Raw genomic sequence first — 57,671 nt, forward strand, 5'->3', positions numbered from 1 at the left:
CACTGCTGCCTCCCGTAGGAGTCTGGACCGTGTCTCAGTTCCAGTGTGGCTGGTCATCCTCTCAGACCAGCTAGGGATCGTCGCCTAGGTGAGCCGTTACCCCACCTACTAGCTAATCCCATCTGGGCACATCTGATGGCATGAGGCCCGAAGGTCCCCCACTTTGGTCTTGCGACATTATGCGGTATTAGCTACCGTTTCCAGTAGTTATCCCCCTCATCAGGCAGTTTCCCAGACATTACTCACCCGTCCGCCGCTCGTCACCCGAGAGCAAGCTCTCTGTGCTACCGCTCGACTTGCATGTGTTAGGCCTGCCGCCAGCGTTCAATCTGAGCCATGATCAAACTCTTCAATTTAAGTTTGATGCTCAAAGAATTAAACTTCGTAATGAATTACGTGTTCACTCTTGAGACTTGGTATTCATTTTTCGTCCGAGGACGTTAAGAATCCATGTCACTTTGAGTGCCCACACAGATTGTCTGATAAATTGTTAAAGAGCAGTTGCGACGCGCTTTAGCGCTCTGTCGCGAGGTGGCGTATATTACGCTTTCCTCTTTCAGAGTCAACCCGTTTTTCAGGATTTTTCTCTGCAACCGAACTGGCTGTTTGTGTGAAGTGATTCACATCTGCCGTGTCAGTGGGAGCGCATTATAGGGAGTTCGCCGGAAGTAGCAAGCGTTAAAATAGAAAAATCTTATCGACCGCTCATTATTTGAACTTTTCGCTAATTCATCTTCTTACCATTAAAGGCGCAATCCCAGTGTTCATGCGGCCTGCAGCGCAATTTACGCTAAGATCGGTTTTTGGCGAAAATGTGATTTTTCTCTCTTACCCAACGCCATTATCGCGCCGATGGTGAATTAAGCACCACTCTTGACCCACGACAATGCGCCCGCCCGGCCCTCATTTCTATAATCAGGCCCGTTTCTTCTTACTGGTAATAATCGATGGCTTATCAACTCAACATTAACTGGCCCGAGTTTTTAGAAAAATACTGGCAGAAACAGCCGGTGGTATTAAAAAACGCGTTTCCGGACTTCGTCGACCCGATTACTCCGGACGAGCTGGCCGGATTAGCCATGGAGCCGGAAGTCGACAGCCGGCTGGTCAGCCTGAAAAACGGCAAATGGCAGGCCAGCAATGGTCCTTTTGAACATTTCGGCGGGCTGGGCGAAACCGGTTGGTCCCTGCTGGCCCAGGCGGTAAACCACTGGCATATGCCTGCCGCCGAGCTGGTGCGTCCATTCCGCGTACTGCCGGACTGGCGCCTGGACGACCTGATGATCTCCTTCTCCGTCCCCGGCGGCGGTGTCGGCCCGCATATCGATCAGTATGACGTCTTTATTATTCAGGGCATGGGCAGCCGCCGCTGGCGCGTGGGTGACAAGCTGCCGATGCGTCAGTTCTGTCCGCATCCGGCACTGCTGCACGTCGATCCGTTCCCACCGATCATTGATGAAGATCTGCAGCCGGGCGACATCCTCTATATTCCACCGGGATTCCCGCACGACGGCATAACCCACGAAACCGCCCTGAACTACTCCGTCGGCTTCCGCGGGCCAAACGGCCGCGACCTGATCAGCAGCTTCGCCGACTATGTGCTGGAGAACGATCTCGGCGGCGAGCACTACAGCGATCCGGACCTCACCTGCCGCGAGCATCCGGGCCGGGTTGAAGAGTATGAACTCGAACGCCTGCGCACCATGATGATCGATATGATTCGCCAGCCGGAAGACTTCAAGCAGTGGTTCGGCAGTTTCGTCACCACCCCGCGTCACGAGCTGGATATTGCGCCGGCGGAACCACCGTATGAAGAAGAGGAAGTGGTCGATGCGCTGCTGGGTGGTGAAAAGCTTTCCCGCCTGAGCGGCCTGCGCGTTCTGCATATCGGCGACAGCTTCTTCGTGCATAGCGAACAACTCGACACCACCGATGCCGAAGCGCTGGATGCGCTGTGTCGCTATACCTCATTAGGCCAGGAAGAGCTCGGCAGCGGCCTGCAGAATCCGGCGTTCGTGAGCGAACTGACGCGGCTGATTAATCAGGGCTACTGGTACTTCGAAGAGTAAGAGAGTCGCGATACTGCGGGCAGCCGCCTGGCGCTGCCCGGTTTCTTTTATGACTCATCGTCAGTAAAGAGCTGTTCAATCGATTTGGTCGGATAAAACAGTAAGTTACTATTTTCATCCACGAGCTGTATAAACCCCAGACGAAGATAGAATGCTTTAGCCTTCTCATTAAGGGCTTCAACAAATAATCCGTAGATGCCAACGGCTTTAGACGCTCCCCACACCACTCGCATCGCATGGGCAACCAACATCTCTCCCCAGCCCTGCCCCTGAACAGATTTATCAATGGCCAGCCGCCCGAGGGTTACGCTTGGCGCATTTTGATACGGGATTTTCTTTTGCTGAGTTTTAGACGGCAACATGCCTCGCTCGAAACAACTCCCCGATAAGGTGTAATAACCCAGCAACCTGGGAACGGTATCCCCGGAGACCAGCGCATAACCCCTTAAGATTTGTCCATCGTGCTGCCGCTTGAGGTGCTCTTTTAAAAACGTATTCAGCGCTTCCTCGCCGCAATCAAATCCAGTGATATCGTAGCTGAACGCATCGGCAATCATCTCAATCGTCAGTTGCTGCTCCATTAGCTCTACCTTACCTGGTTTGTAGACGCTTCGCTGCACGTTTCAGTCGATCATTCGGGGCTGGCGGTTGGGTAATCGCCTCCATCACCAGGCTCCATGATTGCTCATTGAGGACCATTCTGCGGTGCTGCTCAATCACTTCCGCAGCACGTTCTGAGGCACTGGCAACCACAAACTGGGTAATCGTCTGATTCGAAATTGCCGCAGCTTCCTCGATGATGCTCTTATCATCATCGGTTAATCTCAAATCTATACGCTGCTTTTTAAGTGCGGGCATACGTTATCTCCGGCCTGGTGCAAACTTCATGTACGGTTATTTTCCGTACATTTAATATAGCGACAGAAAGCCACATACTCAACTATCACTCGCGGATTGCGCCTATTTCGGCAACATCACAATAAACCGCGTCGAGCGCAGATCGGACTGCGCCGCCACGCTGCCGTGGTGGGCTCCGACAATCGATTTCACAATCGCCAGGCCGATGCCGCTGCCCCCCCCTTTGCGCTGGCGCGAGGGGTCGACGCGATAGAATCGGTCAAACAGGCGCGGCAGATGCTCGGCGGCAATCGGCATACCGGGGTTCTCCACCACCAGGCGTACCGTCTCCGCGCTTTCGCTCAACTGGATGGTCACCGCCTGCCCGGCCGGCGTATAGCGAATCGCGTTCGACAGCAGGTTGCTGATTGCCCGCCGCAGCATCAGCGGATCGCCCGTCACCCGGCAGGGGCTACCGACAAAACGCAGCGCCACCGCTTTCTCTTCCGCCCACGCCTCAAAGAACTCAAACACCTTATGCACTTCATCGGCCAAATCCAGCGCCCGCTGTTCGGGGATCAGCTGGTTGTTATCGGCCTGGGCAAGGAACAGCATATCGCTAACCATCCGCGACATCCGCGAGAACTCTTCGAGATTGGAATACAACACCTCTTCCAGCTCCTGCGGGCTGCGGCTCTGGCTTAAGGCGATTTCGGTTTGCGTCACCAGGTTGGTAATCGGCGTGCGGATTTCATGGGCGATATCGGCGGAGAAGTTGGACTGGCGGGTAAAGACATCCTCTATGCGCTCCAGCATATGGTTAAACGACAGCGCCAGCCGCTCCAGCTCGACAGGCACCGCCTGCGGGTCAAGGCGCACATCGAGATCCCGCGAGGTAATATTCTGGATCTGGCGGCTGATCTGGCGGATCGGCTTATGCCCCTGGTAGACCACAAACAGCACGATGGCGATGATCAGCAGGCTGATTATCGACGCCGCGGAGATCAGCTTCGCTTTCAGCTCATTAATATAGTGCAGGTGAAAATCGATGGATAAGGCCATCAGCAGGTGGTACGCCGGTTTACCGTCCGCCTGCTTGCCCAGCGGCAGCATGATCAGCCGCCAGGCGCGGGTCTCCAGTGGATGATTATCGTGCGCCATTGCCCGCGGCTGCGGGTCGGTCCATGAAATCACATTCCCGTCGCGGAGCTGCATCGCCAGCCCCGGCGTACTCAGCATATGGCTGAGATCCGGCCCGTTGGGCGACTGGAAGAGAATATTGCCCTGGCCATCGTCCAGGCAGATGAAGACGTTGGCGTAGCCCGCAATGATATTCTTCACGATCTCCAGACGCCGCGCCTGCGGGTAGTCAGCGTGGTCGAGGACCGTCTCCAGGGTGGTGCTGAGCTGTCTGAGATCGTGAACGTCGCGCTCTTCAAAGTGGGCCTTCACCGAATGGATCATGATCCAGGTGAAGGCGAAGAAGGCAATGACGGTGGCGAGGCTAATAAAGAAGGTCAGCCGGGTGGCCAGGGAAAAGGGGCGCTTAGCGGCCATCCGGCACCTCAAGCATATAGCCGACGCCGCGCACGGTCTGGATGAGCTTCGGCTCGAAGTCGTTATCAATTTTGGCGCGCAGCCGCTTCACCGCCACGTCGATGGCGTTAGTGTCGCTGTCGAAGTTCATATCCCACACCTGCGAGGCAATTAACGAACGCGGCAGCACCTCGCCCTGATGACGCAGGAAGAACTCCAGCAGCGTGAATTCCTTACTGGTCAGGGTGATGCGGGTGGCGCCGCGCGTCACCTTGCGGCTGACCAAATCGACGCTGAGATCGGCCGCCTGAAACTGGCTTTCGACGATGACCGCCGCCCCGCGGCGCAGCAGAGTACGCACCCGCGCCAGCAGCTCCGCAAAGGCGAACGGTTTTACCAGATAGTCGTCAGCGCCCAGCTCCAGCCCCTTCACCCGATGCTCAATGGTGCCCAACGCGGTAAGCAGCAGGATCGGCATGCCTTTCCCGGCGGCGCGCAGCATGCGCACGATATCCCAACCGTTCACATCCGGCAGCATGATGTCGAGGATCAGCAGATCGTAATCGCTGGTCATCGCCAGGTGATAGCCGTTGAGGCCGTTATCGGCCAGGTCGACGACGAAGCCGGCCTCGGTGAGCCCTTTGGTCAGGTACTCTCCGGTTTTCTTCTCATCTTCGACAATCAAAATCTTCACGGCAGGCTCCTTCACGCGCGCTTTGTGCGGGTATTCAATTTTAGAGGAGCGCCTCCGGATAGCAATGAAATATCAGGAAAATGACAGCTTTGTCATTTTCCCGTCACGCCCTGAACAGAGCCCGCTACGTAAAGTAGCCGCCATGGATAAATCGTCGAAACCGTCTGCCGCCATGCGTTCAATACAGCTACTTACCCTCAGCGTGATATTTGCCTTAACCGGCTGTCTGTCGCTCGCTCCGGACTACCAGCGCCCCGCAGCGCCGGTACCGCAGCAGTTCTCTCTCAGCCAGAACAAGCTGGTTACTGCAACAGCGGGCTACCAGGAGACCGGCTGGCGCACCTTTTTCGTCGACCCGCAGGTGAAAAGCCTGATTAGCACCGCGCTGGCCAACAACCGCGATCTGCGGATGGCGACGCTGAAAGTGCAGGAAGCCCGCGCCCAGTACCGGGTTACCGACGCCGACCGCTACCCGCAATTGAACGGTGACGGCAGCACCACCTATGGCGGCAAGCTCAAAGGCGACACCACCACCAGCAGCGATTATACCGCCGGCTTAAACCTCAGCTACGACCTCGATTTCTTTGGCCGGCTGAAAAACCTTAGCGAGGCCGACCGACAGAACTTCTTCGCCAGCGAAGAGGCGCGGCGCGCAGTGCATATCCTGTTGATTGCTAACGTTTCACAAAGCTACTTCAACCAGCGGCTGGCGGCAGCGCAGCTGCAGGTGGCCAACGATACCTTACAGAACTATCAGCAGTCTTACGCCTTCGTTGAAAAACAGCTGCTGACCGGGAGCACCACCGTGCTGGCGCTGGAGCAGGCGCGCGGCATGATCGAAAGCACCCGCGCCGATATCGCCAAACGTCAGGGCCAGCTGGCGCAGGCCAATAACGCCCTGCAACTGCTGCTCGGCAGCTATCAGCGCCTGCCGGACGATAGCGCCAGCAGCGCGGTAGACCTGCAAGGCGTAACCCTGCCGCCATCGCTCTCCTCAGCGATCCTGCTGCAGCGGCCAGATATTCTGGAAGCCGAACACAGCCTGCAAGCGGCCAACGCCAACATCGGCGCCGCGCGGGCGGCCTTCTTCCCGTCGATCACCCTGACCAGCTCGCTCTCCGGCAGCAGCAGCGAACTCTCCAGCCTGTTTAACGCCAGCGGCGCGATGTGGAACTTCATTCCCAAAATCGAACTGCCGATTTTCAACGCCGGGCGTAATCAGGCCAGCCTCGATCTGGCGGAGATCCGCCAGCAGCAGCAGGTGGTCAACTATGAACAAAAAATCCAGTCCGCCTTTAAAGAGGTGGCCGACGCGCTGGCCCTGCGCCAGAGCCTGGCCGATCAAATTGCCGCGCAGGAGCGCTATCTCGCCTCGCTGAATATCACCCTGCAGCGCGCCACTGCGCTCTATCGCCACGGCGCGGTCAGCTATATCGAAGTCCTGAGCGCCCAGCGCGATATTTTCACCACCCGACAAACCCTGCTGGAACTCAACTATTCCCGTCAGGCAAATGAAATCACCCTGTTCACCGCTCTCGGCGGCGGCTGGATGGAATAACCCAAGGAGTCTTGATGATGAATTCACTATCTAAAATAACCCTGTTCACCCTGCTCTCTGGCGCGGTGTTCACCGCCCAGGCCGCCGACCCGCACGCCGGCATGGCGATGCACGAGCAGCCCGCCGCCGCGCAGGCGCAAAGCATCACTGGTAAAGGCGTCATTAAAGCCATTGATATGGATAGTAAAAAAATCACTATCGCCCACGAGGCCATCCCGGCGGTGAACTGGCCGCCGATGACCATGCGCTTCACCATCACCCCGCAGACGCAGCTCAACAATGTGAAGGATGGCGACAGCGTGGACTTCACCTTCGTTCAGCAGGGCAATCTGTCGCTGTTACAGGATATCCGCGCCCAATAACAGCCCGGCGACGGTAGGCCCCCTCAACAACTGAATGGACGACACATGGCATCCCTGACACTGAAAAATACGGCGCTGATCCTCGGCAGCATGCTGATTGGCGGCGCGCTTACCGCGGCGCTGTATATCCGACTGACGCCGACCCACTCTGCCGCTCCGGCGGCCGAGCAGCAGCGTAAAGTGCTGTTCTGGTACGACCCGATGTACCCGAACACCCGCTTTGATAAACCGGGTAAATCGCCGTTTATGGATATGGATCTGGTGCCGAAATACGCCGATGAGGAGCATGCCGCCGCCGGTGCGCCGGGGGTGCGTATCGACCCGACGCAGACCCAGAATCTTGGGGTGAAAACCGTCGCCGTCACCCGCGGGCCGCTGCGCTACGCTCAGACCTTCCCGGCCAATATCAGCTATAACGAGTACCAGTATGTGATTATGCAGGCGCGGGCGGCGGGCTTTATCAATAAAGTCTATCCGCTGACCGTCGGCGACAAAGTGAAACAAGGCACGCCGCTGCTCGAGCTGACCATCCCCGACTGGGTGGAAGCGCAGAGCGAATATCTGCTATTGCAGGAGTCCGGGGGCACCGCCACCCAGGTCGAGGGGATCCTCGAGCGTCTACGTCTCGCCGGAATGCCGGACGACGATATCCGCCGCCTGAAAGCCATGCGCAAGATCCAGACCCGCTTCACCCTCAAGGCGCCCATCGACGGGGTGATCACCGCCTTCGATCTGCGCGCCGGAATGAACATCGCCAAAGATAACGTGGTGGCGAAAATTCAGGGCATGGACCCGGTGTGGGTCAGCGTGGCGGTCCCGGAATCCATCGCCTGGCTGATCAAAGACGCCTCGCAGTTCAGCATTCAGGTTCCCGCCTGGCCGGGCAAAACCTTCCGCATCAGCAAATGGACCCTTCTCCCCAGCGTCGATAGCGCCACCCGCACCCTGCAGCTGCGCCTGCAGGTCAACAACCCGGATGAAGCGCTGAAGCCGGGGATGAACGCCTATCTGCAGCTGACCAGCGAAAGCGCCCCGATGCTGCTGATCCCCTCCAAAGCGCTGATCGACAGCGGCGGCGAGCAGCGAGTGATCACCGTCGATAACGAGGGCCGCTTCGTGCCGAAAATCGTGCAGGTATTCCATGAATCCGCCGGCGTCACGGCCATTCGCAGCGGGCTGCAGGAGGGTGAGAAAGTCGTCGCCAGCGGCCTGTTCCTGATCGACTCGGAGGCCAATATCGCCGGCGCGCTGGAGCGCATGCGCGCGCAGGCCCCTGATGCCGCGGCCTCTGCCGCCCACGCGCACTAAGGAACGGAACCATGATTGAATGGATTATCCGCCGCTCGGTGGCCAACCGCTTCCTGGTGATGATGGCGGCGCTGTTTCTCAGCATCTGGGGAACCTGGACCATCATCCACACCCCGGTAGACGCCCTGCCGGATCTCTCTGATGTACAGGTGATCGTCAAAACCCGCTATCCGGGGCAGGCGCCGCAGATCGTCGAAAACCAGGTCACCTGGCCGCTGACCACCACCATGCTGTCAGTCCCCGGCGCCAAAACGGTGCGCGGCTTCTCGCAGTTTGGCGACTCCTACGTATACGTGATTTTTGAAGACGGCACCGATCCTTACTGGGCGCGCTCGCGGGTGCTGGAGTATCTCAACCAGGTACAGGGCAAACTTCCCGCCGGGGTCAGCGCCGAAATGGGCCCGGACGCCACCGGCGTCGGCTGGGTCTTCGAGTACGCGCTGGTCGACCGCAGCGGCAAGCACGACCTCGCCGAACTGCGCTCCCTACAGGACTGGTTCTTAAAATATGAGCTGAAAACCATCCCTAACGTCTCGGAAGTGGCGTCGGTGGGCGGCGTGGTCAAGGAGTATCAGATTGTCGTCGACCCGATGAAGCTGACCCAGTACGGCATCAGTCTCGGCGAAGTGAAATCGGCGCTGGACGCCTCTAACCAGGAGGCGGGCGGCTCTTCCGTCGAACTGGCGGAAGCCGAATATATGGTGCGCGCCAGCGGCTACCTGCAGACGCTCGACGACTTCAAAAATATCGTGCTGAAAACCGGGGATAACGGCGTGCCGGTTTATCTCGGCGACGTCGCGCGGGTACAGATCGGCCCGGAGATGCGCCGCGGAATCGCCGAGCTTAACGGCGAAGGCGAAGTGGCCGGCGGCGTGGTGATCCTGCGCTCCGGCAAGAACGCCCGCGAGGTGATCTCGGCGGTCAAAGAGAAGCTGGCGTCGCTGCAAAGCAGCCTGCCGGAAGGGGTGGAAGTGGTCACCACCTACGACCGCAGCCAGCTTATCGACCGCGCCATCGACAACCTCAGCTACAAGCTGCTGGAAGAGTTTATCGTCGTCGCCCTGGTCTGCGCCCTGTTCCTGTGGCACGTGCGCTCGGCGCTGGTAGCGATTATCTCGCTGCCGCTCGGCCTGTGCTTCGCCTTTATCATGATGCATTTCCAGGGGCTCAACGCCAACATCATGTCGCTGGGCGGGATCGCCATTGCGGTGGGAGCGATGGTCGATGCCGCCATCGTGATGATTGAGAACGCCCATAAGCGGCTGGAGGAGTGGGAACATCAGCACCCGGGAGAGAAGCTCAGCAACGACACACGCTGGAAAATCATTACCGAGGCCTCGGTGGAGGTCGGCCCGGCGCTGTTTATCAGCCTGCTGATCATCACCCTATCGTTTATCCCGATTTTCACCCTCGAAGGCCAGGAGGGCAAACTGTTCGGTCCGCTGGCCTTCACCAAAACCTGGTCGATGGCCGGGGCGGCGCTGCTGGCGATCGTGGCGATCCCGATCCTGATGGGCTTCTGGATCCGCGGCAGGATCCCGGCGGAGAGCAGCAATCCGCTGAATCGCTTTTTGATCCGCATTTATCACCCGCTGCTGCTGAAGGTCCTGCACTGGCCGAAGACTACCCTGCTGATTGCGCTCCTGTCGATCCTGACGGTTGCCTGGCCGCTTAACCGGGTCGGCGGCGAGTTTCTGCCGCAGATCAACGAGGGCGACCTGCTGTATATGCCGTCCACGCTGCCGGGGATCTCCGCTGCGCAGGCGGCGGATATGCTGCAGAAAACCGATAAGCTGATCATGACGGTGCCGGAAGTGGCAAGGGTGTTCGGCAAAACCGGCAAGGCCGAAACCGCCACCGACTCGGCGCCGCTGGAGATGGTGGAGACCACCATTCAGCTCAAGCCGCAGGATCAATGGCGACCGGGGATGACCATGGAGAAGATCGTCGAGGAGCTGGATAAAACCGTGCGCCTGCCGGGACTGGCGAACCTGTGGGTGCCGCCGATCCGCAACCGCATCGACATGCTCTCCACCGGCATCAAGAGCCCGATCGGCATTAAAGTTTCCGGCACCAACCTGGCCGATATCGACGCCATCGCCGGGCAAATTGAAGTGGTGGCGCGCAGCGTGCCGGGCGTCACGTCGGCATTAGCCGAGCGGCTGGTCGGCGGGCGCTACCTCAACATTGATATTCATCGTGAGAAGGCGGCCCGCTACGGGATGACCGTCGGCGATGTGCAGCTGTTTGTATCGTCCGCCATCGGCGGGGCGATGGTTGGCGAAACGGTAGAGGGCGTCGAGCGCTATCCGATCAACATCCGCTACCCGCAGAGCTATCGCGACAGCCCGGAGACCCTGCGCCAGCTGCCGATCCTCACCCCGCTGAAGCAGCAGATCGTTCTTGGCGAGGTCGCTGAGGTCAAGGTCGTTACCGGGCCATCGATGCTGAAGACCGAGAACGCCCGCCCGACCAGTTGGATCTACATCGACGCCCGCGACCGCGACATGGTGTCGGTAGTGCACGATCTGCAGCAGGCCATCGGCAAGGAGGTGAAGCTGAAGCCGGGCATCAGTGTGTCCTACTCCGGGCAGTTTGAGCTGCTGGAGCGCGCCAATCAGAAGCTGAAGCTGATGGTGCCGATGACGCTGATGATTATCTTCGTGCTGCTGTATCTAGCGTTCCGCCGCGTCGGCGAAGCGCTGCTGATTATCACCAGCGTGCCGTTCGCCCTTGTGGGCGGGATCTGGTTCCTCTACTGGATGGGGTTCCATCTGTCGGTGGCCACCGGTACCGGCTTTATCGCCCTCGCCGGGGTGGCGGCAGAATTTGGCGTGGTGATGCTGATGTACCTGCGCCACGCCATCGAGGCGGAGCCATCGCTGGAGAATCCGCAAACTTTCAGCGTCGATAAGCTCGACGAGGCGCTGTACCAGGGGGCGGTGCTGCGCGTTCGGCCGAAGGCGATGACCGTGGCGGTGATTATCGCCGGCCTGCTGCCGATTTTATGGGGCACCGGCGCCGGTTCGGAAGTCATGAGCCGTATCGCCGCGCCGATGATTGGCGGGATGATCACCGCCCCGCTGCTGTCGCTGTTTATCATTCCGGCGGCGTATAAGCTGATGTGGCTGTATCGGCATCGGGGCAAGCGTAGCCAATAGCCCGCCGCGTTTACGCCGGTCCGGGAAATTGGCTATAGTGGCGCCATTCTTCTGGCCGGCGTGAACGTCCCTATGAATCTGAACCTGGTATGTTATTCCCTGCTGCTGCTCACCGCCGTGGGCAGCGCCCTGCTGCCCTACCCGCTGGCGATGTGGTTTTTACTGAGCAGCCTTCTGACATGGCTTATCTATGGCGCCGACAAGCTGGCGGCGCGCAAAACCTGGCGCCGGGTGCCGGAAACCACGCTGCTGGTGCTGGGCCTGGCGGGAGGCTGGCCGGGGGCCATCCTCGGCCAGCAGTGCTTTCGCCATAAAACGCAAAAGCAGCCCTTCCGGACGCGGTTTTTCATCAGCGTAGCGCTCAACGTGGCGGCGCTGGCCGGGCTGTACGTGGTTTATACCCATCTGCTCAGCCGCTAAGCGGCGAGGCTAGCGCGGCGTCTGGCGGATCCACACCAGGCGATCGACGTCAAAGCCCAGCTCGCGCGCGGTATTCAGGTAATCCTGCTTCACCGCCGCCGGAATGGTGGGGGTTCGCGACAGGATCCACAGATAGTCGCGGTTGGGGCCGCTGACCAGCGCGTACTGGTAGTCGTCGTCCAGGCGGATCACGTTATAGCCGCCGTAGAACGGCCCGAAGAACGACACCTTCAGCGCCGCAGTGGTGGGGGCGCCGGTGAAATAGGCTTTCCCGTCGCTCTCATTCCAGCGTTTTTTGACCGGGTCATAACCGCGGTTGACGACGCTGATCCCTCCGTCGCTGCGGGCGCCGTAGGTGGCGGTCACCTGCTCCAGGCCTCGCTCGAAGCGATTCTCCAGGCGGGCGACCTCATACCATTTCCCGAGATAACGGCTGGCGTCAAACCCGCTAATCGGCTGAACGCCCTTCGGCGGCGTGGGCGATTTGCAGGCCACCAGGGTTAACGCGATAGCGACGCCGGTGACAACAGGCCATAGCTTCATGAGAACTCCTTTCATTTACGCGGTTGGGGAAAGTGTAGTGCAAAGCCACTACACTTCACGCCAGCCGTCGTGATTCGTAGTATATTGAGAATATTCTTTGTTAACAGGTGGCCTCCATGCCTTACTCCATCGGCGAATTTGCCCGACTATGCGGGATAAATGCGACCACGCTTCGCGCCTGGCAGCGCCGCTACGGCCTGCTTAAGCCGCTGCGCACCGATGGTGGACACCGTCTGTACAGCGATGACGACGTCCAGCAGGCGCTGAAGATCCTCGACTGGGTGAAAAAAGGGGTGCCGGTCAGCCAGGTGAAACCCCTGCTGTCGCGCCCCGGCGCGCGGCGCACCAATAACTGGCTGACGCTGCAGGAGACCATGCTGCAGCGACTGAAAGAGGGAAAAATCGAGTCTCTGCGCCAGCTGATCTACGACGCCGGGCGCGAATATCCGCGCCAGGAGCTGGTAACCGAGGTGCTGCGTCCGCTGCGCAGCCAGGTCTCCGCCAACGTGCCGGCCATCATGACGCTGCGCGAAATTCTCGACGGCATCATCATCGCCTATACCTCGTTTTGCCTCGAAGGCGACAAGAAGGCGCCCGGGGACAACTTTCTGATCACCGGCTGGCACCTGACCGACGCCTGCGAAATTTGGCTTGAGGCGCTCAAACGTACCGGCCAGGGCCATCGCATCGACGTCCTGCCGGTGCCTCCCGCCGCCCTGGCGCCGGAGATTTTCCCCCAGCGCAACTGGCTGCTGGTTACCAGCGGCAAACTTTCCGCCGCCCGCCAGAGGCAGGTCGAACTCTGGCAGCAGCAGGTCGTCTCCCTCGAGGTGATCCCGCTCTAACCCCCTGTTTTAACCTACATCCCCTCTCTGAGACGCCAGCGCCCGGTGGCGCGGCGGCCTCACGCTTGCCCTTTGCACCACCCGCGATTTTCACTCCTTAAAACACCAATCATAACAACATGATTTTTAACACAAATAAAATATATTTTTCTACAAACTTGGACAAATAATTTTATTTGTGTAAGTTTTAAGTATGCCATTACGCTACCGTATCTAGCCAGGATGTGATCCATGAGCACCTCGCCGTCCGTGATTCGTCGTTTCGTTGAGTACTACGCTGGGCTGGATGCACAGCCGCCCGCGGCGCTGGCCACGCTGTACCATCCGGACGCGACGCTGAGCGATCCTTTTGGTCAGCATCAGGGGCTGTTCGCCATTCAGCGCTACTTTACCCATCTGCTGGCCAACGTGGAGCAGTGCCGGTTCACCATCGACACGCCGCTTTGCGACGGCCAGCGGTTCGCCGTGACCTGGACCATGCACTGGTCGCATCCGCGCATTGCCGGTGGAGAAACTCTGGCCCTGCCGGGCTGCTCGGTGGTGGACATCGCCGGGGAGCAGGTTCTCCATCAGCGCGACTACTACGACGCCGGGGAGATGATCTACGAGCATCTTCCCCTGCTGGGCTGGGCGGTACGCGGCGTGAAGCGGAGGGTGCGCTCATGATGACGGTGCTCATCACCGGCGCCAGCTCCGGGATCGGCGCCGGCCTGGCGAAATCCTTCGCGGCGGATGGCCATCTGGTCATCGCCTGCGGGCGCGATGCGTCGCGCCTGGCAGCGCTCCAGCAGTTCAGCCCCAACATCAGCGTACGCCTGTTCGATATGACAGACAGGGACGCCTGTCGCCAGGCGCTGACGGGCTGTTTTGCCGACCTGATCATTCTCTGCGCCGGGACCTGCGAATACCTCGACCACGGACAGGTGGATGCCGCCCTCGTGGAGCGGGTGATGGCCACCAACTTCCTCGGGCCGGTGAACTGCCTGGCAGCGCTGCAGACGCAGCTGGAGGCAGGCGATCGGGTGGTGCTGGTCAGCTCCATGGCGCACTGGCTGCCCTTCCCGCGCGCGGAAGCCTATGGCGCCTCCAAGGCGGCGCTGAGCTGGTTTGCCAATAGCCTGCGTCTGGACTGGGAGCCGAAAGGGGTGGCCGTCACGGTGGTCTCTCCGGGCTTCGTCGACACCCCGCTGACGCGCCAAAACGACTTCGCCATGCCCGGCCGGGTGAGCGTGGATCGGGCGGTGGCGGCGATCCGCCACGGTCTGGCGAAGGGCAAAAACCACATCGCCTTCCCCACCGGTTTCAGCCTGGCCCTGCGGCTGCTGGCCAGTCTGCCATCGGGTATCCAGCGCCTACTGTTGCGCAGGATGGTGCGCTCATGAACATCGCCATCATCGGCAGCGGCATCGCCGGGTTGACCTGCGCCTGGCGACTGGCCGGACACCATCAGGTAACGCTGTTCGAAGCGGGCGCCACGCCGGGCGGCCACACCGCCACCGTGGATGTCGCCACGCCGCAGGGCACCTGGGCCATCGATACCGGATTTATCGTCTACAACGATCGCACCTATCCGCGCTTTATGGGCCTGCTCAGCGAGCTGGGGATCGGCAGGCAAAAAACGCAGATGAGCTTCTCGGTCCACAACCCGGCCAGCGGCCTGGAGTACAACGGCCACAGCCTGACCTCGCTCTTCGCCCAGCGGCGCAATCTGCTGAAGCCGGCCTTCTGGGGACTGCTGAGCGAGATCGTCCGCTTCAACCGCCTGGCGAAACTGGCGCTGACCGAGGCGCTGGATCCAGGCGCGACGCTGGAGAGCTTCCTCACCCGCCACCGCTTCAGCCCCTTCTTCGCCCGCCACTATATTCTGCCGATGGGGGCGGCCATCTGGTCGTCGTCGCTGCAGGAGATGCGCCGCTTCCCGCTGCCGCTGTTTTTGCGCTTCTTTGAAAACCACGGTCTGCTGGATATTCGCGATCGTCCGCAATGGTACGTGGTGCCCGGCGGTTCCCGGGAATACGTCCGCGCCCTGCTCGCCAGGCTCGGCGATCGCCTGGACCTGCGGCTCAACGCGCCGGTGCAGCAGGTGGAGCGCCACCCGGCGGGAGTTATCCTGCGGCTGGCGTCCGGGGAGGCGCATTTTGACCAGGTGATCTTCGCCTGCCACTCCGCGCAGGCGCTGGCGATGCTGGCGGCGCCCACCGACGCCGAGCGTGAGGTGCTGGGGGATATCGGCTGGCAGCGCAACGAGGTGGTGCTGCACAGCGATCCGCGCTGGCTGCCGGAGCGCCAGCGCGCCTGGGCCAGCTGGAACTATCGCCTGAGCGACGGGGATTTGGCCCGGGCCTGCGTCACCTACAACATGAATATTCTCCAGGGGCTGCCTGCGGGCGCCCCCCTGTTCTGCGTCACTCTGAACCCGGACGCGCCAGTGGACGATCGCTATGTCTGGCAGCGCTTCGTCTATGAGCATCCGCTGTTTAACCCGCAAAGCTGGTCGGCCCAGCTGCGGCGCGAAGAGATTAACGGCCAGCAGCGGAGCTGGTACTGCGGGGCCTACTGGTACAACGGCTTTCATGAGGACGGGGTGCGCAGTGCGCTCGACGTGGTGCAGGGCATCGCCGCGGCGGAGGACAACTGAAATGAACAGCTGCCTCTATCAGGGCGTCCTGCGCCACCGTCGCCTGCAGCCGAAGGCGCACCACTTCGTCTACCGCCTGTTTATGGCCTGGCTTGACCTCGACGAACTGGACAGGCTGCCTGAGGCGGGCATCCGCCGCAACCGCCTGGCCGCCGCCGCCTGGTACGACGCCGATTATCCGCTGGGCGCGCCGCTGAAGGCTCAGGCGCTGAACCGGCTGGAGAGCCTGACCGGCTGCCGCCCGGCGGGCCGCGTGATGCTCCTGACCCAGCTGCGCTACTTCGGCTTCCATTTTAATCCGGTCAACTTTTATTACTGCTATGACGAGGCCGACACCCTGCGCTGGGTGCTGGCCGAAGTGCGCAACACGCCGTGGAATGAGCGTCATTACTACGCGGTGGACGGCCAGCAGGCGCGCCCGCTGGAGAAAGCCTTTCACGTTTCGCCGTTTAACCCGATGGACATGGTCTATCACTGGCGCTTCAACGCGCCGGGCAAAACGCTGCACATGCACATTGAAAACCATCAGGCCAGCAAGGTGTTCGACGCCACGCTGGCCCTGAGCCGCGTGCCGTTAACCCGCGCCAACCTGCGCGGGCTGCTGCTGCGTCTGCCGATGATGACCCTGAAAACCGTCCTCGCCATCTACTGGCAGGCGCTGCGGCTGTGGCTGAAGCGCGTGCCGCTGTACAACCATCCTGTCAGCAGGAGTGAACGCTCATGACCGATCCCGTCTTTGCGCTTGAACCCGATGTGCCGCGCAACGTGCGGCTCGCGCGCTGGCTGCTCTTTCGTCTGTTGAGAGGCCTCCGCGAAGGCTCGCTCACCGTGCGCGAAGGGGCGCAGACGTTTCATTTTGGCGACCCCGCCGCCGCGCTGCGCGCCGAGGCGCGGGTCTGCACGCCGGAGGTGTACTGGCGTCTGCTGACCGGCGGCAGCCTGGCGGCGGCCGAGGCCTGGATGGACGGCGACTGGGAGAGCCACCAGCTGACGGCGCTGCTGCAGATCCTCGCGCGCAACGGCGAGGTGCTGGGGCGTCTGGAGCGCGGCTTTCGTCTGCTGGGCAAGCCCGTCGCCCGCCTGCGCCACTGGACCCGCCGCAACACCCGCGCCCAGGCGCGGGAGAACATCGCCGCCCATTACGACCTCGGCAACGAATTTTATGCCTACTTTCTGGATGACGACCTGCTCTACTCCAGCGCGCTGTTTACCGACGACCAGCAGGATCTGACCCAGGCCCAGCGGGCCAAGATGGCGCGCCTGTGCGACCAGCTGGCGCTCACTCCCGGCGATCATCTGCTTGAGATTGGCACCGGCTGGGGGGCGCTGGCCGAGTACGCCGCCCGCCATTACGGCTGCCGGGTCACCACCACCACCCTTTCCCGGGAGCAGCACCGCTGGGCTACCGAGCGCATGGCCCGCGCCGGGCTGCAGGATCGCGTCGAAGTGCTGCTCTGCGACTACCGCGATCTGCGCGGCGAGTACGACAAACTGGTGTCGGTGGAGATGATTGAGGCGGTGGGCCAGCGCTACCTCCCGGCCTTCTTCCGCACCTGTCAGGCGCGCCTGCGCCCGGGCGGCAGAATGGCCCTGCAGGCGATCACCATCCAGGATCAGCGCTATCGCGACTACAGCAAAAGCGTCGATTTTATCCAGCGCTACATCTTCCCCGGCGGCTTTTTGCCCAGCATCACGGCAATGAGCGAGCTGATGACCCGCCACACCGATTTTGTGGTGCGCAACCTGTTCGACATGGGCCCGGACTATGCCCGCACGCTGGCGCACTGGCGGCAGCGTTTTACCCACGCCTGGCAGGATATTGAAAAGCTCGGCTTCGATGAGCGCTTCCGCCGGATGTGGCTCTACTACTTCGGCTATTGCGAAGCCGGATTTAACGCCCGCACCATCAGCGTGGTGCAGCTCACCGCGGAGCGGGTATGACACGCCCGGCGCAGCACTTGCTGATGGCCCTCGCGTTCGATGTTTACTGGACGCTGGTGGTGATGTTGCGCGAGCGCGGCCTGCTGATCTGGCTGACGCTGGCCATCTTCGCCTGGCTGCGGTTGCCGGCGACCAGTCGTCCGCCCGCCCTGCTGCTGGCCGCGGCGGGCTGCGGGCTGGACGCCTGCTGGGCGCTGGCGGGGCTGATTGATTTTCGCGGCGACAGCCTGCTGCCCCTGTGGATGGTGGCCCTGTGGCTGATGTTCGCCGTCGTCTGGACCCGACTGACCCGCACCGCGACGCTTCCCGGCTGGGTGCTGGCCACGGCCGCCACCGTCGGCGGCCCGGTGGCCTACCTGATCGGCGCTCGCCTCGGAGCCATGACCCTGCTGGTGCCGACGGCGCTTGGCGTGGCCGCCATGGCCTGCGGCTGGCTGGTACTCATGCTGTTATTCCATCTGGGGATGGGGAGGCAAAAATGAGATTCGCCCTGTTACTGCTGTGGCTGACCATCCTCGCCCCGGCGGCCCACGCCGCCGACTGGCTGACGTGGCGCCGCGTCGGCGAGGCGACCCTCACCTGGGGGCCGTTCACCGTCTATCACTCGCAGCTGCGTACGCCCAATGGCCGGTATGACGGCCCGCAGCAGGATCGGGCGCTGATCATCACCTACCGGCGCGACATCGATCGCGAGGCGCTGGTGGAGGCCACCTGCGACCAGTGGCAGGCGCAGGGTATTCTGCAGCAGGAACCGCGCAGCGAAGCCTGGCTACGCATGCTGCAGGGGATCTGGCCGGACGTCGCGCCGGGCAGCCAGCTGGCGTTCGTGGTCAGCGGCGGCGAGGGGCAGTTCTGGTACCGCGCCAGCGCCGCGCAGACCGCCTTTACCCCGCTCGGCCCGCGCCAGTCGGCGGCGTTCAGCACCCGCTTTCTCGCCATCTGGCTCGATCCGCGCACCACTTATCCCGAACTGCGTCAGCAGTTGATCGGAGGTACACCATGAAACGCATTCTGACCCTTGGCCTGGCGCTGCTGATGCTGATCCTCGCCGGCTGCAGCACCGAGGTCACGGAGTACCGGCAGCAGCAGCCCGCCCTCGACATCTTTCACTATTTTCAGGGGCGAACCGAGGCGTGGGGGATGGTGCAGGATCGCAGCGGCAAGCAGCTGCGCCGCTTCCATGTTGAGATCGATGGCGACGTCGTCGGCGACACCCTGACCCTCCATGAGCGCTTTGTCTATGACGACGGCGAGAAGCAGCAGCGGATATGGCGCATTCGCCGCACCGGCGATAACCGTTATCAGGGCACCGCCGGGGATATCGAAGGCGTGGCCAGCGGCCAGGCGGCAGGCAATGCCTTTCACTGGCGCTACAGCATGAACGTCGAGGCCAGCGGCAGCCGGTGGCTGCTGCACTTTGACGACTGGATGTTCCTGCAGGACGGCAGCCATTTATTTAACAAAACCGAGATGAAGAAATTCGGCATTACGGTCGCCACCGTGACCCTTTTCTTTACCCGAACCACAGCAGAAGAGAGGACAGCGCCATGAACACGCAACCTGTCATTGGGATCAGCGGATGTTTAACCGGCTCAGCCGTGCGATTCGACGGCGGGCATAAGCGTATGGGCTTTGTAATGGATGAGCTCGCGCAGTGGGTGGCGTTTAAACCCGTCTGCCCGGAGATGGCGATCGGCCTGCCCGTTCCCCGCCCGGCGCTCCGCCTGGTGCAGACCCCGGCCGGGGAGATCCGCATGCGCTTCAGCCACGCCCCGCACGAGGATGTGACGGAGAAGATGGCTGATTTCGCCAGCGCCCACCTCGCAACCCTGAGCGAGCTGTCGGGCTTTATCGTCTGTGCCAAATCGCCGAGCTGCGGAATGGAGCGCGTGCGATTGTACGATGAAAAAGGCAATCGCGGGCGTAAGGAAGGCGTGGGGCTGTTTACCGGCGCCCTGATGGCGCGCTACCCGTGGCTGCCGGTGGAAGAGGATGGCCGGCTACACGATCCGCTGCTGCGGGAGAATTTTGTCGAGCGCGTTTTCGCCCTGCATGAACTCAACGCCCTGCGCGCCCGCGGCCTGACCCGTCACGGCCTGCTGGCCTTTCACAGCCGCTACAAGCTGCAGCTGCTGGCTCACCACCAGGCGGGCTACCGGGAGATCGGCCCGTTCGTCGCCTCGCTGCATGAATGGGAGGATCTGGAGGCTTTCTTCGAGGTTTACCGCGAGAAGCTGATGGCGATCCTCAAGCGGCCCGCCTCGCGGAAGAACCACACCAACGTGCTGATGCATATTCAGGGTTATTTCCGCGACCAGCTGAACAGCCGCCAGCGCGGCGAGCTGCGGGAGGTGATCCTCAACTATCGCGCCGGGCTGCTGCCGATCCTCGCCCCGCTGACGCTGCTTAAGCACTATCTGGCCGAGTATCCGGATCGCTACCTGCAGGCGCAGAACTATTTTGACCCCTACCCGCAGGATCTGGCCCTGCGCCTGACGGTGAACTGAGGGAGTTGGCCTGAACCAGCTGCCCGGCGGCGCTGCGCTTGCCGGGCCTACGGGGAAGGAGGTTTTCTGTAGGCCGGATAAGGCATTTATGCCGCCATCCGGCACTACCGCAGGTATGGAGCCTGACCGCCCGGCGGCGCTGCGCTTGCGCGGGCCTGGGGGGGAGCCCGCAGGAAGGAACGTAGGCCGGATAAGGCATTTATACCGCCATCCGGCATAAATGGAGCGCATCAGTCGTAGCCCGGCTAAGCGTAGCGCCAGCCGGGAACGCTCCTTCGACAACGCTATCGCATCAGAACCACGCCTCAAACATTCCGCCGACGTTCAGCGAATCCAGCTGCTGGTCCTGGGTGCCGTTTACCTTCGCGGTGTGCTCGTTATCCACCTGGCCGCCGGTCACGTAGAAGCGCAGCATCGGGCGGAACTCCGGCCCCATGCCGATGGCGATGTTCTGCGACAGCGTCAGCTTCCAGCCGTGGTTATCCCCGCCCTGGTCGTAATCCACGCGCTGGTAGCCCGCTTCCAGCCAGGTGGAGTGCACGTCGTTCCAGAAGTACATCGGCCGGACGATGGCGCCGTAGTTTTTGCGGTTGTCGGTGTTGTCCTTGCCGTTGTCGTAGTCGTGGAAGGCCAGCAGATATTCCACCTGCGCCTGCTGGGTGAACTTATGGCTGCCCTCGAAGCTGGCGTAGACCGTGGTCAGGTCGTCGGTTTTGTTATAGACGCTGTTATCCGAGTTATCGGAGTAGCGCAGGATCACCTTGTTCACCCCGCTGTCGTTGGTGTGGCTCAGCACCAGGCCGCCCTGCCAGGCTTCGAGACGCGCGTCGCTGTCCACCGCCTTTGAGTCAAAGCCGTAGTTGGCGTACACCTCGACGTCGATCGGCCCGGCCTTGATGTTGTGGGTTTTGGTGGTCAGCGCGTAGTGGCCGTTGTCGCCGGTGTCGGAGCTGCCGGTACAGGTGATGCGCGATGGGTTGGTCTCGTCGGCCATCACTTCCGGACTACAGGATTTCACCTGCGAGACCGCCGCCACGTCGAACTGCACGCCGCCGATATCAAAGTTCTTCACCCCGGCGCCCTGGCCGTCGTGGTTCATCCAGAAGTAGTCGTTGATCCCCTGTTGCGGACGCTGGTGGAAGTCGCGGCCGGCCCAGATATAGGCGTTGGGGTTGGATTCCAGCACGTTGGTGACCCCGACGTAGGCCTTCTTCAGGTTAACTTCGTCGCTCCAGTGGTCGAACATCACGTTGAGATCCCAGATAGCCCCCTGCGCGCTTTTGAAGGCCTTGCTGATCTGGAATTCGCCGCCGTTGCTTTCGTTGCCCAGACGGCCGATCGCCGAGGCGCCGTTATAGGAGCCGTCGACGCCGACATATTTCTGGTCGCCGGTCTGGAAGTGAGCGCCATAGCGGGCATAGCCGCTGAACTTGAGGCCGAACGGAATGGCCATATCCGGCGAGGCGGCGGTGGTCTGCGGGTTGGTGATCACGTCGACCTTTTTGTCGGCCGCGGCGTCGATTTTCGCCTGGCGGTCGGCCAGCGCTTTATCAACGGCTTTGGCGACGATGGCGTCGATCTGTTCCTGAGTAAATTCTTGCGCCATTACAGAGGTAAGCGGAAAAAACGCGGCGATAACCGCCATGGTTAATGGAAGCTTTTTTATCATTGTCATGAGTTTCTCAATATAGGTTAATTTTATTCAGACAATAACCAGCCTATTCTGAGCTGACAGAATATGTCGCTATCATCAGAACAAGTTATTTTTTATTTTGTACGGTCACAGAGGCGTTACACAATTATCGTTACCCTTCCTCCTTCGCTGATATTAAACAGGTGGTCTTTCGCCACTGACAAAAAAAACACAGCACGAACCAATAAACGCTATTTCCCGGCAGCGGATAGACGGCGCAATACATGCCCCCGCAGGGGCATGTCAGCAAAAATTAACCAAAGATATAGGTATTGACGAGATTTTCGAGTAATTCCTGACGCCCGCTCTGAGGCTGCGGATTCAGATTATGCTGCTCAGCGTATCGGGCAATATTATCCAGCGACATCTGCCCGGTCATAATTTTCTGCCCCAGCTCGCCCTGCCAGCCGGCATAGCGTTTTGCCAGACCCTGATCGAGCTTGCCATCCTCAATCATGCGCGCGGCCAGCTTGAGGGACAGCGCCATTACGTCCATGGCGCCAATATGGCCATAGAACATGTCGTATTTGTCGGTGCTCTGCCGACGAACTTTGGCGTCAAAGTTCAGGCCGCCGGTGGTGAATCCCCCGGCTTTGAGGATCTCATACATCACCAGGGTATTTTCTTCCACGCTGTTCGGGAACTGATCGGTATCCCAGCCGAGCTGCGCATCGCCGCGGTTGGCATCAACGGAGCCGAAAATGCCCAGCGCGATGGCGCTGGCGATTTCATGGTGGAAAGAGTGCCCCGCCAGAGTGGCGTGGTTGGCTTCAATGTTCACCTTGATCTCATTTTCCAGACCAAACTGCTTCAGGAAGCCATACACCGTCGCGACATCGTAATCGTAATGATGCTTAGTGGGCTCCTGCGGTTTCGGCTCGATAAGCAGCGCGCCGCCAAAGCCAATCTTATGCTTGTGCTCCACCACCATCTGCAGGAAGCGGCCAATCTGCTCACGCTCCTGACGCAGGTCGGTATTCAGCAGGGACTCGTAACCTTCGCGGCCGCCCCACAGAACATAGTTTTCGCCGCCGAGCTGGTGGGTAGCGTTCATGGCGGTCACCACCTGCGTGGCCGCCCAGGCAAACACCTCCGGATCGGGGTTGGTCGCCGCTCCGGCGCCGTAGCGCGGGTGGGTAAAGCAGTTGGCGGTGCCCCACAGCAGTTTCACGCCGGTTTGCTGCTGTTTCTCCGCCAGCACCTCGGTCATGATGGCGAAATTATGCAAATACTCTTTCAGCGACGCGCCTTCTGGCGAGACGTCGACATCATGGAAGCAGTAATACGGCACGTTGAGCTTGTAGAAAAATTCAAACGCCACGTCCGCTTTGCGTTTGGCCATTTCCAGCGCATCGCCCGCGGCCTGCCAGGGACGCTCAAACGAGCCGGCGCCAAACATATCCGCGCCATTCCAGCAGAAATTATGCCAATAACAGGCGGCAAAACGCAGATGATCGGCCATGCGTTTTCCCAGCACGATTTCATCCGGATTATAGTGGCGAAACGCCAGCGGATTATCGGTTTTGGGTCCGGCAAAGCGAACGCGATCAACCTGGTCGAAATAGGTTTGCATGATGAACTCCGAAATTGAGAAACAGGAAAATTAACAACTGTGACACATCGTGTATTCTCATCGTCGGTTGCTCAATTACGTTATTTCACTCGGCGATTGAGAAAATGCTCAAATGTGAGCCATCTCGCAAATAAAACTATTTTAAATATCTCGCTTCGCGCGCGTATAGCGTACAATTCCTGGGGAATTCAGGTATCCATACCAAATTAAAATGCCGGTTTTGTCGCAATGCCTGCCTGCCCAAAAATTAGCGGCGGATAACGGTTCAACGCAGGCGATACAGGCCTTTGCTTCGAGGATCACAGAAGTAAAAAAACATAATTACGTAATTTAAAAACGTAATAGATTCTTCCAGGTCAACTGTGTCAGAAAGTGTTTCACCTACACAAAACAAACCGGAGTCTGCTTAGAATGAGTAAAAACATAATGCACAGTCGGCATGATGAATATCATAAATTAACCCGTGGAGAACGAATTGGTTATGGCATGGGCGACTTTGCGCAAAACCTTGTTTTCGGCACAATTGGGGGTTTTCTGGCTTTGCATATGCTGACGGTAAATACCATCAGCACGGCAACGGCAGGCTTTATTTTTCTTTTTGTCCGTATCATTAATGTGTTTTGGGATCCGATGGTCGGAACCTACGTGGATAAACGAACCTCGAAAGCAGGGAAATATCGTCCGTGGCTGTTACGAGCCGGCGTGCCGCTGGTGATCCTGTCGGCATTACTGTTCGCGCCAATCCCAGGGGTGAAAGGTTCGGTGGCTTTCGCCTTTATTATTTATCTGGCGCTGGACCTGGTTTATTCCTTAGTCAATATTCCCTATGGCTCGCTGAATGCGTCGCTGACCCGCGACCCGGAATCGATCGATAAGCTGACCAGTACCCGCATGATGCTGGCCAACAGCGCCAACCTGCTGGTCTATACCCTGTTCCCGATGTTTGTGCAGATGGCGGCGCCGAAAGATCGCAGCCTGAAAGACACCGGCTTTTTTGGCCTTGAGCTGAATCTCGGCAACTATACCGATCCGTCGGCGAACTACGCCTGGTTCGGCGTGTACGCCATCTATATGATCATCGGCGCGGTGGCCCTGTTTATCTGCTACAAATGCACCAAAGAACGCGTTGTCGCGACCGCCGAGCAGACCGCCAACGTCAAAACTACCGACCTTTTCCACGAGCTCAGACATAACCGTCCGCTGGTTATTCTCGGCATGTTCTTTATGCTGGCCTTTACCTTCATGTTCTTCATGAACACCGTTAACGGCTTCTTCAACCAGTTCGTCGTCGGCCACTCCGAATGGATGGGCGCCGTGGGCCTCGTCGCGTCTATTCCCGGCATCGCCTTCCCGGTGTTCTGGCCGAAACTGAAAAAAATCTTTGGTAAAAAAGGCTTCTTCCATCTGTTCCTCGCCATGTTCATCGTCGGCGAACTGCTGACCTACGTCTGGTCCCGCGAAGGGATGCACGACGCCCTGTGGCTGGCCTACATCGCCACCTTTATTAAACAGTGGGGCTTAACCTCCGCCACCGGCTTTATGTGGGCGCTGGTACCGGAAGTTATCGCGTACGGCGAATTAAAATCGGGCAAACGCAATGCCGCCATTATCAATGCCATTATGGGACTCTTCTTCAAGATCGGCTTCACCATCGGCGGCGCGATCCCGCTGTGGCTGCTGGCGGTGTATGGATTTAATGAAAGCGGCGCCGTGCAGAGCGCCAGCGCCATCGATGGGATCATTATGACCGCGGTGTGGATCCCAATCGCGCTGGCCGCTATTTCGATGGTGATCATGCAGGTTTATCCGATCTCCGATAAACATGTTACCGACATCAACCGTCAGCTGGATGAGATCCGCGTGTAGTTAAAAAAATTATAAATCAGACCGATCCTTAACTTTCCATTTTAAAAGGTGTAATGAAATGTCACTTATTCAAAACCCGATATTACGCGGCTTTAATGCCGACCCCAGTATTATTCGCGTCGAGGATACGTACTATATTGCCAACTCGACGTTTGAGTGGTTCCCGGGCGTGCGTTTACATGAGTCCAAAGACCTGAAAAACTGGAACCTGCTGCCTTCGCCGCTCTCCACCACCACCCTGCTGGATATGAAGGGCAACCCCTCCTCCGGCGGCATTTGGGCGCCGGCGCTCTCCTGGGCCGACGGGCAATTCTGGTTGGTGTATACCGATGTGAAGGTCACCGAAGGCGCCTTTAAAGACATGACCAACTACCTGACCACGGCGAAGGATATTCGGGGCCCGTGGAGCGACCCGATCAAGCTGAACGGCGTCGGGTTTGACGCCTCGCTGTTCCATGACGACGATGGCCGGAAATATATCGTCCAGCAAACCTGGGATCACCGGGAGTACCATCACCCCTTCGATGGCATTACCTTAACGGAGCTGGATACCAAGACGCTGAAGTTAATGCCGGAAACCGCGCGCACCATCTACCGCGGCACCGCCGTGGCGCTGGTCGAGGGGCCGCACCTCTATAAACTGAACGGCTACTACTATCTGTTTGCCGCCCAGGGCGGCACCGTGTTTACCCACCAGGAGGTGGTGGCGCGGTCGAAAACCCTCGAGGCCGACAGCTTCGAAACTGAGCCGGGCGACGTGTTCTTAACCAACGTCGACACCCCGGACAGCTACATCCAGAAACAGGGCCATGGCGCGCTGGTCTCCACCCCGGAAGGCGAATGGTATTACGCCTCGCTCTGCGCCCGGCCGTGGAATCGCCCGGGGGAATCCATCTACGATCCGCGCGGCTGGTCAACCCTCGGCCGGGAAACCGCGATCCAGAAAGTGTACTGGGACGACGAAGGCTGGCCGCGTATTGTAGGTGGTCACGGCGGGAAAACCTTCGTCGAAGGGCCGAAAGACGCCATCTTCACCGAAAGCGCCAGCGATAATAGCCAGCAGGATGACTTTACCTCGCCAGCACTCGACCCGAACTGGAATACCCTGCGGGTGCCGTTTACGGCCAAAATGGGCACCACCGGCAACGGCAAATTAACCTTAATCGGCCAGGGTTCGTTAGCCAATACGCATGACCTGTCGCTGATTACCCGCCGCTGGCAGGCCTTCTATTTTGACGCCGCGGTGAAGGTGAAATTCGAGCCCTTCAGCTATCAGCAGATGGCCGGATTAACGAATTACTATAACGACCGCCACTGGAGCTTCGTGTTCCTGACCTGGAATGAAATTAACGGCAAGGTCATCGAAGTTGGCGAAAATAACCGCGGAAAATACACGTCGTACCTGAAAGATAACGCCATCAAGGTGCCGGACGGCGTGGAATACGTCTGGTTCCGGACCAAGGTCCGCAAGCAGACCTACAGCTATGAATACAGCTTCGATGGCGTGTCGTTCACCGAGATCCCGGTCCAGCTGGATGCCGCGGTACTGTCCGATGACTATGTATTGCAGAGCTACGGCGGGTTCTTTACCGGGGCGTTCGTCGGCCTGGCGGCGGTAGACTACGCCGGGTACGGCACCCAGGCTGAGTTTTATCAGTTCGAGTATCAGGAGCTGGGCGATGCGTTAGCGGCCGATGGGAGCTACAGCTGGGAGGCTGGCGAGACGCGGGATAAGTAAGAGAGTGTGAGCCCACGCTACCGGTAAGGTAGCGTGGGGTTTGTGCTGTGTGTGATGTAATTAAAGCGAGCGCTGTAGGATGTCAGTCTGCGGGGCGCAGCCGGGCCTTCAGCTCTTCGGGAGTAAACGGCGGATCTCGCCGGTGCAGCATTGCATGGCAATTGGGACATACCGGGATCAGATCGGTTTCAGGGTTCAGACGGTAGTCCTGCTTGATCCCGGCCAGCGGAATGAGATGGTGGATATGGATAAAACCCTGGCCGATTTCGCCATAGCGGCTGGCCATATCCAGACCGCATACCTGACACCGGCAGCCATGCAGGCGAAGCGCCGCCTGACGAGCCTGACGGTCGCGCTCATAGCGATTGACCACCACCTGCATCGCCGCCCCTTCCACGAACTCCATAGTCGTCTGTCCCTCATCGGGGAAAAGCGCAACCTCGTCATCGCCAGCGCCCTGCGACGCGATCGTAAATCCTTGATCCAGTAACAGACGCACGCATTTGGATTTAATCCCTCCGCTGAAATCCGTCGGGGTAAATTCCGTGCCTGTCGCAAGCGTGGCCGCTAACCCGACGATGGCTTTTGAAGGATACCGACGCCCCTCAAACTCGATCTCATACAGACGCGCGCTTTTAAACTGATGCGCAACGCCTGCATCGTAAGCGCGAATGGCGGCGATGATGCATTCCCTGGATAAATGGTCCGGTAGTTTTTTCATAAGACATAGCTATCTGATGGCGCGAAGCTTGAGTATAAATAGAAAGCTATGGGCTTTTCGAACAAATAACTAGCAGTGATAGTTAAATCGCGATCCACGTAGAATCGCCGCATCTGGTGGGTTGATCGGCAAGGATTTTGCGAGCATTATCGCATTTATTATTGAACGCAAGATCATTCGGCTGTTTTGCGCAGGGGATTAGTTACCAGGACATTAGCCGAGAGTTCGAAGATTTATATGCATTCAGCATGTCAACCGCCACCATCAGTGTAGTACGATAAAGTTATCCCTGAACTAAAACAGTGGCAACAGCACCCGCTGGAAAAGGTTTACCCCTTCGTCTGGCTGAACGTATTCACTATAAAGTCCGTGAGAATGGCCGTTATCAGAGCAAAACGGTTTATACCGTTATGGCGCTGAATCTGGCAGGCAAGAAAGAAACTCTGGGCCGGTATCTATCAGAAAGTAAAGGCGCTAACTTCTGGCTGTCTATATTAAGCGACCTGCAAAACTGGGGCATTGAAGACATCCTGATCGCCTGCGTGGGCGGGCTGACCGGCTTCCCGGAGGCGATAAACAACATTTATCCGCAGACAGAGGTTCAGTTGTGCGTCATTCACCAAATCAGTAACTCGATTAAATACGTGGCCTCAAATGACCATAAAGCTTTTATGGCTGATCTGAAACCGGTATATCGCGCGGGGTCGAAAGAAGCCGCAGAAACGGTGCTGGATGAGCTGGAAGCGAAATGGGATCAGCAGTATCCAGTGTTGCTCAAGTCGTGACGACGCAAGTGGGAAAATCTGTCAGCATACAATAGAATTTAAGAAACACGGAGTCAGTAAAATACTGTACGTGAAAAGTGATGCGGAAAGTTAAAACCTCGGTGCAACGACTAAACTCATTGATAAGTTTTTTACTGCGATAATCGATAGTTTTGCAGACTATAGGCGTGCGAATGAATAGTCACCTAAAGGCTGGCAGGCAATAATTAACAATGCTGTAACAGTTATATGGCTTTCAGGCAGCGTATTATTATACGCTGCCTTTTTCAACTTGCCGTAATAAAGCATGTTTTTGGATAACGATTAAAAAGTGAATAATTATAAACAGCTTCATTTTTGTAATATGAGTTAGGATAGAAGTTGACTTCTTTGCCAAGCAGAGATGCTAAAATTGCCACATGCAGCCTGTCGGTATTGACAACTTTATACTCTTCAAGAAAGTTTATCATGCAACGGGTAGAATTACGCGCCAGAAATTCATTATCCCAATAATCGCCATTCCAGGTGAGCGAAATATCATGATTGTTTTCTTTGTAGTCTCCAGTTAGAGATTCGGAGTCCGTTCTGAAGCAGTTGGCCTGTTTTTTATAGACGGGTTTAAGTGACAGGTATTTATTAAGATCGAGATAAAATGCCATATCATCAGTAATGAATACGTTCTTGTTTGGTTCGTAGTTGAGAGATTTAATATAATCGAAGGTGATATTTTCGCGACAAAAAACAACAAACTTATCAATATTGTTGATGAATAAATCGCTATACCCTCTGATTGTCGACGGCATTATTATTACTTTATGAAATTTCCCAATATTATTCTGGATAAAGTCATGACCTTCAGAATACAATCCTTCTATCAGGTTTCCTCCGCCTCCAAAAATTAAAATATCAGTTTCAGAACTGTAACGCTCGCCATCTCTGTAAGGAATATAGGTAAGAGCATTTCGTTCAAAAAAGTCATACGTCGCAGATGCAATTACACCATCTCCAGCATTACCAGGGTTTGCCTTATAGACAAATCGATGAGATAGATGATAAGATTTTAGAAGCAAATCAAATTTTAACTTCATATTGGTCATTTTTATCTTGTTTAACAGAAGCTACCGACTGCTATCTTACACTACTTCAATTCACTAATATCATAGAAAAGTCTAGGTTACAAAGGAAGGGTTACAATGAAGAAAATTCTTATAATGACGCCGGACATTGAGGGGCCTGTCCGTAACGGCGGTATCGGTACTGCTTTCACTGCTCTTGCCACTACTTTGGCAAAAAAGGGGTATGATGTTGATGTATTGTATACATGTGGCGACTATTCTGAATCATCTGTATCGAAATTTAGCGACTGGTCACGTATTTATAGTACCTTTGGTATCAATCTGCTAAGAACCGGACTGATAAAAGAGATTAATATTGATGCACCGTATTTTAGAAGGAAAAGTTATTCAATTTATCTCTGGTTGAAAGAAAATAACATCTATGACACTGTTATTTCTTGTGAGTGGCAGGCAGATCTTTATTACACTTTATTAAGCAAAAAGAATGGAACGGATTTTGAAAATACAAAGTTCATTGTAAATACTCACAGTTCAACGTTATGGGCTGATGAAGGTAATTACCAGCTTCCATATGATCAGAACCATCTTGAACTCTATTATATGGAGAAAATGGTGGTTGAAATGGCGGATGAAGTTGTTAGTCCGTCTCAGTATTTAATTGATTGGATGTTGAGTAAGCACTGGAATGTTCCTGAAGAACGTCATGTAATTTTAAATTGCGAGCCATTTCAAGGGTTTGTGACGAGAGATGATGTTACAGTTAAAATAAATGAAAAGCCAGCTTCTGGCGTTGAGCTTGTATTTTTCGGCCGCCTTGAAACCCGTAAAGGACTTGACATATTCCTGCGTGCATTAAGAAAACTATCTGATGAAGATAAAGAGAGCATTTCTGGAGTAACCTTCCTCGGAAAAAATGTCACTATGGGGAAAACTGATTCATTTACTTATATTATGAATCAGACTAAAAATTTGGGACTCGCAGTTAATGTCATCAGCGACTATGATCGTACCAACGCTAATGAATATATAAAAAGAAAAAATGTATTAGTCATCATTCCATCACTTGTAGAAAACTCACCCTATACTGTTTATGAATGCTTGATTAATAACGTTAATTTCCTCGCTTCAAACGTTGGTGGAATTCCAGAGCTTATTCCGCAGGAGCATCATGCGGAAGTTCTATTTATTCCTACACCTGTCGATTTATACGGGAAAATCCACTATCGCTTAAAAAATATAAATATAAAACCAGGGCTTGCTGAATCACAAGACAATATTAAAGAAGCTTGGTTTGTCGCAGTTGAACGAAAAAACAACCGCGCATTCAAGAAAATCGATGAAGCTAACAGCCCGTTAGTTAGCGTGTGTATAACTCACTTCGAACGTCACCATTTGCTTCAGCAAGCACTCGCATCAATAAAATCTCAGACGTACCAAAATATTGAGGTCATCTTGGTTGATGATGGAAGTACGACAGAAGATTCTCATCGTTATTTGAATCTCATCGAGAATGATTTTAACTCTCGAGGCTGGAAAATTGTCCGTAGTTCTAATAACTATCTGGGTGCTGCAAGGAATTTGGCTGCGCGACACGCCTCTGGCGAATATCTGATGTTTATGGACGATGATAATGTTGCTAAGCCTTTTGAGGTAGAAACGTTTGTTACTGCAGCATTAAACTCTGGGGCCGATGTGTTAACCACACCAAGCGATCTTATTTTTGGTGAGGAGTTCCCTTCTCCGTTCCGTAAAATGACGCACTGCTGGCTTCCGTTAGGGCCTGATTTAAATATCGCCAGCTTTAGTAACTGCTTTGGCGATGCTAATGCGCTGATCAGAAAAGAGGTTTTCGAAAAAGTAGGCGGATTTACTGAAGATTACGGTTTAGGTCATGAAGACTGGGAGTTTTTTGCCAAAATATCATTACAGGGATATAAATTGCAAATCGTCCCGGAACCTCTATTTTGGTATAGAGTTGCAAACTCCGGCATGTTGTTAAGTGGAAATAAGAGTAAAAATAACTACCGCAGTTTCCGTCCTTTTATGGATGAGAATGTTAAATATAACTATGCAATGGGGTTGATACCTTCCTACCTCGAGAAGATTCAAGAACTTGAGAGTGAAGTGAATCGATTACGGAGCATCAATGGTGGTCATTCTGTCAGTAACGAGTTACAACTTTTAAATAATAAGGTTGATGGTCTTATTTCTCAGCAAAGAGATGGCTGGGCCCATGACCGTTTTAATGCTCTGTATGAAGCAATTCATGTCCAAGGCGCAAAACGAGGCACCAGCCTGGTTCGCCGGGTTGCCCGGAAAGTGAAATCAATGTTAAAATAAAGTAATATTCGGGGCCCGAAAGGGCTCCGCAAAAATAATATTAACTTTCAGCTAATTTTAAATTTGTCTGTAAATAACCCTGTTTTAGTTGCATGCATTTTTGAGTTCCCGGCCAGATTTGACCCTGGCCCAAATTCAGTGCAGTGCTAAATCAGAGATCTTCGTCTTTCCGGAGACTTCGGATGAATTCAGCCGGAGTCATGTCATTTAATGATGAATGCGTTCTCTCATGATTATATTCCCTGCGCCAGTTGTCGAGTTTGTCCTGCGCATCTTCCAGCGAGAGAAACCAGTGAATGTTCAGGCATTCATCCCGCAGACTGCCGTTAAATGATTCAATAAACGGGTTATCCGTTGGTTTTCCGGGGCGGGATAAGTCCATTGTGACACCGTGCTCATACGCCCATTTATCCAGACTTTTCAAAATAAACTCGCTGCCGTTATCTGTCTGAATACGTACCGGCAGACGCTTGCCCAGCACCCGCAACCTTTCCATCACACCGACCACATACTCACCTTTCAGCGACTTTCCGGCATGGATCGCCACACACTCCCGACTAAAATTATCCACTACAGTCAGCGCCCGGAAACGTCGTCCGTTAAACAGATTATCCGACACGAAATCCATACTCCAGCACTGATCGATACCGATCAGGATCGGACGTTGCTGACGATGACATGCATGCGGGGGCGCTTTTTGCGCAGGTTGAGGCCTTCCAGACAGTAAATCCGGTGTGTTTTCTTGTGGTTAACAGGCCAGCCTTCCCGCCGCAGCTGAATATGAATACGCGGGCAACCGTAGCGGATCCGAGTTTCCGCTATTTACCGGATACGCAGGGTTATCGCCCGATCATCCCGCCGGCTCTGCCAGTGGTAAACGGTTCTGCTCTGCATCAGCAGTCCTCATCCCCGTCGGACACTGATACGGTAAGCCCCCCGCAGAAAATGCATCGCCTGACGTTTCTGAGCCGGCCTCAGAACTTTTGTTTCAGTACCTCCTGCAGCATCTCCTTGTCCAGACTCAGGTCAGCCACCAGTTTCTTCAGCCGCAGATTTTCATCCTCCAGTTGCCGCAGACGCCGCAGTTCGGTCACGCCCAGACCGGCGAATTTCTTCTTCCAGTTATAAAAAGTGGCTTCAGAAATGCCCATCTTTCGGCAGACTTCCCCGTCGCGGGTGCCGGTTTCGGCCTGTTTCAGAGCAAACGCAATCTGTTCTTCGGTATAGCGGGTCTTTTTCATGGCGATGTGCCTCTCTGTGAGATGGAAGAAAGACCGGAGACTTCAGTTTAGCCCGGCACTGTTTTCAGGGAGGAGATCAACACCCCCACCGTAGTACGCGGAAGTATGTAATGAAACGATTGGCATTAGCCCTGCTTTTATTTTCAAAGAATTGGTTGTAGCTTCCGTTCTCACGCCGGAAGCCGACCATTATGACAGCTATCTGTTAGTCGACACTTAACCCGCAACAGCCGTTTCTGGAACAACTTACGACCTCCTGTTCCGTCCAGTGTTCTCCAGACTGTAGGCCAAGCGGTGCCATATTCTAAGCAACCACCAAAGGTGAAAGAACATACTCGCTAGATAAGTTCCAGCGTCACCAGCTTTACCAGCAACACCGGCTAACAGGTAACCACAAGTAATTTACCGGTCCGCGATACCGCCGCCCTGATCCAGCTTCACAAAAGACAGGCTCTTGCTCTGTTGGAATGCAGGCAATTGTGGAAATCTCGTCTGCAACTGACCGTGCGGATAAACACTATCCATAGCTGGCGACCTGCTCCCATTGATTAACATACTTTGATTTTATTACATTTGCTCATTTACTCGCCAACACCAAAAACTTACACTTCCCACATGGAATTAAAAGCAAAAATAAGGATAAGGACGAATGGCTATTGGTCATTTTTTATTTAGGGGTGATAAGACCGCTTGCGGTGGCAGGATTCTTGAAGGATGCCCCGACCATCAATTTTTCGATAAAGATATGGCATGTGAAGGCCATAAAGTAACCTGCGGCAAACATCCAGGGCATTATCGTATCTGCGGCGGCCTTGATAGTGACGAAATACATGGTAAAAGAGTAGCCGGAACACTGCACAGCCGTTGTTCCTGTCCCTGCAAATCACGTTTTATTCCTTCCATCGATGACACTTATGAATTTTCTACAGGGGCAGCGAAAGCCGACACAGCCCAATCTCAAGTCGTCGAATTTCCCGTTCTACCCGGCCCGATTTATGATCCCCAAGCTGATAATGTGACTGACACCTGCAAGCCAGAAGATAACCCGCTGCTGAACGGCGTTTATATCTGGACTGAAACGACAAGTGCAGGTCATGTTTTCGTTTCAGTGCATGAGAATAACAATATCTTCCTCTACACCTATGGACGCTATGGACGCACTGATAAAAGTACCTTCACTGGGGATGGGATTTTAGACTTTTTCCAGGATGAAGATGCGCGTAAGTATTACCGATACGAACTTTATGAAATGGGAGCTCGCGCTTTCCGCATTGATGATGCAGATCCTAAAATAATCCGTAAATTCTTCGAAAACCTTTGGAATGGCGGTGTAACACCAATTCAAACGCCAAACATGCAAGATGGTACAAAGCGAAGAGGCCGAACCATTGATAAGTATGATGTCACTGGTAGCAACTGTACCACTCACTCAGTCGAGGGGCTCAAGTTTGCTGGCTCAAAGGTATTCGAACACGGTTACACATCCACGACAACACAGCTACCAATCGACATAGAAGAAGATTTTACTATTCCGGTTTCACTGCAAAGATATCTTGAATCAAAGAGTGCGGATTTCTCATCAATCCTCGTTGTCGAAATGACTAATACATTCAAACAGCAGTACCCTAACACCGAGAACAAAAGCCCTCAATCAATAGGAGGGAGTGCAAAAATTCAACAATCTGCTGCCGATTCCGCTGCTGTTGCTGGCTCAACATCCCCCTACTCAGGCGGTACAGTAGGCGGTTCATTGGGAAGCACTTACGATGATGAATAAGAAGTTCTGGATCAGATGGGTGAGTATCGCGCTGATCTGTGCAGCGTATTACGCTATCGTGCTTTATTTCGATCTGGTCTTCGCTCTTAACTTTACAGAGACAATGAGTCAAGGCGGAGAATTTACCCCTTCTCAATGTACCTGGTTTGTTAAGGAGCTAGCGCAAAATCACTCTGATTCGGCTTTAGCCTCCATCATTGGTTTCGCTGTCTGCGTCCCTTTGATCCTGCTCATCTTCAAGAAAGTGAAATGACTGTCAAAGGCTGGCGAGATCCAGCCTTTTCCTTCCTCCCTCATTTTAGACAATATGTAGTGGCACACTGAATTTGGCCACCCTGGACTGCCCCCACCACTCCGGTAGACGATTCTGCCCTAAAGTTTGAGTAAAGGAGGTTCGACTGGCGCTTCGTCAACATCATCACCCGCGCCCTGGTGGCACTGGGCCAGCGCCCGGACTACGCCCGTATCGCCCGCCACGTTATCAACATCGACGAACTATTTATCGACTACGCCCGCGTCTTTTTGCCCAGCCACGACCGCCAGGCATGGGACAACGTGGTACGGATTGCCGGTGGCATCACTGAGAAAAACACGCCACGTAATCTTCAGGGAAGGGACAGCTACGTCGTCGCGCTGGAGCAGTACCTTTCAACCACCCGATTACACGACACGATCCTCGACGGTCTACGTACTGCCGTGCGCTATGACAAAACCTATTTCGATAAGATCGTCGCCTCGCTGCTGCCACTGCTGGAAAAACTGACCACCAGAAAAATCTCCCAACTGCTGGCCCCGGACTACGGCGACCTTAACGACCCGCGCCCAGTATTCAACTGGCAGCAGGCCATTCGCCAGCGGGCGATTATTTATGTCGGGCTGGATGCATTGTCTGACGCAGAAATTGCCGCCGCTGTCGGCAATTCAATGTTCGCCGATCTGGTCAGCGTCGCCGGACATATCTACAAGCACGGCGTGATGGATGGCCTGCCGCAGACGGAAGAGAACCCGGCCATCAACCTGCACTGCGATGAGTTCAGTGAACTGATGGGCGATGAATTTATTCCGCTAATAAATAAAGGCGGCGGCGCAGGTGTAGAGGTTACGGCCTACACCCAGACGCTCTCCGATATAGAAGCCCGCATCGGCGACCGCGCCAAAGCGGACCAGGTCGTCGGCAACTTCAACAGTCGGATCATGATGCGGGTGCGGGAATCTGCCACCGTCGAATTGTTGACGAAGCAACTGCCGCAGGTGGATGTGCTCAGCAACAGCATCAGTTCCGGCGTTACCGACAGCGCCGACGCACAGGGCAATATCAGTTTTTCCAGCAACACCCAGGATCGGATGAGCAGCATACAGGTGCCGTTACTGGAACCCGCCTCACTGGTACAGCTTCCCAAAGGGCAGGCGTTCGCTCTGCTGGAAGGTGGTCAGCTCTGGAAGCTACGCATCCCATTACCGGACGCAGCACACGATCCGCTGATGCCGGAAAGCATCACACACATAGCCCGCTATATGGAAAAACAGTACGACAGCACGCCCATATGGTGGGACCGCCCGGAGACAGTTGTAACGGCGAAAAATGACCCTATTTTATGGCTGAACGACAGCGAAACCACGGAGAAACAGACCGATGATACCCCGGACACACCGCCAGCTCGTGAGCGTTGAAGTGATGTGGCCTGCACAAACACTGCCTCTTCCCCTGCAACAGGCGGTGGAAGCGCTGACGCAGGGAGAAACGCCCGACCAGATTATCGCCCGGATGAATTTGCAGGGCTTTCAGGCATGGCGCGAAGCTACATCGCCGCAAGGCGAACACGACATTTTTCAGATACGACTGGATGAGGCACACGAGGCACGGTTCCTCTGCCGCTACATTACTCTGCCGCTGCACTGATGCCCGAACATGCGCCACCAGGCCCCGTGCGTCGCCCCGGACGGCTCGGCTGGATAGCATTACTTCCCGGCGTGCTGGTCGGCTTTTGCCTCGGCGCGTGGATGCTGGCGATAACGCTGGAGTGGCTGGGCGAGGCGTTTTTCTGGCGGAACACCTGTGCCAGTCACAGTGAGCAGGTATTGCAGGTGACATGGCAGTGGTGGAAAAGCTCTGCTGGCGCACCGATGTGGTTAGTAGAAGACCTCGCGATTGTCAGCGATACGTTGCAGCAAGGGATTGCGGCGCTGGTTCATTCGCTCAACGGGCAAAGCGGGTTGTTCTGGACGGAAACCATCACTACGGTGATCCGCTGTGCGTTACTGTCTGCGAGTAAGTTACCCTTACCTTTCTGCTGCGCTGGCTATTTTATTGCAGGCGCTACCACAGTTTGTGCTGACCATTGTTATAGGGCTGATTGACGGGCTGGTACGCCGCGACTTACGGCGATTCGGCGCAGGCCATGAGTCCGGGTTTGTTTATCATCATGCAAGGCGTATGATTTCATCCAGCTAGACAGCGACGGGGCTGGTGTTGCCGCAATTTCTTACCCCTGAATATTTTGTGGTACTAAGTTCAGTAATAGTTGGATTAGCGGTATCCTTTGTAATTAGGACATTTAAAAAATATTTTTGAGTATATTAAAATGACATTAAAGACTATCATCGAACAATTTCCACCGTTATCAGTTGATGAGCTAGTCACTGGGATCAATAATTTCCCTCAATACAACATAGCTATGAAAAAAGAATTCTTAGCTAAATTGATCAAACACCACCCTTTGCTCTATGTTGATTGGGGAGAAGGCTCTTCATATTATAGAGCAAGGTATATGGGAAATGATGCGTCCCCTATTGACCACGTCAGTAAAATTCTTTGCCCCCCAAAAGAAATAAGATCCTACGGTAGAATTGATTCAGATGAAAATGAGATTCTCTACACAGCCAGCAGTAAAAACACTGCACTTAACGAGTTAAAAAATTATAATAATAGCTTTAATTATTATACTATAGCTACTTTTCGTATCTATAATAGCATAAAAGTTCTTCGGTAATGACTCCAACTTACTGATAGTGTTTTATGTTCAGATAATGCCCGATGACCTTGTCATGCAGCTCCACCGATTTTGAGAACGACAGTGACTTCCGTCCCAGCCTTGCCAGATGTTGTCTCAGATTCAGGTTATGTCGCTCAATGCGCTGAGTGTAACGCTTGCTGATAACGTGCAGCTTTCCCTTCAGGCGTGATTCATAAAGCGGCCAGCCATCCGTCATCCATACCACCACATCAAATACCGACAGCAGCTCCAGAAGACGCTCCAGTGTGGCCAGAGTACGCTCACCAAAGACGTGTGCCACCACCGTCCTGCGCATCCTGTCATAGGCGTAAAATAACCAGCGCTGACGTGATTTAGCCCCGACGTAGCCCCACTGTTCGTCCATTTCCGCGCAGACAATGACGTCACTGCCCGGTTGTATGCGCGATGTTACCGGCTCCGGCCTGAGTTTTTAAGTGCCGTAAAATCGTGTTGAGGCCAACGCCCATAATGCGGGCACTGGCACGGCACCCAACCCCATTCATAGCCATATCAATGATTTTCTGATGTGTACCGGGTTGAGAGACGGTGTAAGTGAAGCTGATTTGCCATGTTTTACGGCAGTGAGAGCAGAGATAGCGCTGATGTCCGGCAGTGCTTTTACCGTTACGCACGACGCCTTCGGTAGCTGAACAAGTGGGACATCTGATGGAAATGGAAGCCACGCAAGCACCTTAAAATCACCATCATACACTAAATCAGTAAGTTGGTAGCATTACCAAGTTCTTCCGATCGGGGAACTTTCACATACTCAAGTTACAGGAAGAGGAATGCTTCTGGGTAATCAATCACAATCAATTAACAAATTGATCAATGCCTGCAATCCTGATGAAGTAACCCGATTACTTATAACTGACAAATTCCTTTCTGACTCTCTAATGAGCGATAACTACAACATAACTTCATATGTTGCCAATTGTATCTTTGAAAAAAATTCTGACATTTATGTTATAGCATACCCCAGCAAACAATATCCCGGAGGAATAAATTTCGCCATAAAAAACAAAGTGATATGGGATCACCTCGGCATAAATGCAGTTAGATATGCGCAGATTCGACATTTAGCATGTGGCTACTTTGAAGAAAGAAATACACGTCATGTGAAAGGGATTACACAAAGAGGGAAACTTATCTGGGATGAAAATCATGCTGATGATGAATATTATACCTATCCTTTGGAACCGCTCTGGACCCCGGGACAGAGCATTTAAATTATAAAAAACTCTGTTTGATTCATCGGCTGACAATAACAGTTTATAGGGTCATCTAGCAAACGAATGCCAGCGGGATGACTCATATGACTACAAATAAGCTGACATTCACGATTTTCACCATAATTGACCAGCCCCCAGGATTCGATATAACCGTAAGTTAGTAATATCTGTTTTCTAACTGTTTAATTCCCCATTTCACCATCGTGCTGCAAATTCTGATGGCGTCTGATAATTTAGTGCTGAATGTGGACGACACTCGTTATAATCCTGCCGCCAGACATTAATGGTTTTCCTGGCGTGACCGATATCTCTGAACTAGTGCTCATTCAGACATTCATCGCGAAAGCGTCCGTTAAAACTCTCAAAAAATCCGTTCTGCGTTGGTGTAAGCGCACCCGTTTTAGTTCCACGCACTTTTTGAGATTTCCGGGGTTTCAGCCATCAGCCGGTATTCTTCCGGCGTCAGGCTTTTCAGGGATTCATGGGGGCGCTCGCTGTTATATTCAGCCAGCCAGCGCTCTGTAATTTCACGTGCTTCGTTCAGGGTTCTGAACAGATAAAAATCCAGTATTTCTGTCCGGTACGTCCGGTTGAATCATTCGATAAAGGCATTCTGTGTTGGCTTGCCGGGCCTGAGAAATTCCAGCATCACACCATGCTCTTCTGCCCATTGTGCCAGCGTCAGCAAGACCAGCTCCGGACCGTTATCCATCCGCATCTTCAGCGGATATCCGCGGTTTGCCACGATCCTGCCCAGCACTCTGACAACCCGCTGCGCCGGGATATTCAGGTCAATTTCGATCGCCAGCGCTTCCCGGTTATAACCATCCACCACGTTGAAGGTTCTGAAACGTCTGCCGCACACCAGCGCATCGTGCATAAAATCGATGGACCAGCTCTGGTTCATCGCCTCTGGCGTTGCCAGCGGAGCCGGATTGCGCACCGGCAGGTGCTGTTTTCCCTTACGGCGAAAATTCAGTTTCAGCAGGAAGTAAATCCGGTGAACGCGCTTATGGTTCCAGGCGTTGCCCTGCCTGCGAAGGACCTGAAAAAACCTTTTATATCCGTATCGCGGATAGCGTTCAGCCGCCACGGTCAGCGCCATAATGACTGGCTCATCACGTTGCGTATCCGGCTGATAACGAAATACCGTCCTGCTCAGCGACAATATCCTGCATGCCTGACGTAAGCTCATGGCAAACTGCGCGGTCAGATAGCTGACCAACTCACGCTTTATCGCTGGTTTTAAAGCTTTTTTTCAATAACGTCTTTCAATGCGCGGCACTCGAGGCTCAGGTCCGCAAACATCTGTTTCAACCGGCGGTTTTCATCTTCGAGGTCCTTCATCTTTTTGATATCAGAGGCTTCCATACCGCCGAACTTCGCTTTCCAGTTGTAGTACGAGGCCTCAGAAATCCCGGCTTCGCGGCACACATCTTTGACGGTGCGTCCGGCTTCGACGGACTTCAGAACGGCGATGATCTGGTGTTCGGTGAATCGGGCTTTGCGTATGGCGATCTCCTCCAAGGATATATTCAGTATGCCGGAAGATCTCTAAATGTGAATGGTCCGGTTTACCGGGATGCTTACAGGTTGACTCAGATTGACTTCTGTTGAAAGGAGAATCGCGAAAAGCCTTGCGTAGCGCGGATTTCAGGCACAAAAAAGACGTCCGTCGACGTCTATTGATGTTCCGATGTGCGAAGGCCGGACTCGAATTTCACACCTAATAGACTGATATCAATATTGTTTATAAACAGGAATAAATAGTTATACCCGCACTTGTACCCACAAGTTAAAATCCGTACAAAAAATAGACATTGCAAGTGGGTATAAAGCCATACCAGTAGAACACTGATATGGCTGTTGAAGCAAGACTCAGGCAGGCAGGAACGTTTTCTTCAGAGGCACCAAAAGTTTAGTCTCGATATCAACTTGTTCGTAGTTCTCAATAAGCGCACGGACGAGATCATCAAGTGTCCAGAGCGTCAGTGGTATTGTCGAACGGTCGGCTTCATATCGAGCATCTTTCGTAAAACCCCCTGTACTGACATAAAGCCCGCGATCGTCTTTATGGCGACCGCCGATAAAGCTGCGTATCTGTTGGCTTCCCATCTGTTCCCTGCGGTGCTTTACTTCAACGATGATACGCGGATTTTCAAAACCGAACCCATCAGGTGAAGCAATGATGTCTTTACCCCGATCAGCTCCCGCAGGTGAGACCTGCGTTTTATAGCCCATACTGCGTAAAACTCCGGCAACAAGATTTTGCATCTCATCCCAGTCAAGAGAGTTGATACGATCTTTGATACCCTCAAACGCCAGCATTTCCATATCGCGAAGCGGATCAGAAACAACCTCATCTTCATCCATCGCAATTGGATTCTGAGTAATTACATCTGCAGTGGGTTTCTTATCCTGCAAAAGCTCTTCTAGCGCATATTCTGGAAGCTGGAAAACCGTCAGCGTAGAACCCAATGTGTTTTTGGTAGCAACAGACAGTCTATCGCGGTCGATTTCTTGAGTATTCCATTTAACCTGCCGAGCGATACCCATCCCCTCTTCCACCCATTCAGGATGATACTGGAAGTCTGAAGTAACTTTGCCTAGCAAATAAGTACGGTTGGCTGGCGAATAGGTAATAACCCAATCACCCTTTTGGATCTCATTCACAAAACGCCAGACCTGCGATGCGCCAGAACGGGCTGTTCCGAGCTTTGTTAAGGGATCAGCCTCCTGGTATAAGGCGAGTAACTGGGCTCGGGATAGGCCGGGTTTGACTAATGGAGCCAGCTGAGACCAACCGATGCCTACAATTTGCTTATCGCGAAAATCGTCATAGAGCTTGCCGCCGTCACCGCGGATCATCCACATTCTGTTGCCCATACCAGTCCCTTCATGAGGAAAAGAAATTATGCTGGATCATAAGCTTGTTCGTAGTATGCGTCAAAACCATCAACAACGACGGCCCAGGATTCCCGGATTGTGCTTGCGATAATGTGCCCAGTTAAAATTACAGCTTCAATTTGCATGATGTTTCGTCCATATAAGTAAAAGCACCAACCAGCATCGGCAGGTGCTTTTTGGAGTGAGTAAATAAGTAAGACTGCAATGTGAATCAGGGAGGCTATTCCCAATGTTCACCGTGCCGCGCTAATACGATTTCTTTTTAATAAACCAGTTGCCTGTCGCGCCCGCAGAATATCGACCGCCCGCAGATATGGGGACTGTTCTTGCCAGTTGAATCCCCTGCGATCAATACGAACCAGCCCGTACTTTTCCACCAGAAAATTAACGGCATCGGCCAAAGATATACCGGCATCGATATGTTCCTGAATTACCGTTTCATCACTGAATGGTGTGTCGTTGAGTGTCAGGCCATAATGTTGTTCCAGCAGGCGTGCAAGCAGCATTTGCCATACTGCCACGGGCGACAGACATAGCGTCACCGCCTGCGGAGTTGTTGCAGGTAGAGTTTGCATATTTGCTCTTGTGGAGTTAGTTAACGTTGAGTGGGGTAAACGGCGATGTATACGTAGCCGTAACTGCCAAGGGTATCGGCTTCGCAGGTGAAACCATTGTGGTACAGGGTGACACAGTGGGCATGGCGAGGATTCATTTCACCAGTAGTCAACATCGACTCCATCTGGCTGATAAAATGTGGGAATGCCACATCCAGCTTAAGACATTCTGCTTCGCTGAACTTACCGGTGATACTGGCCCGGTCAGCCAGATAGTGCAGCCGGTTTCCCTCCTGTACCAGACGAGCGCCAAAGCAAGGTGTCACATTACGATTCAGACCCCACTTGAGAAATGAATCGTTCTCTGAGTCAGTAGATTTCATTGAAGTGCCCTCATATCCAGCCTCGCTCTGCAAACGACACAATTCCATCTGAACCGATAACCAGATGATCGAGAGTATTCACATCAACCAGTGCCAGCGCTTCTTTAAGCCTGCCCGTAATGTTGCGGTCACATTGGCTGGGCTCCGGAGCACCGGATGGATGGTTATGCGCCAGCACAACAGCAGCAGCATTGAAGCGAAGCGCTGACTTCACCACCTCACGGGGATGGACCTGGACATGGTTAACCGAACCGGCAAATAGCGTTTCACTCTCCAGTAAACGGTGCTGGTTATCGAGATAGAGCACCATAAACACTTCCCGTTCTTGTCCTGCCAGCTGTAACCGAAGCCAGTCACGGGCAGCAGTACTTGAGGTAAAGGATATACCGGGCTGGCGCAGATATTTATCCAGCAGATTGGTAGCGCGTCGGATGGTCCGTTGAGCATAGGGTGTTAATCCGGATGTCGCGGTAAGCAGGTAATCATGTTGAGCCATAACCGCCAGCGGAAAAAGTTCAGGCTGTGATGATACCGGAGATAATGTGTACTAGCTCAGACCTGATCTGACAGTTACCGGTTATTTATACAGGTGTCTGTCAGATTAAATCTGGTTCAGATTCTTTTCTGCCCAGACCCGTTTTCCATCAAGTAATGTTGCCATTGGCGTACGCCCGCAGCACATTTTTCCCTGATGAGTTCGCTCATTATTGTAATGCCACAGCCAGCTGTCCAGATCCGTTTGCAGGCTTTCCAGGTCTGCGTATAACTTCTTACGGAACGCAACCTGATAAAAATCCTGCAAAATAGTTTTATGGAAGCGCTCACAGATCCCGTTCGTTTGCGGAGACATCGCTTTCGTTTTCGTATGGTCGATATCGTTGATGGCCAGGTACAGCTGATAGTCATGCTGTTCCACTTTCCCGCAGTACTCAGTACCCCTGTCGGTCAGTATTCTCAGCATCGGCAGTCCCTGAGCCTCGTAGAACGGCAGTACACGAGCATTGAGCAGGTCGGCGGCGGTGATCGGCGTTTTACTCGTATACAGCTTGCAGTGTGCCACTTTCGAGTACGTATCCACGAACGTCTGCTGGTAGATACGGCCCACGCCTTTCAGATTACCCACGTAGAAGGTGTCCTGTGAGCCCAGATACCCCGGATGTGCCGTCTCGATTTCACCGCTGGCCTCGTCATCATGCGCTTTCTTCTCCAGAGCCGCGATTTGGGCATCGCTCAGTACGATGCCTTCTCTGGCGACTTTCTCCTCAAGGGCCTTCAGACGCTTACGGAAGTTCTCCAGGTCGTGCCGTTGCCAGATGGAACGAACGCCGCTGCCGGAGATAAATACGCCTTTTTTACGCAGCTCATTACTGGTCCGGTGCTGACCATGAGCGGGGAACTCAACGGCATATTCAACAACCGCGCGTTCAGTGGCCTCATCGGCACGGTTCTTGAGGTTGGGAACCCGGCGGTTTTGGTTAATCAACGCATCAATGCCACCTTCTGCAGCCAGTTCCTGATAGCGATAAAAGGTATCGCGTGACACGCCCATGATCTTACAGGCTTTTGAAACGTTACCGAGTTCTTCTGCCAGATTGAGCAGGCCAGCTTTGTGTTTGATGATGGGATTGTTAGTATGAATCATGAGAGTTACCTCGTGTTTTGTTTAAGGATTGGACACCCATATCAAAACCGGTAACTCTCAACCTTTCAAGGTCCAGTGTCAGATCAAGTCGCGACTAATACAGATAATGCGATATTCATGTCAGGTATTCCTCAGTCGACTAGATACATAATGGCGCTGCATTCCGGATGGTTTAGCGCGTAGTCACGTAAGCGATAATAGTGCTCAGTCATAGCGTCACACTCGGTGCGACAAGCGTGGTGGCTGTATGCCATCAGGCAGGCCGCTATACCGGCAGCCTCTCCGCTCATCTCCGCATCGTTTACATTCATCGGGTTGAACAACGTCCACTTCTCACCGTCGGGCTCCGGAGCCATAAATGCGCCGCCGTTGCTGAGTATGTAAAAGCTCCAGACGCCGCCGCTGTAATCAGCGCACAGACGATCCATCCAGCCAAATATTTGGGGCTCAAGGGTTATCCATTGTGGGATAGATCCAAAGCGCTTTGGCCAGAAGCCGATACGTAACTCGTCAGGGACTACCGAGGCAGTAATTGCTGCCTGCTCAGCAAACTCAGGGTTGTGGGTATCCATTAAACTATCTCCTTATGCCGGAACGGTTGTTTAACGCCCGAAAAATTCGAGCATGTTTTCTGCCATAACCCACAGGGCGCGGTTGAGCTTCACATCGCCATCAATACCGGTAACGGCACGGGTGCAGCTTCTTTTCCCCTGAGCGGTTCGCCCTGACAGTCCACCTTTCATCAGGTTCTCCTGCACGCGCTGGTATACGGTCCACAGGTCATCGCTGTAGTCCTCCCGGCGACGTGGGGTCAGCAACTGCGATACCGTGACCGGCTGGTGCTCCTCACCAAATCGATACTTCAGTGCGGCATTTGCCAGCGCGTGACGGGCCGGGGCTGGTAACGCCAGCGACTGCATTGCATCGCGTTTCTCATCCACCCGGTCAAAGACCCCGAGCACTTCGTAAGCCCCTTCAATCACCTTCTCGACGACATTACCTTTATGCGGTACCCGCACTTCTCCGAATGACTGACCGCAGACCAGGCCGTTGGTACAGACGCCACGAAACAGTCCCGGAAGCATCTGATAGCTCGAGGAGCCGTCATGACTGTTGAGCAAAATGATTTCCGGAACCTGATGCCCGGTCAGTTGACTGGCACGACGCAGGCGAAGCATGTGTTTGGTGTGCTCCCGCTTGCTCAGGTCACGGACCTTCGTCTGGCAGGCAAAGAACGGCTCAAAGCCTTCACGCTGCAGGCTTTCGAGAATGGTAATGGTAGGGATGTAGGTGTAACGGTCTGAACGAGATTCATGCTTGTCACTCCCGAACACGCTGGGGACATGGCTCATCAGCTCTTCGTGGGTCAGAGGCCGGTCACGGCGTATCTGGTTTATACGGCCAAAGCGGCTGGCTAATCGCATGGCTAACTCCTTATCTGATAATGAAATGAAAACAAAAAGGCCATGTTCCCGAAGGAGCATGGCCTGTTACTATCTGGTGTTGGTGTGTTGCGAGCTGTAGGCGACTGAAATATTAAGGATTAATCGCTGTAATGGGTGGTTCTGCAGCCACTGAGGTCAGATAATTCTTTCTGCGTATTCTTCAGCCCCGGGCTGAAGGAGCCGACTTTTTTATCGTTGACGTAAACATCAAAACTCGCAGACTGGCTCAGGGCGTCAATAAATGACACCCAGGCATTGTCACCGTTTCGCCAGCCGAGGAATGACGGTAACGGATACTGACTGTTATCCATGACGACCGTTATTTCCGTTCCGTCGTCATGAGAGCTTACTGATGTTCCATCAGGCAGGGTGAGATCAACACCGTGTTGCAGAATATTCTGCACATCCGGATTGCCAGTACAGTTCAGATTAAACACCACCTTCTCCGGGCTGGTAATGATATATTCAGTCACGCCCATCCCAAAACCACTCGTCCACATATTGGGAATAGCCTGTGCTGTTGATACAGAAGCCAGCATAGCTAATGTAAATATTACGTAAGGCAGTCGCATAATGTTGCCCTCAAATAATGTAATAAAGCTTTTGTTGTTTAAAACAATAAAGTAACGAAAAAACAGTTGGATTATTTTATTTGTTTGTAGCGAAACGCTTCTTTCCCGGCATAAATCCCGACGAGATCGTCATAACGAGGGTCCTTTTTATTCGGGCGGAACGTTACTTTCATATCGGGACTGCACATATCCTTCATGGTGAGATTGAATTCTTTACCTGGCGTAATGGTATACCCTGTTGCCACATCGTCTTTACTGGGAGTGATCCACCCCCAAATGCCGCCCGGACAATCTCTGGAAGGTTTCGAGCGAACAACAATAAACCATCCCATTGAATCTACTTCCGTCGCTGTACACAGTTTTCTGACCTGGCGGTGGGCATCACACCAGAATATATTCCCACTCTTATTATTCACTGCCGCAGGCAGAAACTCGCTATAAGGACGTGCTGCGTGAGCATTACCTGTGATAAGTAAGGGGAACAACATGATTGGCAGTAAAGACAACAATTTCAATTCTTTCATTAGATTAACCTTACATTTAATTATGGAGACCATCTCTAATCAGTTTGTCCGGATTGCCCCCGACTTTCTGAGGGAGAAAATGAATTCAGCGACTGCTGAATAAAACGGAAATGAGGTAAGGCAGAGATAAAATGCTTATCCTCCGATAGCTGATAGAGAAGCTCACTGCGAATAAATGTTTCCCGCGATGGCCTTACCAGATGAATCTCATCCAGCCGGAAGACACGTAATTGCCTGTTATGTTCAGCGACCAGATACCAGTAACCGTCCAGAGCGATTAGCCGGTAAGGTGCAACGGCCTCATGACGCTCCCCTTCAGTCAGAATGGTGATGCGCTGACATCCCGAAATAGCTCTGACCAGCCTGTAGAAGGAGAGCTTTCCTGCCGGGGGATGAGGTCTGTCCTGATGCCATACCAGACAGGGTCGATCATCACAGTCCAGCAGGCTGCTGACCAGTCGCCGGTCAAAGCCCGGGAAAACCCCGGCCAGCCCCGTGCGGTGAGCAAAGGTCAGAATATCTATTTCCTGCCGCGTACTGTGAATATCCGAGCGCAGACTGCACTGCCCCTGGTAATAATCCAGATCGAGATACATCAGACGCTCCCGAAAGTCACGACGCAGCGTGCGCTCTGACACCCCGAATTCAGTTGCCAGTTTGCGAATAAACAGAGTTTCACCGGACACCAGACGGCTGATAATCAACGACAACCTGACGGCAAGCCGGTCATGTCGCCGCTCCTGAAGCGTCATGAAAGATTTCTCCTGAGAAGGAGACTCTCTGAATTAATAATGATTACTTTAAAGGAAGGAGTGGACAGGGTATGGACAACATCGGAACTATTTTTTATGAGCAGTCCAGCCTTGTGGGCGCTCGTCTGACAGATAATGATGCTTCGCCTGATTTAATTGATGATAAAACGCAGTGGAAAGGACGTGTCCACAATCAACACATCATTAACAACCAGTTCATCATTCGCAGAGAAAATTGCGATATCAGAAGAATATCCAGTCCCAGACGGCCCGTGCGACCGACACCACCGCATCACGCACGGTACGAATCACCGTTTTCAATGGCGCAGGCAGGAATGACGATGACTCAGCCGTATCGAAAACAAGGCCCACAGCGTCACCGAAACTGTCACGGGCCTGCGACTTTACCGGCTCTGTGCAGAGTCTCCCGTGCAGTTGTGTCACCACCGGGCTGGTGGCGCGGTCAGGCAGACAGCGCATCATGGTTGCCACCATATCCTCAATACCCCATCCAGTGCTGGCGGACACCGCACAGACCGGATGATGCGGTTTAAACATCGCCATAATCGCAGCCTGCTTCGCTTTAAGATTTCCCTGTTGGTGTGTTGAAGGTTTGCTGGTGAGGGTATCCCATTCATAACAGGGTTCGATTTTGTCGGCCTGGTTAATCACAAACAGTACCTTTTGCCTGTAAGGTTGCATCACACCGAGCCAGAACTGCTCGTCCACGGTCAGTGCCCGATCATCGGCCTTAATGACCCACAGCACCAGGTCCAGCTCCGGCAGCATTCGACGGTACAGGGCCCGGTACTCATGATCCCGGCGCCCGTTTTCACCTACACCCGGTAAATCGACAATCACCAGACTGTGACGACCGCTGCGCAACCGGAAGCGCAGTACGTCGCGAGTACAGGCGTTCACATCACTCACCGGGGACACCTCGCCCTGGAAAAGTTCGTTGCAGAGAGAGGATTTACCTGTACCACTTTTGCCCATGATTCCAATCACCGGCTCGTAATGGGTCAGGTTCTGGATACGTTCAAGAATAAGCTGGCGAAGTGTGCACGGAAGCGACGCAAGCGGTTGTTCAAAGGCCTGAAGGCCGTCAGGTTTATTCATACAGAAGTCTCAGCGTGAAAAATTAAAAACCCCGCGATCCAGTCAGGAAGGCGGGGATTCAATGAGATAATATCTGTCTGAAATTATTTGGAATTTTAGATTAACGCAAAGGACTTTGTGCAGTCCAAGACTGAAAGATCTCCGCTTAGCGCCAAAGTCAGACGGTGCTAAGTCTGTACTGTACTACTTTGACGAGGCCAGTCAGTGTCTGTTGATATTGTGCCGTATCGCTAGAGTGTGTGAAGCACACCGCCGTGCCAGTTCATCGGTCTGGTCGGCCAATGGGAGTAATGCATTGCACAGAGTGCATTGTAAGACTGTGACGACAAACAGCCACTATGTGAGATGGATCATAGGCATGTTTTAGCTCTCTGTTACGATAGGTTGTTACCTTCGTTGGACGCATAGATTTGAACAGTAAAAAATGTGCAATGACCAAGTACCGTTCTGATCGCAACCGTATCCCTCAGCAAATTTGGTCGTGCCAGGCAGTCTCTTGTGGTTTGAGTTCTACTCTTATTTTGGGAAGATAATTAAAAAGATAGGGAGGCAGTAATGCGGATTTCCCGAATCCGGTTAATTAATTTCGCCAACTTCTCCGATGTTGATGTTGAAACGGGTGAGAGTATTGTTATTGTTGGTGAAAACAAGGTTGGCAAGAGCAATTTTATTCGCGGCCTGCAGCTGATTCTTGACCCAGGGTTGTCTGAGCGTGACCGTCAACTGGGTTTTGAACATTTTTGGGATGGATTGGGCGAAGACAAACTGGGGGAGACCATCGAAATTTCAGTGGATCTTACTGAGTTCACTGACGATCCCCGATTGATGGCTCATCTGAATGACTGTGTCCTAAATCCGGGGCCTCCGATGGTGGCCCGTCTTACCTACCGCTTTCAGCCCAAAACCGCGTTAAATCGAGCTCCTGAATCGTTAAAAGATTATGAGTATGTGATCTTCGGTGGAGCTGATCCTGACATGCATATTGGTGGTGCCTTTCGCCGTATGTTGCCCATTGATGTTCAAGGCGCGTTGCGTGATGCCGAGAAGGACCTTTCAAGCTGGCGTAATTCACCCTTAAGACCGCTTATTGAAGAACTGTCCGCATCTCTGGACGACGAGACTCGTGAGGAGATTCAAACCCAAGTTGATGAGGCTCAGCGGGAACTGGCTGATCATGATGAGGTGGCAGCGACAGCCGAACGAATTAGCGAAAGGTTGATAGCTATCGCAGGTGAGCAACATGCCGTTCCGGTATCGCTCGGACTTGCACCGACTCGCGTTGATGCGCTGCTACGTAGCCTGCGTTTGCTGCTTGATAGTGGCATTCGTGGCATTGGCGATGCCAGTCTGGGGACTGCTAATCTGATTTTTCTTGCCCTAAAAAGCCTCGAACTTGATCGTCTTGTTAATGACGGAGAACGAGACCATACGTTTTTCGTAGTCGAGGAGCCGGAAGCGCACCTACATCCGCACGTACAGCGCCTGGTTTACCGTTATTTCCTAGGGACTGACGGAGACAATGGTGATGAAGGAACACCGTTGACAACGATCCTGACCACCCATTCCCCGCATATCGCCAGCGTCACACCAATCAGATCCATCGTTTTGCTGCGCCATGATCCGGAGGGAGGGAAGACGATTGCGGTTTCAACGGCAAACGCACCGTTTACGCCGCGGGACGAAGATGATCTGCAGCGCTATATCGATGTCACTCGCGGCGAAATATTCTTTTCACGTGGGGTGATCTTGGTGGAAGGGGATGCTGAACGCTTTCTTGTCCCAGCATTCGCTGATGCTCTTAATATTCCCCTAGATATGCTTGGGATCACGGTGTGCTCGATCGGTGGAACAAATTTCACTCCGTATGTGAAGCTCCTAGGGCCGCGGGGACTCAATATTCCACATGTGATTCTGACAGACCGCGATCCTGAGGAGGATGGAGAGCCGCTGGTTCGTAAGAGATTTATCAATATCTTAGACGTGCTTGAGAGCGATGTTGATCATGATGATATGACTACCGAGGAGGTGATTGCACGTGCCGGAGATTTTGGATGCTTCGTCAATGAGACCACTCTGGAGCCAGAGCTGTTTACCGGTGGACTGGGCGAAGCCATGAAGTTGGTTATCGAGCAGGAATTGTCTCCTAGACGAGCTACTCTGAACAGGATACAGGCGTGGGTGGATGACACGGACCAGCTTGATAATGTCCGGTTGTTGAAACTGATTGAGCGAATTGGCAAAGGGCGGTTCGCCCAAGCGCTGGCACCCTCGGTGTCGGAGGATGTATGCCCGGATTACATTCGTGAAGCACTGGAGTATATCTGCGATGCCGTCACGTAGTGTCAGTGCAGCCTACTTAGCTCAGGCTGCCGAGCTGGCCGGGAATCCGGGCCAGTTATCCGCGTATCACTCCCAGGGACACTGCGTGGTGCTCGCGGGGCCGGGGAGTGGTAAGACAAAGACGCTTGTGCTGAAGCTGGCACGAATCCTAGCTGAGGATGTTCAAGCTCCACGTGGTGCGGCATGTATCACATATAGCCAAGAATGCGCACGCGAGCTAACCCGTCGTCTCGAAGCGCTGGGGCTTAGAGAGGCACCGAATCTCTTTATTGGAACCGTTCATGGGTTCTGCTTGCGCCATCTGTTGATGCCCTATGGGCGACTGGCCGATCTGCCAATCCCATTTCCGCTGTCAGTAGCGTCTCAGCGCGAGAGCGAACGGTTACTTCGACAATCTGGTGACCGTCTCTTTGGCGCAAACCATCCCTATAAGGCTATTGATCTCGGACGGCATCGCCGTTCGGTGTTGAATCGCAACAGCGTTGCCTGGCGTACAGAGGAGGAACTCGCTGCATGGGCCGAGGCCTACGAAGCTGCATTGCGGCAGCAAGGGCTAATAGACTACGACGATATGGTGATATTTGGTCAGCGTCTGATAATTGAGCATGATTGGGTTCTGCCCCTAGTACAGGCGAAATTTCCGATCCTTGCGGTAGATGAATATCAAGATTTGGGCGTGGCACTCCATCGTATGGTCAAACGTCTGGCTTTCGAGGGAGGCGTACGCTTATTTGCAGTGGGTGATGCAGACCAATCTATTTACGGTTTCACTGGTGCCGATGGTGCGTTACTACTAGAACTGGCAGGCAGGAGAGACGTTGAAACAGTCCGACTCCAGTTGAACTATAGATCAGGAGCGGACATCGTGAATGCATCGGAGATGGTGTTGGGTGAGGTTCGTGGTTATCGCGCAAACGACCCAAACCGCCAGACAACCATTGCGTTCCAGCTGTGTCCGGATGGCTTGGGGGATCAGGCTGTCTATGCTGTCGAGCAGATTATTCCTGCTGCGTTGGCTGCTAAGCCGGGCCGAACACTTGGTGATATCGCCATTCTGTACAAGGACTACCGTGCCGGCGATGTTGTGGCCGATGCGGTGACAGCTAGCGGTTTTGATTACATTCGTGTGGATACCGCAGCACCTTATCGTAAAGTTGCCTTGACGAGCTGGGTGGAGGATTGCGCAGCATGGTGTGCTGGCGGTTGGCGTATCGGGCGCCCTCAACTGCGCGGACTTATAGACCGTTATCTGGCATTTCATCGGGCAAGGCTGGATGATGCATGCGCCCGGAGTAAGGGGCAGGAGTTAACCAGGCTACTTTGGGCACTTCGTGCCGACCAACATTCTGCATCCGATTTTGTCGCGTCGTTGCGCAACGGTCTCGTTGATTCCCTGCTGGCAACTGAACCAACGCTTTCTGATCAGGCTGAGCAACTAGATCGCATGACTGCAGCACTTGCCGAAGGCGGTGCGTTAGCGATGTTGGATATCACGAGCCTAGGTGGTCGTGACGGTTCACCTGAGCACCTCAATTTGCTGACACTTCACTCAGCCAAAGGTTGCGAATATGACGTGGTTATCATGGTCGGCTTAGATCTGGGGAATTTGCCGTGGCGTAATGAGACGCCAGAGAAGCTGCGTGAAAGCCGACGTCTTTTCTATGTGGGGCTGACCCGCGCACGGGACGAGGTGCATATGCTGTATTCCGGTTTTGTTGATGGTCGCTACGGCCCTATGCGTCTAGGGCGTTCCCCATTTCTGGATGAACTGGAGGAGCGAATGAGAGGGGCAGGTTTAAGGTAGTCGGGAATAAATGCGTCATCGAGTCTGTGGACGGCCAGTAAAAAAAACACCGGTTATCAGGCCACATTCCAATGCTCAAGCTAAGGCAAAATGCATCAAAATTAAAATTCTAGGTGCGAGCTGAGGGCCTCAGATGCTTGAAGAAATGTTCGTCACAGACTTAGATGGCCTTCGCAAGGTTAATCCGACCCGATATCTTTTCATTCATTGTCCACTACTTGCACAGAATGGGCGAGCTAACTGGGTTGAAGACCCGCTATGTGCCAATAGCAAACGTTACCAAGACTGTTGTAACACAATCCATTTGAGCAAGTTAAAGCGTTGTTCTCATGTAGTTTATCTTTGATGAAGCCTACCTCTTGGAAAAAATAGCCCCCACACACATTTTATATTGTGGGGGATAATAATCGTTCTTAACTGACTGACATTAAGCAATATTTATAGTGACAATAAGCATGATAGCAACTATTTTTACAGTAGTTACGAGTGATGCTATCTAACAGATTACTCGAACCGAGTCCGTTTCTCATCATGACTGTATAGGCGTTATGTGTCCATCAAAGGAGTGAGTTTTGAAATTTGAACGAATCTATAAAAATATTACAGGCCTTAGCTGCCCTATATTCGGGATTCAGTGGAATGCTCCAATAATAGAAGCTGACGAAGCGAAGAAGATTGTCATTTTTCTTGAGGACAAGCGAGTTCTTTTCAATCCTGTCGATATGGAGGATACTAGTCATTGCATTCAGAGTGTTATCAGCATTAGATCTGAATTGACTAAAATCCTACAAGGTTTACCGAGCGATTCATATTTAGCAAATCAATTAAGGAAAATGAGAAAGGCATGCCAAGAATTCGGTGACAGTATTGGCTCCCCTCAGTTCATCCGATTTGATCATCCTGTGCAAGTATCTATGCTTGAGCGAGCGCTTTTTAAACTGCGAAAAAAGTGTGGTACCTCTGTGGCAGAAATAGCAGTTGCCTATGGTCTTGATGTAGATGACGGATTGGCCAGTATTATCCCTTTTAATAATCCCAGTAATACTTAGCAATGGGTTCAATTTCTCTTGCTTCATTCGCCGGATAAAAAGCTAAACATTTGTTTGCTAGATTAATTAACATACAATAGGTGGTTTTGGGTCGTAAGCGGGCAGCAAGTTATTGGTGAGTCGTGGTGTCCGCTCCTCGCTCACAGTGACCTTCAGATCAGCTAGCTTGTAAGCTTCGAGTCAGAAGCAAACGATCTAAAAGGTAGGCACAGCTCCGACGTCCATACCCCGCCATATTAATCTTTAACAGTATGTGCTTGTACCTAACGGGACAAGGAAAAGATAGTTAGAGGACCCTGGGTCGACTCAGATTCATGACTACATTGAGAAATCAGACCAAGGCATCACTGCGATCACAACGCTATTTAGCAGATTTCCGGTAAGATTTCGCTGCCTGCCAGGCATGTTTCATCTTCTCAATAAACTCCAGCTTCTCTTCAGGTTGGGCGTTCCACACATCCATAGCCGCAATAATCATGTCATAACGCATAGACGTATTATAAGGGCGAAGATAGCTCGCTATTCGTCCCTTTCCTTTGAGATAGTCCCAGAGATATACTAACTGAGTTTCATCATCACGTGACATCCAGTCAAAATCTGTTAGAAAAAAATCATATTGCTCAAGCCAGCGCTCATGCAGTTTTTTGAAATAAGTGATCTTATCTCCAAGTGAGCATGGTGCTTCATCAATGTACCTCATCACACCATTGATGAGTTCACGCTCAGTTACCGGAGTGGGGTTGTACAGATCGGTACTTGCTCCCGCGTTCAGATAAAATCGGGAGAAAACGCGTTTCGTTTTTTTCGAAGCAGTGGCCTGTGGATTTGTTATCAGGTCCCAATCTATATCGTCCAGGTCGATATTCAAATTAGAGAAATCAAGATTTGTGAAGATATTATCGTTCATTAAAAGAGAATTAAAACCACCTGAACAACCGACGTCATTCCCCAACCCACCAAGTTTCAACCCTGCAGGTAATACTGGGTATTCAAAAATATAATGGTGAGCAAACCACAATGCTCTTGGTGTACCTTTGAAACAATCAAAATAATCTTTATCAATCAGTAGCAGCTCAGCCCATTCTTTAAGAGTTTTCCGGCCAACTTTGATCCTGTCCTGATCGCCCAGGAAATGCCGTTCAAGGATCTCAGAGATTAAACGTCGAAACTGATCCGGCGAATCATAAGTACTCCACTGTAAGGAGTAATCAGTGTTGGAAAGCGCACCAAGCATTTTTAGATACATTATCTCGTAGCGGATCATATCGTAATGCAACATCGTCTCTTCCCTCTAATTCTGGCTCCTGAACACAGATTAGCATGAGCATCTTTTAGGTAGAGGGACACGGGTCACAGGCTGAGGGATGACTGATTTTTTACTGGTATCCTACTGATTTTATTGTGATAATACTCTGACATTTTACCTCATTATTCCTGTGTTTTTTCTCTACGAATCTCCTATGTTCACCTCATTAAAATCGTTCAACAGCAGATATGAACATTTGGGTTTTTAGTATAATTAAGGGGCACTCCCTGTTTCTATACCACTCTGTTCATAGCCCCTTCCCCAACAAGCAACCCTGCCTGTCATCCCCTGGATACACAGTTCCCTGTATCTCTGCTTCTCTTAAAAATTACATCCCATCCCAATCCTTTGTACTCCACCTGACAAAGGATAAATCAATGCATACACCTTACCCATTTAACCCCAGATACACGATGAACTGGTTTCTACTGTCTCTACTCAATGACCACCTGAATCAGCTACTGAACCGATACTCCCGAATACAGGCACTCAGACTCGACCTGTTCTATCAGAAAGGTACAGAGCGCTATAAACAGTATTCATGGAACGAAACCGAACGAGAAGTACGTATGCTGGTTGAACGCACCCTGCAGCACACAAATCTGGCAGGGTATTTCTGGGTACTCGAGAACTCTGTAGACCACGGCTGTCATGCCCATATCGTGTTCTATCTCGACAGGCACCTTAACCAGGCTACCTACCCAATAGCTGAGAGAGTTGGAACAATATGGCGGGAAATAACGCAACGAGAAGGCTATTACAACCGCTGCGAATACAAGTCCACTTATGAAGTCAGTATTGATAGGCCAGTGAACTACGATGATACCGAAGCCATTCATAACCTGCGCTACATCATCAGCTATCTCGCCAAAGAAGAGCAAAAGCACGGTCACTATCACTACGGAGCCAGTGAAGTACCGCCGCCCAGCGGACTGGGGCGTCCTCGCACGGTGTAACGCACATTCTGCACTTTTTTACGTATCAATCCATTGATGTGGAAGGGCTGGTGGTAACGAGCAATCAACCGCCAGCTTAGGATAATCCCACAATGGAAGACAGCATCATGACAGAACATATTTCTTTACTCGATGACCAACTGGTGGATATGCGGTTCATCACGAAGCTAACGGGGCTGACAGATAAGTGGTTTTACAAGCTGATAAAAGATGGTCTGTTTCCGAGACCAATTAAGCTGGGCCGCAGTTCCCGCTGGAAGCAAAGCGAAGTCGAATTATGGTTACAGCAGCGCATTACGGATTCGCGCGGCCAATGATACAACCCATTCAATTAAGCTACGCCTTTGCCGATACCCCAATCCTTAAAGCACCATTCAGACTCGGCTCAATTCAAGCGATATCGTTTATCACCCCATTCACTAAAGTTCTCCATTCTGAATCTGAAAAACTGAAGCTCCCCTATCCCCGGCCTATTTGGCATTATGTTGAACCGCTACCACACGGGCGTTTATTACCTCAGGGGAGCTTCATGTTTTTAACGATGTGTCAGAACAATCCTGCGCCTGGCATATAACGTTTCCGCAGACAGCTGGAATTCATATTCCGCTGCCTTTAGCTTTCTCGATTTAAGCATCTTCATCGTAACGCCGCTGATCTGCCCTGACTCCAACCCTCTCAGAATTTCACCAGCGCTCAGCATGAGCTGTTGCTTCAAAATCGACAGCAGACTTACCTGAAATGAACGGGAGATCCTGACACTAACGCGAACCCGCTGGTGGGCGGTGATGCTTACCGGCCAGCGCTCCTGAACGTGAAAATCAGGCTGACCAGATAGCTCTGCGTTGTTCCGCTTCAGCGTCGCAA

The 57,671-nt window shown here is 53.6% G+C and carries 52 protein-coding genes, 1 rRNA gene and 6 pseudogenes (1 of these 59 running past the window's edge); 32 read left to right on the top strand and 27 right to left on the bottom strand.

Features of this window, described 5'->3' with window-relative positions; translation table 11 throughout:
- Window positions 1-356: ribosomal RNA gene (locus DR88_RS0124810) — 16S ribosomal RNA — on the bottom strand; the annotation flags it as partial.
- Between the two features lie 591 nt (window positions 357-947).
- Here DR88_RS0124810 and DR88_RS24805 point away from each other — a divergent pair.
- Window positions 948-2,069, top strand: coding sequence for a ribosomal protein uL16 3-hydroxylase (locus tag DR88_RS24805; RefSeq protein ID WP_025862175.1), 1,122 nt, complete (start codon window positions 948-950; stop codon window positions 2,067-2,069).
- A gap of 47 nt (window positions 2,070-2,116) precedes the next feature.
- Here the strand turns inward: DR88_RS24805 and kacT are convergent, their stop codons facing one another.
- From kacT to cusR, 4 genes are all read right to left on the bottom strand, one after another.
- Complete coding sequence (gene kacT, locus DR88_RS24800; RefSeq protein ID WP_004178461.1) at window positions 2,117-2,650, bottom strand: type II toxin-antitoxin system toxin KacT; 534 nt, start codon at window positions 2,648-2,650, stop codon at window positions 2,117-2,119.
- A gap of 10 nt (window positions 2,651-2,660) precedes the next feature.
- Window positions 2,661-2,927, bottom strand: a complete 267-nt coding sequence (gene kacA, locus DR88_RS24795; RefSeq protein WP_002887278.1) for a type II toxin-antitoxin system antitoxin KacA — start codon at window positions 2,925-2,927, stop codon at window positions 2,661-2,663.
- A gap of 102 nt (window positions 2,928-3,029) precedes the next feature.
- Complete coding sequence (locus tag DR88_RS24790) at window positions 3,030-4,463, bottom strand: Cu(+)/Ag(+) sensor histidine kinase (protein ID WP_032443758.1); 1,434 nt, start codon at window positions 4,461-4,463, stop codon at window positions 3,030-3,032.
- Window positions 4,453-5,136 (bottom strand): copper response regulator transcription factor CusR, encoded by a 684-nt coding sequence (gene cusR, locus DR88_RS24785; protein WP_002887273.1) that lies wholly within the window; start codon window positions 5,134-5,136, stop codon window positions 4,453-4,455. The genes DR88_RS24790 and cusR overlap by 11 nt, the downstream gene beginning before the upstream one ends.
- 172 nt (window positions 5,137-5,308) lie before the next feature.
- On the opposite strand from cusR, the gene DR88_RS24780 reads away from it, so the two are divergent.
- The 5 genes from DR88_RS24780 (at window position 5,309) to DR88_RS24760 (ending at window position 11,945) form a co-directional block, all read left to right on the top strand.
- Complete coding sequence (locus tag DR88_RS24780; protein ID WP_032443759.1) at window positions 5,309-6,694, top strand: efflux transporter outer membrane subunit; 1,386 nt, start codon at window positions 5,309-5,311, stop codon at window positions 6,692-6,694.
- 17 nt (window positions 6,695-6,711) lie between these two features.
- The gene (gene cusF, locus DR88_RS24775; protein WP_025862174.1) at window positions 6,712-7,056 is read left to right on the top strand and encodes a cation efflux system protein CusF; all 345 of its coding nucleotides are present in this window, start codon (window positions 6,712-6,714) and stop codon (window positions 7,054-7,056) included.
- Window positions 7,057-7,101: 45 nt separating this feature from the next.
- Entirely contained in the window at window positions 7,102-8,364 is a 1,263-nt protein-coding gene (locus DR88_RS24770; protein WP_004146890.1) for an efflux RND transporter periplasmic adaptor subunit, read from the top strand.
- A gap of 11 nt (window positions 8,365-8,375) precedes the next feature.
- The gene (locus DR88_RS24765) at window positions 8,376-11,525 is read left to right on the top strand and encodes a CusA/CzcA family heavy metal efflux RND transporter (RefSeq protein ID WP_004146889.1); all 3,150 of its coding nucleotides are present in this window, start codon (window positions 8,376-8,378) and stop codon (window positions 11,523-11,525) included.
- Between the two features lie 72 nt (window positions 11,526-11,597).
- Window positions 11,598-11,945, top strand: coding sequence for a DUF1294 domain-containing protein (locus tag DR88_RS24760; protein WP_025862173.1), 348 nt, complete (start codon window positions 11,598-11,600; stop codon window positions 11,943-11,945).
- Window positions 11,946-11,954: 9 nt separating this feature from the next.
- Here DR88_RS24760 and DR88_RS24755 read toward each other — a convergent pair whose 3' ends face one another.
- Window positions 11,955-12,488, bottom strand: a complete 534-nt coding sequence (locus DR88_RS24755; protein ID WP_002887259.1) for a lipocalin family protein — start codon at window positions 12,486-12,488, stop codon at window positions 11,955-11,957.
- A 116-nt stretch (window positions 12,489-12,604) separates the two neighbouring features.
- Here DR88_RS24755 and DR88_RS24750 point away from each other — a divergent pair, with 116 nt between their 5' ends.
- The 10 genes from DR88_RS24750 (at window position 12,605) to DR88_RS24705 (ending at window position 20,419) form a co-directional block, all read left to right on the top strand.
- Window positions 12,605-13,333 (top strand): MerR family transcriptional regulator, encoded by a 729-nt coding sequence (locus DR88_RS24750; protein WP_002887258.1) that lies wholly within the window; start codon window positions 12,605-12,607, stop codon window positions 13,331-13,333.
- Window positions 13,334-13,564: 231 nt separating this feature from the next.
- Window positions 13,565-13,999: a nuclear transport factor 2 family protein gene (locus tag DR88_RS24745; RefSeq protein WP_002887256.1), complete on the top strand. Its 435-nt coding sequence runs from the start codon at window positions 13,565-13,567 to the stop codon at window positions 13,997-13,999.
- Complete coding sequence (locus DR88_RS24740; RefSeq protein WP_025862172.1) at window positions 13,996-14,715, top strand: SDR family NAD(P)-dependent oxidoreductase; 720 nt, start codon at window positions 13,996-13,998, stop codon at window positions 14,713-14,715. Before DR88_RS24745 ends, DR88_RS24740 begins: the two co-directional genes overlap by 4 nt.
- Window positions 14,712-15,971, top strand: a complete 1,260-nt coding sequence (locus DR88_RS24735; RefSeq protein WP_004146884.1) for an NAD(P)/FAD-dependent oxidoreductase — start codon at window positions 14,712-14,714, stop codon at window positions 15,969-15,971. Before DR88_RS24740 ends, DR88_RS24735 begins: the two co-directional genes overlap by 4 nt.
- Window position 15,972: 1 nt before the next feature.
- Window positions 15,973-16,695: a DUF1365 domain-containing protein gene (locus DR88_RS24730; RefSeq protein ID WP_004888758.1), complete on the top strand. Its 723-nt coding sequence runs from the start codon at window positions 15,973-15,975 to the stop codon at window positions 16,693-16,695.
- On the top strand, window positions 16,692-17,912 hold the full coding sequence (locus DR88_RS24725) for an SAM-dependent methyltransferase (RefSeq protein WP_004146881.1): 1,221 nt from the start codon (window positions 16,692-16,694) through the stop codon (window positions 17,910-17,912). The genes DR88_RS24730 and DR88_RS24725 overlap by 4 nt, the downstream gene beginning before the upstream one ends.
- Window positions 17,909-18,394, top strand: coding sequence for a DUF2878 domain-containing protein (locus tag DR88_RS24720; RefSeq protein WP_032443760.1), 486 nt, complete (start codon window positions 17,909-17,911; stop codon window positions 18,392-18,394). The genes DR88_RS24725 and DR88_RS24720 overlap by 4 nt, the downstream gene beginning before the upstream one ends.
- Window positions 18,391-18,915 carry a hypothetical protein gene (locus tag DR88_RS24715; protein ID WP_032443761.1) on the top strand — a complete coding sequence of 175 codons (525 nt, stop codon included), beginning with the start codon at window positions 18,391-18,393 and terminating at the stop codon, window positions 18,913-18,915. Before DR88_RS24720 ends, DR88_RS24715 begins: the two co-directional genes overlap by 4 nt.
- Window positions 18,912-19,463, top strand: a complete 552-nt coding sequence (locus tag DR88_RS24710) for a DUF3833 domain-containing protein (protein WP_015959356.1) — start codon at window positions 18,912-18,914, stop codon at window positions 19,461-19,463. Before DR88_RS24715 ends, DR88_RS24710 begins: the two co-directional genes overlap by 4 nt.
- On the top strand, window positions 19,460-20,419 hold the full coding sequence (locus DR88_RS24705; RefSeq protein WP_004146877.1) for a YbgA family protein: 960 nt from the start codon (window positions 19,460-19,462) through the stop codon (window positions 20,417-20,419). Before DR88_RS24710 ends, DR88_RS24705 begins: the two co-directional genes overlap by 4 nt.
- 292 nt (window positions 20,420-20,711) lie before the next feature.
- Here the strand turns inward: DR88_RS24705 and DR88_RS24700 are convergent, their stop codons facing one another.
- A complete protein-coding gene (locus tag DR88_RS24700) occupies window positions 20,712-22,094 on the bottom strand; it encodes a carbohydrate porin (RefSeq protein ID WP_004146875.1) in 1,383 nt (460 codons plus the stop codon).
- A 271-nt stretch (window positions 22,095-22,365) separates the two neighbouring features.
- Window positions 22,366-23,685, bottom strand: a complete 1,320-nt coding sequence (gene xylA / locus DR88_RS24695; RefSeq protein WP_025862191.1) for a xylose isomerase — start codon at window positions 23,683-23,685, stop codon at window positions 22,366-22,368.
- 426 nt (window positions 23,686-24,111) lie between these two features.
- Between xylA and DR88_RS24690 the strand changes: the two genes are divergently transcribed.
- Together DR88_RS24690 and DR88_RS24685 are read left to right on the top strand one after the other, a co-directional pair.
- Complete coding sequence (locus tag DR88_RS24690) at window positions 24,112-25,551, top strand: MFS transporter (RefSeq protein ID WP_004153321.1); 1,440 nt, start codon at window positions 24,112-24,114, stop codon at window positions 25,549-25,551.
- Between the two features lie 58 nt (window positions 25,552-25,609).
- Window positions 25,610-27,289 carry a glycoside hydrolase family 43 protein gene (locus tag DR88_RS24685; protein ID WP_004146866.1) on the top strand — a complete coding sequence of 560 codons (1,680 nt, stop codon included), beginning with the start codon at window positions 25,610-25,612 and terminating at the stop codon, window positions 27,287-27,289.
- A gap of 82 nt (window positions 27,290-27,371) precedes the next feature.
- On the opposite strand, the gene DR88_RS24680 is transcribed toward DR88_RS24685, so the two are convergent.
- Window positions 27,372-28,010 (bottom strand): HNH endonuclease, encoded by a 639-nt coding sequence (locus tag DR88_RS24680; protein WP_004192249.1) that lies wholly within the window; start codon window positions 28,008-28,010, stop codon window positions 27,372-27,374.
- A gap of 160 nt (window positions 28,011-28,170) precedes the next feature.
- Here DR88_RS24680 and DR88_RS24675 point away from each other — a divergent pair.
- Window positions 28,171-28,886, top strand: a pseudogene (locus DR88_RS24675) (IS256 family transposase); the annotation flags it as partial.
- A 175-nt stretch (window positions 28,887-29,061) separates the two neighbouring features.
- Here the strand turns inward: DR88_RS24675 and DR88_RS0124825 are convergent.
- Entirely contained in the window at window positions 29,062-29,871 is an 810-nt protein-coding gene (locus DR88_RS0124825) for a polysaccharide pyruvyl transferase family protein (RefSeq protein ID WP_004177598.1), read from the bottom strand.
- A 96-nt stretch (window positions 29,872-29,967) separates the two neighbouring features.
- Between DR88_RS0124825 and DR88_RS24670 the strand changes: the two genes are divergently transcribed.
- On the top strand, window positions 29,968-32,190 hold the full coding sequence (locus DR88_RS24670; RefSeq protein WP_004178423.1) for a glycosyltransferase: 2,223 nt from the start codon (window positions 29,968-29,970) through the stop codon (window positions 32,188-32,190).
- A 151-nt stretch (window positions 32,191-32,341) separates the two neighbouring features.
- Here the strand turns inward: DR88_RS24670 and DR88_RS29210 are convergent.
- Window positions 32,342-33,431 (bottom strand): annotated as a pseudogene (locus DR88_RS29210) (IS3 family transposase).
- Between the two features lie 649 nt (window positions 33,432-34,080).
- On the opposite strand from DR88_RS29210, the gene DR88_RS24655 reads away from it, so the two are divergent.
- From DR88_RS24655 to DR88_RS27450, 6 genes and pseudogenes are all read left to right on the top strand, one after another.
- A complete protein-coding gene (locus tag DR88_RS24655) occupies window positions 34,081-35,208 on the top strand; it encodes a PAAR domain-containing protein (protein WP_004146856.1) in 1,128 nt (375 codons plus the stop codon).
- Window positions 35,198-35,461, top strand: a complete 264-nt coding sequence (locus tag DR88_RS24650) for a hypothetical protein (protein WP_004192273.1) — start codon at window positions 35,198-35,200, stop codon at window positions 35,459-35,461. The genes DR88_RS24655 and DR88_RS24650 overlap by 11 nt, the downstream gene beginning before the upstream one ends.
- Before the next feature lie 134 nt (window positions 35,462-35,595).
- Window positions 35,596-36,879: pseudogene (gene traD / locus DR88_RS24645) on the top strand (conjugative transfer system coupling protein TraD); the annotation flags it as partial.
- Window positions 36,842-37,108 carry a hypothetical protein gene (locus tag DR88_RS24640; RefSeq protein ID WP_004178415.1) on the top strand — a complete coding sequence of 89 codons (267 nt, stop codon included), beginning with the start codon at window positions 36,842-36,844 and terminating at the stop codon, window positions 37,106-37,108. The pseudogene traD and the gene DR88_RS24640, both read left to right, overlap by 38 nt.
- A pseudogene (locus tag DR88_RS24635) lies at window positions 37,108-37,780 on the top strand (IncC plasmid conjugative DNA transfer DtrJ family protein). Before DR88_RS24640 ends, DR88_RS24635 begins: the two are co-directional and overlap by 1 nt.
- Window positions 37,781-37,790: 10 nt before the next feature.
- On the top strand, window positions 37,791-38,198 hold the full coding sequence (locus DR88_RS27450; RefSeq protein ID WP_227539924.1) for a hypothetical protein: 408 nt from the start codon (window positions 37,791-37,793) through the stop codon (window positions 38,196-38,198).
- 10 nt (window positions 38,199-38,208) lie between these two features.
- On the opposite strand, the gene DR88_RS24630 is transcribed toward DR88_RS27450, so the two are convergent.
- Window positions 38,209-38,905 (bottom strand): IS1 family transposase gene (locus DR88_RS24630; RefSeq protein ID WP_151393810.1). Its coding sequence is split into 2 segments (ribosomal slippage): window positions 38,209-38,653 and window positions 38,652-38,905, totalling 699 coding nucleotides; the frame shifts between segments, so codons are not numbered across the junction.
- Between the two features lie 105 nt (window positions 38,906-39,010).
- On the opposite strand from DR88_RS24630, the gene DR88_RS0124835 reads away from it, so the two are divergent.
- Window positions 39,011-39,451 carry a hypothetical protein gene (locus DR88_RS0124835; RefSeq protein WP_004146852.1) on the top strand — a complete coding sequence of 147 codons (441 nt, stop codon included), beginning with the start codon at window positions 39,011-39,013 and terminating at the stop codon, window positions 39,449-39,451.
- A 198-nt stretch (window positions 39,452-39,649) separates the two neighbouring features.
- On the opposite strand, the pseudogene DR88_RS29565 reads toward DR88_RS0124835, so the two are convergent.
- The 13 genes and pseudogenes from DR88_RS29565 to DR88_RS24580 form a co-directional block, all read right to left on the bottom strand.
- A pseudogene (locus DR88_RS29565) lies at window positions 39,650-39,838 on the bottom strand (integrase core domain-containing protein); the annotation flags it as partial.
- Window positions 39,839-39,854: 16 nt separating this feature from the next.
- Window positions 39,855-40,966, bottom strand: a pseudogene (locus DR88_RS0124840) (IS3 family transposase).
- Between the two features lie 366 nt (window positions 40,967-41,332).
- Window positions 41,333-42,322 carry a restriction endonuclease gene (locus DR88_RS24620; protein ID WP_368913910.1) on the bottom strand — a complete coding sequence of 330 codons (990 nt, stop codon included), beginning with the start codon at window positions 42,320-42,322 and terminating at the stop codon, window positions 41,333-41,335.
- Window positions 42,323-42,594: 272 nt separating this feature from the next.
- A complete protein-coding gene (locus DR88_RS24615) occupies window positions 42,595-42,936 on the bottom strand; it encodes a TA system toxin CbtA family protein (protein ID WP_025862310.1) in 342 nt (113 codons plus the stop codon).
- Window positions 42,937-42,956: 20 nt separating this feature from the next.
- Window positions 42,957-43,298 (bottom strand): type IV toxin-antitoxin system YeeU family antitoxin, encoded by a 342-nt coding sequence (locus DR88_RS27475; RefSeq protein ID WP_053274373.1) that lies wholly within the window; start codon window positions 43,296-43,298, stop codon window positions 42,957-42,959.
- Between the two features lie 10 nt (window positions 43,299-43,308).
- The gene (radC, locus tag DR88_RS24610; protein WP_025862308.1) at window positions 43,309-43,794 is read right to left on the bottom strand and encodes a RadC family protein; all 486 of its coding nucleotides are present in this window, start codon (window positions 43,792-43,794) and stop codon (window positions 43,309-43,311) included.
- A gap of 105 nt (window positions 43,795-43,899) precedes the next feature.
- Window positions 43,900-44,940, bottom strand: a complete 1,041-nt coding sequence (locus DR88_RS24605) for an IS481 family transposase (protein WP_004146847.1) — start codon at window positions 44,938-44,940, stop codon at window positions 43,900-43,902.
- Between the two features lie 131 nt (window positions 44,941-45,071).
- Window positions 45,072-45,512, bottom strand: a complete 441-nt coding sequence (locus DR88_RS24600; RefSeq protein ID WP_032443764.1) for an antirestriction protein — start codon at window positions 45,510-45,512, stop codon at window positions 45,072-45,074.
- A 30-nt stretch (window positions 45,513-45,542) separates the two neighbouring features.
- Window positions 45,543-46,364 (bottom strand): DUF932 domain-containing protein, encoded by an 822-nt coding sequence (locus tag DR88_RS24595; RefSeq protein WP_032443765.1) that lies wholly within the window; start codon window positions 46,362-46,364, stop codon window positions 45,543-45,545.
- Between the two features lie 119 nt (window positions 46,365-46,483).
- Window positions 46,484-46,957 carry a YfjT/YkfB family phage-associated protein gene (locus DR88_RS24590; RefSeq protein ID WP_025862130.1) on the bottom strand — a complete coding sequence of 158 codons (474 nt, stop codon included), beginning with the start codon at window positions 46,955-46,957 and terminating at the stop codon, window positions 46,484-46,486.
- Between the two features lie 71 nt (window positions 46,958-47,028).
- Window positions 47,029-47,481 carry a hypothetical protein gene (locus DR88_RS0124850; RefSeq protein WP_025862131.1) on the bottom strand — a complete coding sequence of 151 codons (453 nt, stop codon included), beginning with the start codon at window positions 47,479-47,481 and terminating at the stop codon, window positions 47,029-47,031.
- Between the two features lie 35 nt (window positions 47,482-47,516).
- The gene (locus tag DR88_RS24585; RefSeq protein WP_001757887.1) at window positions 47,517-48,233 is read right to left on the bottom strand and encodes a helix-turn-helix transcriptional regulator; all 717 of its coding nucleotides are present in this window, start codon (window positions 48,231-48,233) and stop codon (window positions 47,517-47,519) included.
- Window positions 48,234-48,476: 243 nt separating this feature from the next.
- A complete protein-coding gene (locus DR88_RS24580) occupies window positions 48,477-49,352 on the bottom strand; it encodes a GTPase family protein (RefSeq protein ID WP_025862132.1) in 876 nt (291 codons plus the stop codon).
- A gap of 555 nt (window positions 49,353-49,907) precedes the next feature.
- Between DR88_RS24580 and DR88_RS24575 the strand changes: the two genes are divergently transcribed.
- The 3 genes from DR88_RS24575 (at window position 49,908) to DR88_RS27255 (ending at window position 54,545) form a co-directional block, all read left to right on the top strand.
- Window positions 49,908-51,692, top strand: a complete 1,785-nt coding sequence (locus tag DR88_RS24575; protein WP_001757885.1) for an ATP-dependent nuclease — start codon at window positions 49,908-49,910, stop codon at window positions 51,690-51,692.
- Entirely contained in the window at window positions 51,679-53,496 is a 1,818-nt protein-coding gene (locus DR88_RS24570; protein WP_001757884.1) for an ATP-dependent helicase, read from the top strand. Before DR88_RS24575 ends, DR88_RS24570 begins: the two co-directional genes overlap by 14 nt.
- Window positions 53,497-54,068: 572 nt before the next feature.
- The gene (locus DR88_RS27255; RefSeq protein ID WP_050511136.1) at window positions 54,069-54,545 is read left to right on the top strand and encodes a DUF6650 family protein; all 477 of its coding nucleotides are present in this window, start codon (window positions 54,069-54,071) and stop codon (window positions 54,543-54,545) included.
- Between the two features lie 361 nt (window positions 54,546-54,906).
- Here the strand turns inward: DR88_RS27255 and DR88_RS24565 are convergent, their stop codons facing one another.
- Window positions 54,907-55,824, bottom strand: coding sequence for a hypothetical protein (locus DR88_RS24565; RefSeq protein WP_025862133.1), 918 nt, complete (start codon window positions 55,822-55,824; stop codon window positions 54,907-54,909).
- Between the two features lie 404 nt (window positions 55,825-56,228).
- Between DR88_RS24565 and DR88_RS24560 the strand changes: the two genes are divergently transcribed.
- On the top strand, window positions 56,229-56,807 hold the full coding sequence (locus DR88_RS24560) for a YagK/YfjJ domain-containing protein (protein ID WP_025862134.1): 579 nt from the start codon (window positions 56,229-56,231) through the stop codon (window positions 56,805-56,807).
- Window positions 56,808-56,914: 107 nt separating this feature from the next.
- Complete coding sequence (locus DR88_RS24555; protein ID WP_021571980.1) at window positions 56,915-57,124, top strand: helix-turn-helix transcriptional regulator; 210 nt, start codon at window positions 56,915-56,917, stop codon at window positions 57,122-57,124.
- Between the two features lie 218 nt (window positions 57,125-57,342).
- Here DR88_RS24555 and DR88_RS24550 read toward each other — a convergent pair whose 3' ends face one another.
- Window positions 57,343-57,671, bottom strand: partial view of a DUF1062 domain-containing protein gene (locus DR88_RS24550; protein WP_025862135.1) — the 3' portion only. 280 nt of this gene lie beyond the right edge of the window; the window shows 329 of its 609 coding nt (coding positions 281-609); its start codon lies beyond the right edge, outside the window — the gene reads right to left on this strand; it ends in the stop codon at window positions 57,343-57,345.

The sequence above is a fragment of the Klebsiella pneumoniae genome, assembly GCF_000742135.1.
Lineage (GTDB): Bacteria > Pseudomonadota > Gammaproteobacteria > Enterobacterales > Enterobacteriaceae > Klebsiella > Klebsiella pneumoniae.

Bases quoted from the DNA above. Each gene is read 5' to 3' on its own strand.
- DR88_RS24780 (WP_032443759.1), top strand. From the start codon at position 5,309: ATGCGTTCAATACAGCTACTTACCCTCAGCGTGATATTTGCCTTAACC.
- DR88_RS24590 (WP_025862130.1), bottom strand. From the start codon at position 46,957: ATGCGACTGCCTTACGTAATATTTACATTAGCTATGCTGGCTTCTGTA.
- DR88_RS24750 (WP_002887258.1), top strand. From the start codon at position 12,605: ATGCCTTACTCCATCGGCGAATTTGCCCGACTATGCGGGATAAATGCG.
- DR88_RS0124850 (WP_025862131.1), bottom strand. From the start codon at position 47,481: ATGAAAGAATTGAAATTGTTGTCTTTACTGCCAATCATGTTGTTCCCC.
- DR88_RS24710 (WP_015959356.1), top strand. From the start codon at position 18,912: ATGAAACGCATTCTGACCCTTGGCCTGGCGCTGCTGATGCTGATCCTC.
- DR88_RS0124835 (WP_004146852.1), top strand. From the start codon at position 39,011: ATGCTTCTGGGTAATCAATCACAATCAATTAACAAATTGATCAATGCC.
- DR88_RS24705 (WP_004146877.1), top strand. From the start codon at position 19,460: ATGAACACGCAACCTGTCATTGGGATCAGCGGATGTTTAACCGGCTCA.
- DR88_RS24560 (WP_025862134.1), top strand. From the start codon at position 56,229: ATGCATACACCTTACCCATTTAACCCCAGATACACGATGAACTGGTTT.
- DR88_RS24805 (WP_025862175.1), top strand. From the start codon at position 948: ATGGCTTATCAACTCAACATTAACTGGCCCGAGTTTTTAGAAAAATAC.
- DR88_RS24680 (WP_004192249.1), bottom strand. From the start codon at position 28,010: ATGAAAAAACTACCGGACCATTTATCCAGGGAATGCATCATCGCCGCC.
- DR88_RS24595 (WP_032443765.1), bottom strand. From the start codon at position 46,364: ATGCGATTAGCCAGCCGCTTTGGCCGTATAAACCAGATACGCCGTGAC.
- DR88_RS24565 (WP_025862133.1), bottom strand. From the start codon at position 55,824: ATGTTGCATTACGATATGATCCGCTACGAGATAATGTATCTAAAAATG.
- DR88_RS24740 (WP_025862172.1), top strand. From the start codon at position 13,996: ATGATGACGGTGCTCATCACCGGCGCCAGCTCCGGGATCGGCGCCGGC.
- radC (WP_025862308.1), bottom strand. From the start codon at position 43,794: ATGGCTCAACATGATTACCTGCTTACCGCGACATCCGGATTAACACCC.
- DR88_RS24715 (WP_032443761.1), top strand. From the start codon at position 18,391: ATGAGATTCGCCCTGTTACTGCTGTGGCTGACCATCCTCGCCCCGGCG.
- DR88_RS24685 (WP_004146866.1), top strand. From the start codon at position 25,610: ATGTCACTTATTCAAAACCCGATATTACGCGGCTTTAATGCCGACCCC.
- DR88_RS24585 (WP_001757887.1), bottom strand. From the start codon at position 48,233: ATGACGCTTCAGGAGCGGCGACATGACCGGCTTGCCGTCAGGTTGTCG.
- DR88_RS24605 (WP_004146847.1), bottom strand. From the start codon at position 44,940: ATGATTCATACTAACAATCCCATCATCAAACACAAAGCTGGCCTGCTC.
- DR88_RS24670 (WP_004178423.1), top strand. From the start codon at position 29,968: ATGAAGAAAATTCTTATAATGACGCCGGACATTGAGGGGCCTGTCCGT.
- DR88_RS24765 (WP_004146889.1), top strand. From the start codon at position 8,376: ATGATTGAATGGATTATCCGCCGCTCGGTGGCCAACCGCTTCCTGGTG.
- DR88_RS24580 (WP_025862132.1), bottom strand. From the start codon at position 49,352: ATGAATAAACCTGACGGCCTTCAGGCCTTTGAACAACCGCTTGCGTCG.
- DR88_RS24575 (WP_001757885.1), top strand. From the start codon at position 49,908: ATGCGGATTTCCCGAATCCGGTTAATTAATTTCGCCAACTTCTCCGAT.
- DR88_RS24650 (WP_004192273.1), top strand. From the start codon at position 35,198: ATGATGAATAAGAAGTTCTGGATCAGATGGGTGAGTATCGCGCTGATC.
- DR88_RS24690 (WP_004153321.1), top strand. From the start codon at position 24,112: ATGCACAGTCGGCATGATGAATATCATAAATTAACCCGTGGAGAACGA.
- kacA (WP_002887278.1), bottom strand. From the start codon at position 2,927: ATGCCCGCACTTAAAAAGCAGCGTATAGATTTGAGATTAACCGATGAT.
- DR88_RS24600 (WP_032443764.1), bottom strand. From the start codon at position 45,512: ATGGATACCCACAACCCTGAGTTTGCTGAGCAGGCAGCAATTACTGCC.
- DR88_RS24790 (WP_032443758.1), bottom strand. From the start codon at position 4,463: ATGGCCGCTAAGCGCCCCTTTTCCCTGGCCACCCGGCTGACCTTCTTT.
- DR88_RS27475 (WP_053274373.1), bottom strand. From the start codon at position 43,298: ATGAAATCTACTGACTCAGAGAACGATTCATTTCTCAAGTGGGGTCTG.
- DR88_RS24570 (WP_001757884.1), top strand. From the start codon at position 51,679: ATGCCGTCACGTAGTGTCAGTGCAGCCTACTTAGCTCAGGCTGCCGAG.
- DR88_RS24655 (WP_004146856.1), top strand. From the start codon at position 34,081: ATGGCTATTGGTCATTTTTTATTTAGGGGTGATAAGACCGCTTGCGGT.
- DR88_RS24555 (WP_021571980.1), top strand. From the start codon at position 56,915: ATGACAGAACATATTTCTTTACTCGATGACCAACTGGTGGATATGCGG.
- DR88_RS24770 (WP_004146890.1), top strand. From the start codon at position 7,102: ATGGCATCCCTGACACTGAAAAATACGGCGCTGATCCTCGGCAGCATG.
- kacT (WP_004178461.1), bottom strand. From the start codon at position 2,650: ATGGAGCAGCAACTGACGATTGAGATGATTGCCGATGCGTTCAGCTAC.
- DR88_RS24730 (WP_004888758.1), top strand. From the start codon at position 15,973: ATGAACAGCTGCCTCTATCAGGGCGTCCTGCGCCACCGTCGCCTGCAG.
- DR88_RS24745 (WP_002887256.1), top strand. From the start codon at position 13,565: ATGAGCACCTCGCCGTCCGTGATTCGTCGTTTCGTTGAGTACTACGCT.
- xylA (WP_025862191.1), bottom strand. From the start codon at position 23,685: ATGCAAACCTATTTCGACCAGGTTGATCGCGTTCGCTTTGCCGGACCC.
- DR88_RS24725 (WP_004146881.1), top strand. From the start codon at position 16,692: ATGACCGATCCCGTCTTTGCGCTTGAACCCGATGTGCCGCGCAACGTG.
- DR88_RS24700 (WP_004146875.1), bottom strand. From the start codon at position 22,094: ATGACAATGATAAAAAAGCTTCCATTAACCATGGCGGTTATCGCCGCG.
- DR88_RS24720 (WP_032443760.1), top strand. From the start codon at position 17,909: ATGACACGCCCGGCGCAGCACTTGCTGATGGCCCTCGCGTTCGATGTT.
- DR88_RS24755 (WP_002887259.1), bottom strand. From the start codon at position 12,488: ATGAAGCTATGGCCTGTTGTCACCGGCGTCGCTATCGCGTTAACCCTG.
- DR88_RS0124825 (WP_004177598.1), bottom strand. From the start codon at position 29,871: ATGACCAATATGAAGTTAAAATTTGATTTGCTTCTAAAATCTTATCAT.
- DR88_RS27450 (WP_227539924.1), top strand. From the start codon at position 37,791: ATGACATTAAAGACTATCATCGAACAATTTCCACCGTTATCAGTTGAT.
- DR88_RS24620 (WP_368913910.1), bottom strand. From the start codon at position 42,322: ATGATCCGCGGTGACGGCGGCAAGCTCTATGACGATTTTCGCGATAAG.
- DR88_RS24615 (WP_025862310.1), bottom strand. From the start codon at position 42,936: ATGCAAACTCTACCTGCAACAACTCCGCAGGCGGTGACGCTATGTCTG.
- cusF (WP_025862174.1), top strand. From the start codon at position 6,712: ATGAATTCACTATCTAAAATAACCCTGTTCACCCTGCTCTCTGGCGCG.
- DR88_RS24640 (WP_004178415.1), top strand. From the start codon at position 36,842: ATGATACCCCGGACACACCGCCAGCTCGTGAGCGTTGAAGTGATGTGG.
- DR88_RS24735 (WP_004146884.1), top strand. From the start codon at position 14,712: ATGAACATCGCCATCATCGGCAGCGGCATCGCCGGGTTGACCTGCGCC.
- DR88_RS24760 (WP_025862173.1), top strand. From the start codon at position 11,598: ATGAATCTGAACCTGGTATGTTATTCCCTGCTGCTGCTCACCGCCGTG.